Annotated in this window: 64 protein-coding genes and 1 pseudogene (2 of these 65 only partly in view); 55 read left to right on the top strand and 10 right to left on the bottom strand. The window is 51.7% G+C overall.

The window, feature by feature from the left end; translation table 11 throughout:
• Positions 1-545, top strand: the final stretch of a protein-coding gene (gene garD / locus DWX59_RS07170) for a galactarate dehydratase (protein ID WP_117557579.1). 973 nt of this gene lie to the left of the window's left edge; only the last 545 of its 1518 coding nucleotides appear in the window; its start codon lies off the left edge, out of view; the stop codon is at positions 543-545.
• Positions 546-572: 27 nt separating this feature from the next.
• Here the strand turns inward: garD and DWX59_RS07165 are convergent, their stop codons facing one another.
• Entirely contained in the window at positions 573-1472 is a 900-nt protein-coding gene (locus DWX59_RS07165; RefSeq protein WP_117558000.1) for a LysR family transcriptional regulator, read from the bottom strand.
• A 73-nt stretch (positions 1473-1545) separates the two neighbouring features.
• Between DWX59_RS07165 and DWX59_RS29590 the strand changes: the two genes are divergently transcribed.
• Complete coding sequence (locus DWX59_RS29590) at positions 1546-1671, top strand: hypothetical protein (RefSeq protein ID WP_268878101.1); 126 nt, start codon at positions 1546-1548, stop codon at positions 1669-1671.
• Between the two features lie 84 nt (positions 1672-1755).
• Here the strand turns inward: DWX59_RS29590 and DWX59_RS07155 are convergent, their stop codons facing one another.
• Positions 1756-2955 (bottom strand): glycine C-acetyltransferase, encoded by a 1200-nt coding sequence (locus DWX59_RS07155; protein WP_117557575.1) that lies wholly within the window; start codon positions 2953-2955, stop codon positions 1756-1758.
• A 24-nt stretch (positions 2956-2979) separates the two neighbouring features.
• Positions 2980-4032: an L-threonine 3-dehydrogenase gene (gene tdh, locus DWX59_RS07150; RefSeq protein ID WP_117557573.1), complete on the bottom strand. Its 1053-nt coding sequence runs from the start codon at positions 4030-4032 to the stop codon at positions 2980-2982.
• A 332-nt stretch (positions 4033-4364) separates the two neighbouring features.
• Between tdh and DWX59_RS07145 the strand changes: the two genes are divergently transcribed.
• The 3 genes from DWX59_RS07145 (at position 4365) to DWX59_RS07135 (ending at position 8883) form a co-directional block, all read left to right on the top strand.
• Positions 4365-6620, top strand: coding sequence for a bifunctional diguanylate cyclase/phosphodiesterase (locus DWX59_RS07145; protein WP_117557571.1), 2256 nt, complete (start codon positions 4365-4367; stop codon positions 6618-6620).
• Between the two features lie 267 nt (positions 6621-6887).
• Positions 6888-7460 carry a hypothetical protein gene (locus DWX59_RS07140; RefSeq protein WP_235844947.1) on the top strand — a complete coding sequence of 191 codons (573 nt, stop codon included), beginning with the start codon at positions 6888-6890 and terminating at the stop codon, positions 7458-7460.
• 154 nt (positions 7461-7614) lie between these two features.
• Complete coding sequence (locus DWX59_RS07135; protein WP_117557567.1) at positions 7615-8883, top strand: hypothetical protein; 1269 nt, start codon at positions 7615-7617, stop codon at positions 8881-8883.
• A gap of 15 nt (positions 8884-8898) precedes the next feature.
• Here DWX59_RS07135 and DWX59_RS07130 read toward each other — a convergent pair whose 3' ends face one another.
• Positions 8899-10281 (bottom strand): MATE family efflux transporter, encoded by a 1383-nt coding sequence (locus DWX59_RS07130; protein WP_117557564.1) that lies wholly within the window; start codon positions 10279-10281, stop codon positions 8899-8901.
• 301 nt (positions 10282-10582) lie between these two features.
• Here DWX59_RS07130 and DWX59_RS07125 point away from each other — a divergent pair, with 301 nt between their 5' ends.
• The 29 genes from DWX59_RS07125 (at position 10583) to DWX59_RS06990 (ending at position 33130) form a co-directional block, all read left to right on the top strand.
• Entirely contained in the window at positions 10583-11329 is a 747-nt protein-coding gene (locus DWX59_RS07125) for an EFR1 family ferrodoxin (protein WP_117557562.1), read from the top strand.
• Positions 11298-12158: a MerR family transcriptional regulator gene (locus DWX59_RS07120; protein WP_227116564.1), complete on the top strand. Its 861-nt coding sequence runs from the start codon at positions 11298-11300 to the stop codon at positions 12156-12158. Before DWX59_RS07125 ends, DWX59_RS07120 begins: the two co-directional genes overlap by 32 nt.
• Before the next feature lie 357 nt (positions 12159-12515).
• The gene (locus DWX59_RS07115) at positions 12516-13355 is read left to right on the top strand and encodes a MerR family transcriptional regulator (RefSeq protein ID WP_117557560.1); all 840 of its coding nucleotides are present in this window, start codon (positions 12516-12518) and stop codon (positions 13353-13355) included.
• Positions 13356-13853: 498 nt separating this feature from the next.
• Positions 13854-14144 carry a BMC domain-containing protein gene (locus tag DWX59_RS07110; RefSeq protein WP_117557558.1) on the top strand — a complete coding sequence of 97 codons (291 nt, stop codon included), beginning with the start codon at positions 13854-13856 and terminating at the stop codon, positions 14142-14144.
• 22 nt (positions 14145-14166) lie between these two features.
• Entirely contained in the window at positions 14167-15186 is a 1020-nt protein-coding gene (locus DWX59_RS07105; protein WP_117557556.1) for a DMT family transporter, read from the top strand.
• A gap of 4 nt (positions 15187-15190) precedes the next feature.
• Positions 15191-15478, top strand: a complete 288-nt coding sequence (locus DWX59_RS07100) for a hypothetical protein (RefSeq protein WP_117557554.1) — start codon at positions 15191-15193, stop codon at positions 15476-15478.
• Positions 15479-15493: 15 nt separating this feature from the next.
• The gene (locus DWX59_RS07095) at positions 15494-15790 is read left to right on the top strand and encodes a BMC domain-containing protein (RefSeq protein WP_117557552.1); all 297 of its coding nucleotides are present in this window, start codon (positions 15494-15496) and stop codon (positions 15788-15790) included.
• A gap of 77 nt (positions 15791-15867) precedes the next feature.
• Positions 15868-16176, top strand: coding sequence for a BMC domain-containing protein (locus DWX59_RS07090; RefSeq protein WP_117557550.1), 309 nt, complete (start codon positions 15868-15870; stop codon positions 16174-16176).
• 18 nt (positions 16177-16194) lie between these two features.
• Entirely contained in the window at positions 16195-17649 is a 1455-nt protein-coding gene (locus DWX59_RS07085) for an aldehyde dehydrogenase family protein (RefSeq protein ID WP_117557548.1), read from the top strand.
• A gap of 33 nt (positions 17650-17682) precedes the next feature.
• Positions 17683-20271 carry a choline trimethylamine-lyase gene (gene cutC, locus DWX59_RS07080; protein ID WP_117557545.1) on the top strand — a complete coding sequence of 863 codons (2589 nt, stop codon included), beginning with the start codon at positions 17683-17685 and terminating at the stop codon, positions 20269-20271.
• Positions 20272-20300: 29 nt separating this feature from the next.
• Complete coding sequence (gene cutD / locus DWX59_RS07075) at positions 20301-21254, top strand: choline TMA-lyase-activating enzyme (protein WP_117557996.1); 954 nt, start codon at positions 20301-20303, stop codon at positions 21252-21254.
• A 48-nt stretch (positions 21255-21302) separates the two neighbouring features.
• Positions 21303-21656 carry a BMC domain-containing protein gene (locus DWX59_RS07070; protein ID WP_117557543.1) on the top strand — a complete coding sequence of 118 codons (354 nt, stop codon included), beginning with the start codon at positions 21303-21305 and terminating at the stop codon, positions 21654-21656.
• Positions 21653-22228: a EutP/PduV family microcompartment system protein gene (locus tag DWX59_RS07065; RefSeq protein ID WP_235844946.1), complete on the top strand. Its 576-nt coding sequence runs from the start codon at positions 21653-21655 to the stop codon at positions 22226-22228. Before DWX59_RS07070 ends, DWX59_RS07065 begins: the two co-directional genes overlap by 4 nt.
• A gap of 41 nt (positions 22229-22269) precedes the next feature.
• Entirely contained in the window at positions 22270-23412 is a 1143-nt protein-coding gene (locus DWX59_RS07060) for a 1-propanol dehydrogenase PduQ (protein ID WP_117557541.1), read from the top strand.
• Positions 23409-24098 carry a hypothetical protein gene (locus tag DWX59_RS07055; protein ID WP_117557539.1) on the top strand — a complete coding sequence of 230 codons (690 nt, stop codon included), beginning with the start codon at positions 23409-23411 and terminating at the stop codon, positions 24096-24098. The genes DWX59_RS07060 and DWX59_RS07055 overlap by 4 nt, the downstream gene beginning before the upstream one ends.
• The gene (gene eutJ, locus DWX59_RS07050) at positions 24080-24919 is read left to right on the top strand and encodes an ethanolamine utilization protein EutJ (protein ID WP_117557537.1); all 840 of its coding nucleotides are present in this window, start codon (positions 24080-24082) and stop codon (positions 24917-24919) included. Before DWX59_RS07055 ends, eutJ begins: the two co-directional genes overlap by 19 nt.
• Positions 24920-24985: 66 nt before the next feature.
• Positions 24986-25291: a BMC domain-containing protein gene (locus tag DWX59_RS07045; protein ID WP_117557535.1), complete on the top strand. Its 306-nt coding sequence runs from the start codon at positions 24986-24988 to the stop codon at positions 25289-25291.
• Positions 25285-25560: a EutN/CcmL family microcompartment protein gene (locus DWX59_RS07040; RefSeq protein WP_117557533.1), complete on the top strand. Its 276-nt coding sequence runs from the start codon at positions 25285-25287 to the stop codon at positions 25558-25560. Before DWX59_RS07045 ends, DWX59_RS07040 begins: the two co-directional genes overlap by 7 nt.
• Before the next feature lie 49 nt (positions 25561-25609).
• Entirely contained in the window at positions 25610-26251 is a 642-nt protein-coding gene (locus DWX59_RS07035) for a cupin domain-containing protein (protein WP_117557531.1), read from the top strand.
• 10 nt (positions 26252-26261) lie between these two features.
• A complete protein-coding gene (locus DWX59_RS29855; protein WP_117557529.1) occupies positions 26262-26960 on the top strand; it encodes a BMC domain-containing protein in 699 nt (232 codons plus the stop codon).
• Positions 26961-26985: 25 nt separating this feature from the next.
• Positions 26986-28683 (top strand): acetaldehyde dehydrogenase (acetylating), encoded by a 1698-nt coding sequence (locus tag DWX59_RS07025; RefSeq protein WP_117557527.1) that lies wholly within the window; start codon positions 26986-26988, stop codon positions 28681-28683.
• A gap of 15 nt (positions 28684-28698) precedes the next feature.
• Complete coding sequence (locus DWX59_RS07020; protein ID WP_117557525.1) at positions 28699-29337, top strand: phosphate propanoyltransferase; 639 nt, start codon at positions 28699-28701, stop codon at positions 29335-29337.
• Between the two features lie 38 nt (positions 29338-29375).
• On the top strand, positions 29376-29663 hold the full coding sequence (gene eutM / locus DWX59_RS07015; RefSeq protein ID WP_117557523.1) for an ethanolamine utilization microcompartment protein EutM: 288 nt from the start codon (positions 29376-29378) through the stop codon (positions 29661-29663).
• Between the two features lie 18 nt (positions 29664-29681).
• Positions 29682-29822 (top strand): DUF6783 domain-containing protein, encoded by a 141-nt coding sequence (locus tag DWX59_RS29850; protein ID WP_353626754.1) that lies wholly within the window; start codon positions 29682-29684, stop codon positions 29820-29822.
• A 60-nt stretch (positions 29823-29882) separates the two neighbouring features.
• Positions 29883-30350: a GyrI-like domain-containing protein gene (locus DWX59_RS07010; RefSeq protein ID WP_117557521.1), complete on the top strand. Its 468-nt coding sequence runs from the start codon at positions 29883-29885 to the stop codon at positions 30348-30350.
• A gap of 31 nt (positions 30351-30381) precedes the next feature.
• A complete protein-coding gene (locus DWX59_RS07005) occupies positions 30382-30783 on the top strand; it encodes a DUF3795 domain-containing protein (RefSeq protein ID WP_117557519.1) in 402 nt (133 codons plus the stop codon).
• A gap of 67 nt (positions 30784-30850) precedes the next feature.
• Positions 30851-31261, top strand: a complete 411-nt coding sequence (locus DWX59_RS07000) for a DUF3788 family protein (protein WP_117557991.1) — start codon at positions 30851-30853, stop codon at positions 31259-31261.
• A gap of 118 nt (positions 31262-31379) precedes the next feature.
• Positions 31380-31634, top strand: a complete 255-nt coding sequence (locus tag DWX59_RS06995) for a hypothetical protein (protein ID WP_117557517.1) — start codon at positions 31380-31382, stop codon at positions 31632-31634.
• A gap of 134 nt (positions 31635-31768) precedes the next feature.
• Positions 31769-33130, top strand: a complete 1362-nt coding sequence (locus DWX59_RS06990; protein ID WP_353626753.1) for an MATE family efflux transporter — start codon at positions 31769-31771, stop codon at positions 33128-33130.
• On the opposite strand, the gene DWX59_RS06985 is transcribed toward DWX59_RS06990, so the two are convergent.
• Positions 33120-33611 (bottom strand): TetR/AcrR family transcriptional regulator, encoded by a 492-nt coding sequence (locus DWX59_RS06985; protein WP_117557987.1) that lies wholly within the window; start codon positions 33609-33611, stop codon positions 33120-33122. The genes DWX59_RS06990 and DWX59_RS06985 overlap by 11 nt on opposite strands.
• A gap of 8 nt (positions 33612-33619) precedes the next feature.
• On the opposite strand from DWX59_RS06985, the gene DWX59_RS06980 reads away from it, so the two are divergent.
• From DWX59_RS06980 to DWX59_RS06965, 5 genes are all read left to right on the top strand, one after another.
• Positions 33620-34309, top strand: a complete 690-nt coding sequence (locus DWX59_RS06980) for an oxidoreductase (protein ID WP_235844945.1) — start codon at positions 33620-33622, stop codon at positions 34307-34309.
• Positions 34284-34640 (top strand): NAD(P)/FAD-dependent oxidoreductase, encoded by a 357-nt coding sequence (locus tag DWX59_RS28990; protein ID WP_207660405.1) that lies wholly within the window; start codon positions 34284-34286, stop codon positions 34638-34640. Before DWX59_RS06980 ends, DWX59_RS28990 begins: the two co-directional genes overlap by 26 nt.
• Positions 34641-34656: 16 nt before the next feature.
• Positions 34657-35568 carry a cupin domain-containing protein gene (locus DWX59_RS06975; protein WP_117557515.1) on the top strand — a complete coding sequence of 304 codons (912 nt, stop codon included), beginning with the start codon at positions 34657-34659 and terminating at the stop codon, positions 35566-35568.
• 191 nt (positions 35569-35759) lie between these two features.
• Complete coding sequence (locus DWX59_RS06970) at positions 35760-36683, top strand: MerR family transcriptional regulator (RefSeq protein ID WP_117557513.1); 924 nt, start codon at positions 35760-35762, stop codon at positions 36681-36683.
• 170 nt (positions 36684-36853) lie between these two features.
• Positions 36854-37345 (top strand): hypothetical protein, encoded by a 492-nt coding sequence (locus tag DWX59_RS06965; RefSeq protein ID WP_147325780.1) that lies wholly within the window; start codon positions 36854-36856, stop codon positions 37343-37345.
• A 137-nt stretch (positions 37346-37482) separates the two neighbouring features.
• On the opposite strand, the gene DWX59_RS06960 is transcribed toward DWX59_RS06965, so the two are convergent.
• Positions 37483-37884, bottom strand: coding sequence for a VOC family protein (locus DWX59_RS06960; protein WP_227115770.1), 402 nt, complete (start codon positions 37882-37884; stop codon positions 37483-37485).
• Between the two features lie 194 nt (positions 37885-38078).
• On the opposite strand from DWX59_RS06960, the gene DWX59_RS06955 reads away from it, so the two are divergent.
• The 6 genes and pseudogenes from DWX59_RS06955 to DWX59_RS30340 form a co-directional block, all read left to right on the top strand.
• Positions 38079-39002, top strand: a complete 924-nt coding sequence (locus DWX59_RS06955; protein ID WP_117557509.1) for an AraC family transcriptional regulator — start codon at positions 38079-38081, stop codon at positions 39000-39002.
• 32 nt (positions 39003-39034) lie between these two features.
• Complete coding sequence (locus tag DWX59_RS06950; protein WP_235844943.1) at positions 39035-39316, top strand: hypothetical protein; 282 nt, start codon at positions 39035-39037, stop codon at positions 39314-39316.
• 163 nt (positions 39317-39479) lie between these two features.
• A complete protein-coding gene (locus DWX59_RS06945) occupies positions 39480-40745 on the top strand; it encodes a Y-family DNA polymerase (protein ID WP_117557507.1) in 1266 nt (421 codons plus the stop codon).
• Positions 40735-41064 (top strand): YolD-like family protein, encoded by a 330-nt coding sequence (locus tag DWX59_RS06940; protein WP_117557505.1) that lies wholly within the window; start codon positions 40735-40737, stop codon positions 41062-41064. Before DWX59_RS06945 ends, DWX59_RS06940 begins: the two co-directional genes overlap by 11 nt.
• Before the next feature lie 2 nt (positions 41065-41066).
• A complete protein-coding gene (locus DWX59_RS06935) occupies positions 41067-42716 on the top strand; it encodes a hypothetical protein (protein ID WP_117557503.1) in 1650 nt (549 codons plus the stop codon).
• A gap of 1138 nt (positions 42717-43854) precedes the next feature.
• A pseudogene (locus DWX59_RS30340) lies at positions 43855-43929 on the top strand (SEC-C metal-binding domain-containing protein); the annotation flags it as partial.
• A gap of 156 nt (positions 43930-44085) precedes the next feature.
• Here DWX59_RS30340 and DWX59_RS06920 read toward each other — a convergent pair.
• The gene (locus DWX59_RS06920) at positions 44086-45549 is read right to left on the bottom strand and encodes a DUF2079 domain-containing protein (RefSeq protein ID WP_409337928.1); all 1464 of its coding nucleotides are present in this window, start codon (positions 45547-45549) and stop codon (positions 44086-44088) included.
• A 2-nt stretch (positions 45550-45551) separates the two neighbouring features.
• Complete coding sequence (locus DWX59_RS06915; protein ID WP_117557501.1) at positions 45552-45857, bottom strand: hypothetical protein; 306 nt, start codon at positions 45855-45857, stop codon at positions 45552-45554.
• 190 nt (positions 45858-46047) lie between these two features.
• Between DWX59_RS06915 and DWX59_RS06910 the strand changes: the two genes are divergently transcribed.
• The 6 genes from DWX59_RS06910 to DWX59_RS06885 all read left to right on the top strand — a co-directional run bounded on the left by DWX59_RS06910 (position 46048) and on the right by DWX59_RS06885 (position 53097).
• Complete coding sequence (locus tag DWX59_RS06910) at positions 46048-47709, top strand: bifunctional diguanylate cyclase/phosphodiesterase (protein WP_117557499.1); 1662 nt, start codon at positions 46048-46050, stop codon at positions 47707-47709.
• Positions 47710-47738: 29 nt separating this feature from the next.
• The gene (locus DWX59_RS06905; protein WP_117557497.1) at positions 47739-49331 is read left to right on the top strand and encodes a sensor domain-containing diguanylate cyclase; all 1593 of its coding nucleotides are present in this window, start codon (positions 47739-47741) and stop codon (positions 49329-49331) included.
• Between the two features lie 233 nt (positions 49332-49564).
• Positions 49565-50047, top strand: coding sequence for a LeuD/DmdB family oxidoreductase small subunit (locus tag DWX59_RS06900; protein WP_117557495.1), 483 nt, complete (start codon positions 49565-49567; stop codon positions 50045-50047).
• A 2-nt stretch (positions 50048-50049) separates the two neighbouring features.
• A complete protein-coding gene (locus DWX59_RS06895; protein ID WP_117557493.1) occupies positions 50050-51294 on the top strand; it encodes a 3-isopropylmalate dehydratase large subunit in 1245 nt (414 codons plus the stop codon).
• Between the two features lie 47 nt (positions 51295-51341).
• Positions 51342-51863, top strand: coding sequence for a LeuD/DmdB family oxidoreductase small subunit (locus tag DWX59_RS06890; RefSeq protein WP_117557491.1), 522 nt, complete (start codon positions 51342-51344; stop codon positions 51861-51863).
• Positions 51844-53097 (top strand): 3-isopropylmalate dehydratase large subunit, encoded by a 1254-nt coding sequence (locus tag DWX59_RS06885; RefSeq protein ID WP_117557489.1) that lies wholly within the window; start codon positions 51844-51846, stop codon positions 53095-53097. Before DWX59_RS06890 ends, DWX59_RS06885 begins: the two co-directional genes overlap by 20 nt.
• Before the next feature lie 90 nt (positions 53098-53187).
• Here the strand turns inward: DWX59_RS06885 and DWX59_RS06880 are convergent, their stop codons facing one another.
• Complete coding sequence (locus DWX59_RS06880; protein WP_117557487.1) at positions 53188-53379, bottom strand: hypothetical protein; 192 nt, start codon at positions 53377-53379, stop codon at positions 53188-53190.
• Between the two features lie 281 nt (positions 53380-53660).
• On the opposite strand from DWX59_RS06880, the gene DWX59_RS06875 reads away from it, so the two are divergent.
• Entirely contained in the window at positions 53661-54218 is a 558-nt protein-coding gene (locus DWX59_RS06875; RefSeq protein WP_117557485.1) for an NUDIX hydrolase, read from the top strand.
• A 61-nt stretch (positions 54219-54279) separates the two neighbouring features.
• Here DWX59_RS06875 and DWX59_RS06870 read toward each other — a convergent pair whose 3' ends face one another.
• Entirely contained in the window at positions 54280-54756 is a 477-nt protein-coding gene (locus DWX59_RS06870) for a GNAT family N-acetyltransferase (protein WP_117557483.1), read from the bottom strand.
• Positions 54757-54927: 171 nt separating this feature from the next.
• Between DWX59_RS06870 and DWX59_RS06865 the strand changes: the two genes are divergently transcribed.
• The 3 genes in view from DWX59_RS06865 to DWX59_RS06855 are tightly spaced (each overlapping or abutting the next) and all read left to right on the top strand, a layout consistent with a single transcriptional unit that may run on beyond the window.
• Entirely contained in the window at positions 54928-55248 is a 321-nt protein-coding gene (locus DWX59_RS06865; protein ID WP_117557481.1) for a PadR family transcriptional regulator, read from the top strand.
• Complete coding sequence (locus tag DWX59_RS06860) at positions 55241-56275, top strand: DUF1700 domain-containing protein (protein WP_117557479.1); 1035 nt, start codon at positions 55241-55243, stop codon at positions 56273-56275. The genes DWX59_RS06865 and DWX59_RS06860 overlap by 8 nt, the downstream gene beginning before the upstream one ends.
• Positions 56268-56359, top strand: partial view of a hypothetical protein gene (locus DWX59_RS06855; protein ID WP_117557477.1) — the start only. 415 nt of this gene lie beyond the right edge of the window; only the first 92 of its 507 coding nucleotides appear in the window; it begins with the start codon at positions 56268-56270; the stop codon falls past the right edge of the window. Before DWX59_RS06860 ends, DWX59_RS06855 begins: the two co-directional genes overlap by 8 nt.

The raw sequence follows: 56359 nt of genomic DNA, 5'->3' as shown, positions 1-56359 counted from the left end.
AGAAACTGGCGGCAGAGATGAAATGGTATGATGATTACCTGGATGCGGGCCAGGTTGACCGGAGCGCCAATCCCACTCCGGGCAATAAAAAGGGCGGGTTAGCCAATATTGTGGAAAAAGCAATGGGTTCCATTGCAAAATCAGGAACCTCCCCCATCGTGGAAGTGCTCTCACCTGCTGAAAAACCTTCGAAAAAGGGGCTTATATACGCGGCGACCCCGGCAAGCGATATTGTCTGCGGGCCCTGCCAGCTGGCTTCGGGAATCGGGCTACAGGTATTCATGACAGGAAGGGGAACCCCCTATGGACTGGCCGTTGCCCCTGTGATAAAGGTCTGCTCACGGAATGAGATGAAGGAACAGTGGCAGGATCTGATTGATATCAACGCTGGCCCGGTCGCAACCGGGGAGGCGACCATTCCTGAGATAGGGACACGGCTGTTCATGGAAATCATAGATGTGGCAAGCGGACGCAGGCAAAGCTTCGCGGAACAGTACAGACTCCATAATGACCTGTGTATTTTCAACCCTGCCCCAATCACCTGATGGAAAAAGTAGCATCTGGAATTTCAGTCATGGATTCCAGAGCTCCTTTGTTAATTCAATAAAATACCTGGCGGCCTGGGTCAGGTAGCTGCCTTTCCGGTAGGATGCCGCCACCTCCCAGACAGGCCTGGAGGGAAGCCGGAAACAGGTGATGCCATCCGGGTCATCCTGTACATAATAGGCCGGCAGCAGCCCGCAGCAGAGGTTGGACTGTATCATGGTGAGGATCGTGCCGTTGTTGGAGGTCTCAAACAGCACCGTGGGTTCAAAGCCGGCCTGGGCAAATATCCCGTCCACCAGGGAACGGATGGTGGATTCCTTATACATGAGCACAAACGGTTCGTTCCGGACCGCTGAAATATCAAGAATGGCATGACCGGTTTCCGGGGCAAGGCTGCTTAAGGGATGTCTGCCAGGAACCGCCAGGTAGATTTCTTCCATTGCAATGGGAATATATGCATCCCCTGTCTTGTGGTCCTCACTGAGCGTCATGAAGCCGATATCCAGTTCCCCGCGGCTGATCAAGGCCTGCTGTTTATGGACACTCAGTTCATTGGGGGTCACGGCCACATCAGGGAACTTTTGGTGGAATCTTGGGTAAACCGCAGAGAACATATGGATTCCACGCCCAGGCGTGAAGCCGATGGACAGGCGTCCCCTCTGGTCGGAGACCATGTCGCCAATGATGCGGTAGGTGTCCTGCTTTAGCTGCAGCATCTTCCTTGCGTTTTCCAGATAGACCATGCCTGCCTCGGTTGGACGCCAGTCGGTACGGGAACGTACGAAAAGACGGGTCCCAAGTTCCTTTTCCAGGCGCAGGAGCTGCTGGTTCAGCGCGGGCTGTGTAAGGAACAGTTTTTCAGCTGCATGGGTGATATTGCCTTCCTCGGCTATTTTTAAAATGTATTCAATCTGCTTGGTGTCCATGGTAAACCACACTTTCGTACTGCATCCCTGTCATTGCTTTATGGATATGCATGTCATTTTACTTGATTATACAGTGTTGCATCGTATTTTTCAACGGCATGGGGACGGAAAAAGCTGGTTTCCCGGATGCATTAAGAAGCAGGAACTGCAGTGCAGGACCATCCAGCAGGCCATAGACCAGTTTTTTGCGCTGGTATAGGGAACGCAAAAGGACACAGCACAACCGGCATATGCTGCTTGTGCTGCCCCCTTTTTTTATCTGATCCGGGCAGATCATAAAACCTTATTTAAGCCCCATCTCTTCCCGCACTTCCTTAAAACATCCCACAATAAAATCTATATCTTCCCTGGTATGGCTTGCGCACACCTGGGTGCGGATCCTGGCTTTGCCCTTTGGTACCACGGGGAAGGAGAATGCAACCACATAGACCCCCTTTGCCATCATCCTCCTGGCAAATTCCCCTGCCAGTTTCTCATCGTAAAGCATGACCGGCACGCATGGATGGGTTCCTGGAATGATATCGAATCCATTGTCGGTCAGCTGCTTCCTGTAATAAGCAGTGGTCTCCTCCAGGTGGTCCCGCAGCTGGGTGCTCTCCTCCAGCATGTCAAACAGTTCCAGGCTGGCGCCCACGATGGCAGGGGCCAGGGTGTTGGAGAACAGGTAGGGACGGCTTCTTTGGCGGAGCAGGTCAATGATCTCCCTGCGGCCGGACGTATATCCGCCGGAAGCGCCGCCAAGGGCCTTGCCCAGGGTGCCTGTAATGATGTCCACCCGGCCCTCCACGCCGTTATATTCCGCAGTGCCCCGGCCGTGTTTACCCACAAAGCCTACTGCGTGGCTGTCGTCCACCATGACTAGGGCGTTGTATTGGTCGGCCAGGTCGCATACGCCCTTCAGGTTACAGATGATGCCGTCCATGGAGAACACGCCGTCGGTTGCTATCAGCTTAACCCTTGCTCCGGCCGCGTCCGCTTCTTTCAGCCGCTCTTCAAGGTCAGCCATGTCATTGTTTTTGTAGCGGTAGCGTCTGGCCTTGCACAGGCGTACCCCGTCTATGATGGAAGCGTGGTTTAACTCGTCGCTGATCACAGCATCTTCCTGGCCCAGGATTGTCTCAAACAGGCCTCCGTTGGCATCAAAACAGGAAGAATAGAGGATGGTGTCATCGGTTCCAAGGAAATGGGATATCCGTTCCTCCAGCTGTTTGTGTATGTCCTGGGTTCCGCAGATAAAGCGGACCGAAGCCATGCCGTAACCTCTTTCATCGTATGTCCTCTTGGCTGCGTCAATCAGTCTCTGGCTGTCGCCCAGGCCAAGATAGTTGTTGGCGCACATGTTGATGACCTCCCGGCCATCCTCCAGTTTTACCCGTGCGCCCTGGGCAGAGGCAATGGGGGCTTCCCCCTTAAATAGTCCGGCTTCCCTGATTTCCTCTACTTCTTTTGCATAAATACTTAATATATCATTTTTGCGGGCCATCTCTACATCTCCTTTTCAATATGGTTATTCATTTATGTGGGACCAGTTAAGGACTACTTTGCCGGACTGTCCGGAAATCATGGCTTCAAATCCCTTTTCATAGTCCCGGATATCAAAACGGTGTGTGATGATCTGGGAGATATCAAGCCCTGCCTCTATCATGGTGGTCATCTTGTACCAGGTATCCCAGACCTTCCTGCCGTAAATGCCCCGTATATTCAGGCCGTTGAAAATCACGGTTTCCAGATTGACAATGGTTTCCCGTCCCTGAAGCCCGAGAAGGGCAATGTTGCCGCCGTGTTTCATGTTGAGAATCATGTCAGAGAGGGCTGCCGGGCTGCCGGACATTTCCAGTCCCACGTCAAAGCCTTCGGTCATTCCGATGGATTTCATTACATCCCTCAGCTTTTCCTGCTTCAGGTTCACGGTCCTGGTGGCCCCCAGCTTCCTGGCCAGGTCCAGGCGGTATTCATTCATATCCGTAACCACCACATGGCGGGCGCCGCTGAACTTTGCAATGGCCGCAGCCATGATGCCGATCGGTCCTGCGCCTGCAATGAGCACATCCTCGCCCAGCACGTCGTAGGAACGCACCGTATGGGTGGCATTGCCGAAGGGATCAAATATTGCATACAGCTCCTCCGGTATATTGGGGCGGCAGCTCCATACATTGGAGGAGGGGATTACCAGATATTCCGCGAAAGCGCCGTTCCGGTTCACGCCCACACCCTTGGCGTCCCTGCAGTTTTCCTTATGTCCCTCCAGGCAGTTCCTGCACCTGCCGCAGGTGATATGGCCTTCCCCGGATACCAGGTCCCCTACGGTGTGTCCGTCCACCCCGGAACCGACCTCCACAATCTCCCCCACATATTCGTGTCCGGCCGTAAGGCCTATGGGAATTGTGTGCTGCGCCCACTCATTCCATTGATAGATATGTACGTCTGTACCGCAGATGGCTGTTTTGTGAATTTTAATCTTCACATCATTTGGTCCTACTTCCGGAACCGGGACACGCTCCATCCAGAGCCCGGCTTCCGGCTTTTTCTTTGTTAAAGCCCACATGGTATGATCCTGCATGATATAACCCCCTTGCTACATATGCGAGTGTGAAAAACAGCTCATTTCCAAGTATCTTATACATCCATTATAAGTGCAGACAGCTGAAATATCAAGAAAAATATCCGTATCAGGCGGACATTTTTTGACAAAATGTATTTGTGATATGAACACGAACAGATGTCTTCTGTTGGGATACATTGCCCTTGATTCCGGGCCGCTTTTTTGTATTTACAGATAGGGGCAGGTTTCGGAAAACAAATTTTATTTATTATTTGTGATGATTGAATAACTTATAATTATGGTGTATGATAAAAATCAGGATGTTCTTGTGATGCATAGGAGGAAAAGTCTTGGCCAGAGAGGATGTAAAAAAGCAGATTGCCATAGCGGTTGCCCTGTTTTCAATTGTCAGTGTCATTCTGGTGCTGATAGGCGGCGTCAGCTATTTCAGTATAAAAGGCACCCAGGAAAAAGAAGCGCAGAAGTATATGAAGGAGATTGTATCCCAGTATAAGAATATCATTAGGGCCCAGATTGACGGGGATATCCAGACCCTGGACGCGGTTGCTGCCATAACAGGTCAGGACGGCGCCGTGGACCTGGATACGGTGCTGTCTTATCTGGAGGAAGAATGCAGCCACAATGACTTTATCCATATGGGTTTTGTCTATCCTGACCGCAAGGGATATTTTATCGATACGGACGGCAACCGGCACGATGGGGTGGATATCAGCGATGAAGACTTCATATCCAGGACCCTGTCAGGCAGGTCCGCTGTTTCCGGAATCATGAAAGACAAGATGTCAGATAATACCGTGGTTTGTTACGGGGTTCCGGTCATTCATGACGGGAATGTCATGGGCGCGGTCACGGCTACCCGGACCACATCCAATCTCTCGGAAATCATCAGCCAGGATATTTTTGACGGCATAGCCTATGTACATATCATTGACCGGGAAGGGAATTTCGTCCTGCGTTCCGGCCATGCGGTCATCAATAAACAGATGGACAACATCTTTGAAGACGGGGATATCACGGATGAAGTCCGCTCATCCATATTGGCCGACATTGGAACGGGAGGGGATTCGTTTGCTGTTTTCCATTATCAGGGCAATGCCTACTGGGTAACCTTCATTCCGGTGGGGGTGAATGGATGGCAGATATTCTGCCTGGTGCCCCAGACATTCCTGAATCATAATTTTGATACCGTATTTCTTGTGTTTGCCTGTGTGATGGCCTGCATTTTCCTTTTATTCGCTGTCCTGTTCCTGTATATTTACACCTTATTAAAAAGGGAGCATGAATCCCTCAGGCTCTTTGCATATAAGGACAGCCTGACAGGAGCCGACAACCGGAACCGTTTTGTGTCGGAACTGCCCGGCCTGTTAAAGGAGACAGCGGACCGCGCCGTTGTATTGATGAATATAAGCGGGTTTAAGTTTGTGAATGAATTTTTCGGTTTTGAGAAAGGGAATCTTTTCCTGCTGCATATTGCACGGGTCCTGCGCGGCAGCATCAGGGAGGGGGAACGCTATTACAGGGACAATGCCGACCGTTTCGGGATGCTGGTTTATTACCAGGACAGGGAAGAACTGACGGACCGGATTAAGAAAATACAGAAGGACATAAACGAATATACCGTAAGCCCGAATCAGGACTACCGTTTCAACTGCAATTTCGGGGTCTATCTCATACAGGCGCCGGGCCCGGACAGACAGGCCCCCCTATCGCCTGATACCGTGATTAACGGCGCCCTGCTGGCCCTTAACAGCGTCAATGGCAATACTGCCAACCCCATTGCATTTTATGATGAGGAAATGCATGAGAAGGCGCGCAGGAAGATTGAGATTGCCAGTCAGATGCAGGCTGCGCTGGCCAATGGGGAATTCCATATGTATCTCCAGCCCAAATATTTTCTGGAGGATGGGTCCCTTCACAGTGCGGAGGCCCTTGTCCGCTGGTGTTCGGACGGGGAAATCATACATTATCCGGATGAGTTCATCCCCATATTCGAAGAGAACGGATTCATCACTGAACTGGATATGTATATGCTGGAGGAGGCCTGCCGCCGGGTTTCCCATTGGACGGAACTGGGATACAAGGTGCGGCCCATATCCGTGAACCAGTCCAGGATATTTTTCTATGATGAAGAGTTCCTTGATAAGTTCCGCCAGATAGTGGACCGGTACAGCATTGACCCGGACATGATTATCCTTGAGGTGACGGAAAGCGTGGCCATGAGCAATCTGGCACGGGTCAAGATGGTAATCAGTAAACTCCATAATATGGGATTTTCCATATCCATGGACGATTTCGGCAGCGGTTATTCTTCCCTGAATACCTTAAAGGACCTGGACATTGCGGAACTGAAGCTGGATAAGGAGTTTTTGTCGGAACAGTCCACCTCTCCACGGGGCCAGGTGGTGATTGAAAGCATCATCCATCTTGCCAAGGCGCTTTCAATCACAACGGTTGCTGAGGGGATTGAAAATGAAGTCCAGCTGAGGTTCCTGCAATCGGTCAGCTGTGACATAGGGCAGGGATACTATTTTGCAAAACCCATGCCGGCAGATGAATTCGAAGAAAGAATCCTTGGGCATGTTTGAAAATTGCTTTCCGCCAGCTGTGCGTCCCACAAAGTGGGGCGTGCTTTGCCCTAAGGGGTACCTATGGTGGATTCCTTAGGGCAGCTGGCGGGAATGAATTTTCGAACAGACCCTAAGCCGTACGGAATAGGGGAGGGACGTAATAATATTTTATCAATTGTTCAGAAAGAAATCATTTTTTCTTAAATATAAATTTCCAACTGTCTGCTATACTGTAGAAAACAAAAGAAACGGACTGGGCAATGGATGAAATTCTGGGCATATTTTTTGATTCCCGTATATACGGTTTTATTTACAAGAGGATACAACTGGTTCACCACCAATTTTTCTGTGATTGGCAACTTTTTTGACAAAAAGCGGTCTTTTTTCCTGTGGGGCGTGCTGGTGGGCAGCTTTTTCTATATAATCCACAGAAAGGTCAAATCCAGGCTTACCCTGAATCCTGTCTGTGGGAGGATGGTCCCGGCGGCCCTGGCACTGCTGTTCTTTGCCATCACGACGCCGTATCTTCCTGAGGAACTTCCGCTAAAATCAGTGTTACATATCATATTTGCATTCTTATCCGCATTACTGGTGCTTTTATTCCTGCTGTTGGTCATATGGTCCCAGTATCAGATATATCCTCATGTTTACCGGAGGTACCTATATGGCTGGCTGGCCATTGTGGGCGGGTCCGTGCTGCTTCTGGCGGCAGCCGGGATCATAAGCAGCGCACTGGAGATATATGTGACACTGACATCGGCGGCCATGGCTGAGCGGCTGACCTGCAGGATTGCCAGGCAGGCGGCCCTGAAAGGGCGGGAAACCTCCTGCGTGGGTTATGCCAAGCTGGAATCGTAATGATGAGCCAGTACTGCATTGCGTAGGCAACTGGTGCTGTATTACAGTTATTTACGCAATGCAGTACCAGCTCTTTTTATGTGGGGAAATACCTGCCACAATTGTGTTTTACGGAGTAAAGACTTATAATAATGGACATTGAGAGGAAAAGAACATGAAAAACAGCGTAAGAAAATGCACGGCAGCCCTATGCCTTATGACCCTTTGCGCGGCCTTGACCGCCTGCGGTCCTGGCGGCAAGGCAAAGGAAACAGAGGAGTCAGGGACCGGACGGACCGAGGAAGGCAGTGAAATCTGGATAGACGGGAAGCCGGGGAACGGGGAAGAAGACAGCAAGGGGCAGATAGGAACGAATGACAGCAGTCCCCAGAATGGGACAGGGAACAGCGAAGTACAGGGTAGTGGGGCGGATGGCGTCCCGGGTCAGGACAGCGGGGCGCGGGCCGGGCTGATAAAGGACCAGACATTCCAGGTCAGCCTGATTCCGCTGGGAGATGTGACCTTTGCTTCCTACGGACCTGATCCAGCCAAAAATCCTTTGGGGGATGTGGTGTTCAGGCTGGAGAAGGACGGGCAGGTCATCGATACCCTGGAGGGAGTATACGGGGACAATATCCGTTCCAATGAGATATTCAATCAGGTGGAAGCCGTATCATTTCCAGACTATAACAGCGACGGTTACAGCGATATCATCAGCATCTGCATCTATTCGCCGGCATCCGGCCCTGAGGCGGGGACGGGTTACTCAGAGGCAAGGATATACCGCGGCAGCGCAGACGGTTCCTTTGTCCTTGAGAAGGATCTTTCCGATGCGGCAAACTCGGCGGTTGCAGAAAAGACGGTTAAGTCAATCCTGGGATTTTTAGGCGTGGGAAGAGGGAACACCGTCAGTAAGGGGCCTGAATGGAAACAGGCCTACATAGATTATATCATGCAGCTGGACGGGGAACAGTGGCAGGGATACAATCTGATATATATTGACAATGATGATATCCCGGAACTGGTGAAAATCGGGAACAGCCAGGCGGTTGGCTGCAGCATTGCCAGCTACGCGGAAGGGAAAGTCCAGGAATCCCAGCTGAGCCGGCTTGGATTTTCCTATATTGAAAGGGAAAACCTGCTGTGCAATTCGGACGGCAATATGGACCACTATTATGATGTGGTATACCGTCTGGAAAATGGACGCCTGGTTCAGGCCGCAGCCGGATATTATGGGGCGGAAGATAACTCGGCGGTGCGGTATGATGAGAACCAGGAGCCGGTTTACCAGTACCAATGGAACGGCGCGGTGATGGCCAGGGAGGAATACAACAAGGCCCTGAATGCAGTCTATGATACATCCAGGGCCAAGGGCGGATATACGTGGAACCAGTGGCTTTCCAGGGAAGAAGTGATACAGGCCATATCGGCAGCGGGGGTGTGACGGTAACCTCCGCAATCACTGCGGAACAACGGCTTTGCGTTTGCCTTGGCGGCCGGTAAGTCCGCTGCCTGCCGCATCCACTGACTTGCGGTACACAATGACAGCTATGACAGCTGTGATGAATTCCGTTATCCAGAACGCATTCCAGACCCCCACAGGCCCCATGGCCCGGCATAAGAAGGCCGCTGCCGGGATAATGATGAACAGGTACCGGAACAGCGAGATGATGAGGGACCGGGTTCCCTTCCCAAGCCCCTCCAATGCGCCCGAGGATGTGACCGAAACAGCGGATACAATAAAACCGGCGCTGATGATGCGCAGGGCTGTCTGTCCTGCCAGGATTGTTTCCGGGTTATCCGTGAACAGTCCAATCAGCTGCCCGGCCGATGTCAGGCATGCCACGGTTCCCAAAAGCATTATGATACCGCTCATACACAGTGTCATATTGTATATTTTCTTAACCCTTCCGTGTTCCCCAGCGCCAAAATTATAACCGATAAGGGGGCGCATTCCCTGGACAATCCCATTGGCAGGGAGATAAAGGAACGTCTGTAATTTATAATAAATCCCTAAAATGACAACATAACTTTGTGAATACATGGACAGGATTGCATTGAGGAATGAAATTAAAAGCGAGGGAAGGGCCAGGTTCAGCATGGCAGGTATCCCGATGGCATAAAGCTGGATATCCACTGATTTGTTAAAAGCCAGATACTTTCGGCTGAAATGCACGGGAATGGGGTGTACCACGTACATGATCAGGTAAATCCCTAATGTGATGACCTGGCCGATGCCGGTGGCAATGGCCGCGCCTGAGATCCCCATTTCAGGGAAAAAACCAATTCCGAAAATCAGCAGCGGGTCTAAGATGATATTGGAGATACACCCGCACAGCATACTTATCATGGCAATCTTCATCCTGCCCACGGACTGGAAAATCTTTTCAAAGGAAAGCCCGACCATGATGATTGGTGAAAACAGGAAGGCAATGGCGGAGTAACGCACCCCCAGGGCAATGACGGTATCATCCGATGTAAACAGCCGCAGGAATGCAGGCATTACAGGAATACACACGGCCATTATGAGGATTCCGTGTATGGCTGAGAAGAGCAGCCCCTGGGTGGCTGTGAGGCTGGCTTTGCTTTTATTACCGGCTCCCAGGCTGAATGCAATCAATGCATTGATCCCAATGCCGTATCCGATGGACACGGCGTTAATGAAATTCTGAACCGGAAAAACAAGGGACAATGCGGTCATTGCTTTTTCGCTGATCTGCGCAACAAAAAAGCTGTCAACAATATTATACAGGGAACCCACCAGCATGGATATGACCATGGGAAATGCCATGGATGTCAATAGGGGCAGGATTGGCTTTTCTTTCATAAATGTATCGTTCATTCTGCTATTACCTCCATCAATTATTCAGCGGTATCATTTCCGGATATGGGAAACAAAAAGCCACACAATTGCCATTTAGGCAATTGTGTGGCGAAAAGAGTCAAAACTAGAAAAATCCACACTGAATTTTTGTAATGCCAGTATAGCATGAAAATCCGTTGGCTGTCAAGTTTGCATTCATTCCATTGTTCCTGTATAATTTAAATAAAACGGATTCCATATGTTCAGTGGGAGGAAACAGCTGATATGGAAGCTTAGGCAGGCACTGAAACGCATCAATAATGACTGGAGATGAAAAAAAATGATACTGTATTTCAGCGGGACCGGCAACAGCCGGTATGTGGCAAAAAGGATGGGAGAAGAACTGGGGGATGAAGTCGTGTCCGTCAATGAACGGCTTAAGAACAAAAACCGTGAGGCGCTGCGCTCCCAAACGCCTTTTGTGGTGGTCAGCCCGGTTTATGCATGGCGGCTCCCAAGGGTGGTGGAAGGATTTATCCTGGAAACCGCCTTTGAAGGCAATGCAGATGTTTATTTTGTGCTGACCTGCGGCGGGGACGTGGGGCTGGCCGGGAAGTATGCAAAGAAGCTTTGTGCAAAAAAAGGACTTGCGTACCATGGGCTTATGGGGATACGGATGCCGGAGAACTATATCACCATGTACCAGGCGCCCTGCAAGGAGGAGGCACGGGAGATAATCCGCCGTGCAAAGGAGCCGATCCAGCATGCATGCTCCCTGATAGGCGGCAAAAAGGAATTCCCGGAGCAGGAATCCACCTTGGCCAATGTCCTTAAAAGCGGTATGGTCAATGACCTGTTCTATCCCCTGTTCGTAACGGCCAAGGGGTACCACACCACATCTGCCTGCATCGGATGCGGGAAATGCGCGGCCCTCTGCCCGCTTAACAATATCCGGATGGAGGGAAAGCAGCCGGTCTGGGGCAATGAATGCACCCAGTGCATGGCCTGCATATGCGGCTGTCCGGCAAAGGCAGTGGAGTACAGGAAGAAGACCCATGGAAAGGAACGGTATTATCTTGAAGGATAAAGAGCTGTATACCATAGGAGAGGTGGGCCGGATCTGCGGCATTTCCGCCAAGGCCCTGCGCTACTATGATAAAATAGGGATCATTTCCCCGGACCATATCAGTGAGGAGAATGGCTACCGCTATTACAGCAGGGAGACATTGCTGCTGGTCCCTGTGATGAAATACTACAAGCAGATGGGGTTTAAGCTGGAGGAAATGCAGGAGCTGCTGGGCGGGAATACGTACCAGTTCCTGCAGCAGAATTTCCACAGCAAGATCAGCGGGCTTAAGGACATGGAGCGGGAAATCCAGGGCCGGTACGCGGCTGTCAGGGACTGGTATGAATTGGTCAAGGAGGCGGAGCTGGTAATCCGCCACAATATCCAGGATGTGACCCTGCGTTATATCAACCCGGCTTCTTACTATTATATGGACCAGGAGTTTGATTACCAGTACATGGAGTCCGTCATCAATATCAGCTGGACCAACTATCTGGAACAGGCCGGGCAGAGGATTACAGGACCGGTCATCCTCCAGTTCCCGTCCATGGCAGATAAGATGGCCGGGACCTGTGCCAGGGCAAGGATCATGCAGCAGGCGGTCTGGCCGGACCAGGAGGATCCGTCCCAGATCCTGTACGGCGGGCAGATGGCCGCCTGTACCTACCATGTGGGGGATTATGACGGGATTGGACAGGCCTATGAGCGGATTCTTGGATGGGCAGGGCTTAAGGGCTATGCCTGTGCCAAAGAGTGCTGCGAGCGGTATGTGGTTGATTACTGGACCACCAGGAGCCCCAAAGAATTTGTGACGGAAATCATTGTAATGGTTACCCCGCCGCCCGGATGAAAACCTTCCACTATAGGGGAATGGGGATATGGCAGATAACAGGGATGGATCGTCGCTGTCTGTACGTCCCGCTTTGCGGTATATCTGGCCAGGATTTAAGCTGCATGGCACGCTATGCGCCCTTTATCCGGGCCTGGTCTCCCACAAAACGGGATGCCCATCTGACGTAAGACAATGTCCAAACACGCCTTGGGGTGTTCATTTCTGCCAGAATTATGGAAATATCGAACGCCATGAATGGTTATTGACATTCCACATAACGGGAAGGTTTATACTAATATGTATATACATGTTAAATGACGGGAACCCCAGGGAAGGCTGGTTCCTAAAAAATGACAGGGGGTAGCATCGGGGATCATGCAGAAGGAAAAATTATATTCAATCGGGGAAGTCAGCAGGATATGCAACATTTCAAAAAAAGCGCTTCGTTTCTATGACCAGATCGGCATCATCACGCCGGATGTGATCTGCAAGGAGAACGGGTACCGGTATTATAGCAGGGAGACCCTGCTGACGGTACCGATTGTGAAGTATTACAAGCAGATGGGGTTTAAGCTGGAGGAAATGCAGGACCTGGTGGAGGGGAACACTTATTATTTTGTAAAGCAGAATTTCATCAGCAAGATTGATGAACTGAGGATCCAGGAGCAGGAAATCCACAACAGCTATATAGCGGTAAAGGACTGGTACGAGCTGATCCAGGAGGCGCAGCTGGTGTCCAGGAGCAAGGTGCAGGAAGTGGGGATTAAATACATAAATACGGCTGACTACTGCTATATGGACCAGGAGTTTTCCTATCGCTACATGGAATCCATCATCAATATTGACTGGGTGAACTATCTGGAGAGCGTGAACAATGAGATTGCCGGGGAGGTAATCTTAAGGTTCCCCCGCTGGACCGATAAGATGGAAGGGAACTGCACCCAGGCCAGGATCATGCAGAGACCGATCCGGCCCTGTATGGCAGGCACCAACAAGACCGTGTTCGGCGGTATCATGGCGGTGACGGTATATCATCTGGGGGCATTGGAACGGATTGGGGAGTCTTATGAGAAGATACGCGGCTGGGCCGCGGACCGGGGATATAAATGCGGACCTGAGTCTTATGAGCGGTACGTGGTGGACTACTGGACAACCAGGAACCCGGAGGAATTTGTGACCGAGGTGATAGTGCCGGTCATGGACGGGCATGCCTAAGCTGTCCCTAAGCCGTCCCTAAGTCGTGCCAAGGCCAGCCCAAAGCTTCCCCCTAAGGGAAAGTTTTGTAATGGACAGAAGGAGGGGGAATGTCGTTTTACTTTCCTTCCGGCAAAAGAATAAAGGATAAGAGAGTCGTTTTTTGACATGCAGGTACTTTGGTGCCTGCTTCTTTTTTGCCCGGGGGTTCTGGATATGGTTGCCGGAAAATCCATATATTACAAGGGTTTCCAGTATTGACCAATTATTTTCCGGCCCTTATTTTTCCTGATGGTTAAAAAAATCTCAAAAAACAGTTGACATTCCACCATAGGGCATGGTCTATACTAAGTGCATAGAAAAACATGGTGCACATTTTAAAAGTTGGTAATATTGCTGATTCAAAATGTTTTCTAATTTGTGAAGGCCGAACACAAAACCATTAAAACAAAATGACACATCCTGCTTTTGTGCACATTGACACTGTGCAGCCGGGCGGAAGAAAAGGAGTAATGAGATATGAAATATGATGCATTGGGAATGATTGAGACAAAAGGACTGGTTGGTTCCATTGAGGCAGCCGATGCAATGGTAAAAGCTGCAAACGTTACACTGCTGGGCAAGGAAATGATTGGCGGAGGCCTGGTGACCGTTATGGTAAGAGGCGACGTGGGCGCTGTGAAGGCTGCCACGGACGCAGGGGCCGCGGCAGCGGGCAGGGTAGGCGAGCTGGTAAGCGTCCATGTGATCCCGCGTCCCCACAGTGAAGTGGAGACCATACTTCCAGGAACAGGCAGGACAGCAGAATAGAGACTAAAAGGAGATTCCATCTATGAACGGAGAAGGTGCAGCAGTAAATTACGGGGCGGCAGCCCCCATGACAGCTGATGACAAAATGAAACAGGTAAACAAGAAATTCCGTGTGACAGGAATAACAACCGGTCTGTTATCCGGCCTGACCTATGGGATTTACACCACCCTGGTACTGGTGGCGGGATATTACGAGCCTCTTATGAGCGCGGCCGGCGTGCTGGCAGCCCCCTATGTCTGCTCAGGACTCAACGACCTGTTCGCAGGCATCTGGCTGACCATATACAATGCAAGATGCGGAAGGCTTGGCGAGCTTGGACGGAGTTTACATACATTCCCGGGCAAGATGATTGTGCTGGGTTCCCTCCTTGGCGGCCCCATTGCCAATGGCGCTTATCTGGTCGGCCTGGCCATGGCCGGAGCCTACGCCATTCCCATATCCGCAACCTGCAGCCTGTTCGGCGCGATTTTTGCATGGATTTTCTTAAAGCAGAAGCCGACCAGACGTGTGGTGGCGGGCATGGTAATCTGTGTGGCGGGTGCCATTGTCATTAACTGGGTAAAGCCTGAGGGCAGCCCGAACTTTACCTTAGGCATTATCTGCGCCCTGATTGCAGCAATCAGCTGGGGACTGGAAGGAATGCTTTCCAGCTACGGCGGAGCGATGATTGACACGGATGTGGCGGTGAACCTGAGGGAACTGATTTCCGGCATTGTGGACCTGGCAGTGATTGTCCCCCTGGTTGGCGGCATGGCGCTTCTGGGAGGAACCTTTGGGGCCGGACTCCCGTTAATCTGGCTGGCGCTTTCCGGCTTAAGCGCGGCCGTATCCTTTGTATGCTGGTATAAGAGCAATTCCACCGTGGGCTGTGCAATCGGCATGTCCTTAAATGTGACCTATGCTTTCTGGGGCGTTCTGTTCTGCGTCATGTTCCTGGGGCAGCAGCTTACATCCACCATTGTGATTGGTTCCATTGTAATCGTATTCGGGGCAATCCTTGTGACCATGAACCCACTGGATCTGCTTAAGAAGGGAGAATAGGAAAATGTTATTACCTGCAAGGACAGCGGTGTTAAATTACTTATACGGCGTAAAGAGCGCGGATATCAAAGAAATCATGGAGGCGTTAAAGCCTCAGTACGGCGGTGAGCGCCAGTTTACAAAAGCACGTTACCTGGACCATGTGATGTCCCTGGAGGCCAACGGGCTGCTGGACCTGGAAAGCTACAGCCTGGATGAAGCAGGCGAACTTTCCCTGCGCTATGTCATCAACAGGGACGGTAAAGCAACGGTTGAAAAATACGTACCGAAGAAATACCGCCAGTGCGGCTGATAGGAGGTACTGCATATGAGATATTACGGTGAAGAAGCCCTTGGGCTGGTGGAAACAGTGGGTCTGGTCCCTGCGCTGGAAGCAGCCGACAAGATGTTAAAGGCAGCGGATGTGGAACTGATTTCCTATGAAAATGTGGGCTCCACCCTTGTCACGGTCATGGTAAAGGGGGATGTGGCCGCGGTCCGTTCCTCTGTGGAAGCAGGCGCGGCGGCAGCGGCGGCCATTGGGAAGCTGACTGCCAAAAACGTAATGCCAAGGCCAATCCGTGAGGTGGGGGATATTGTGTCGGTTCATGATATTGACGCCTAAAAGGGCATGGACGCCTGAAAGGGCGCAGGTGTCTCACACGGCAGGACGCCTATAACAAGCAGGGAGGAATCAAACATATGGAAAGATATGAAGCCATTGGACTGATAGAGACATTTGGCCTGGTATTTGTCCTGGAGGCAGCAGACGCCATGGTAAAGGCAGCGGACGTGGAGCTGATCGGCTACGAGAACGTGGCATCGGGGTACATATCCGTCCTGGTGCAGGGGGATGTGGGAGCGTGCAGGACCGCTGTCCAGGCAGGAGTAAAGGCAGTGGAAGCCATGGGGGCCCAGGTTTACAGCTCTGTTGTAATTCCAAGACCCCATCCGCATCTGGAGAAAATCATAACCCGCTACTCACTGGAGGGACTTCTGCCTCAGGGGTAATGGAATGGAGGCATTTATATGAAATTTGTTGACAAGGACCTGCTTTCCGTACAGGAAGCCAGAATCCTTATGGAACATGCCGGGGAGGCGAAGAAAGCCCTGGCCCTGTACACCCAGGAAAAGCTGGACAGCTGCCTTAAGGCCATGCTGGAAGCTGTCAAAGGTTGCCTGAAGGAACTGGCAGCGGAATCGGCAGAGGAAACAGGATACGGAAACTGGCAGGATAAATACAGGAAGAACTGTCTGGTGTGGAACCAGATGTCAGATACCCTGGAAGGAATGCGGTGCGTGGGGGTGGTGGAGGAAAATCCTCACAGGAAGACCGCCAAAATCGGCGTTCCCCTGGGAATCATCGCAGCCCTGATCCCGGCCACAAGCCCGGTATCCACCACCTTGTTCCTGGCAGCAATCAGCATCAAATCCGGCAACGCAGTAGTATTCGCGCCCCACCCAAGGGCGGAACGGACGGTACGGAAAACCGTGAAGCTGCTGGCAATGGCTGCAGAGTCAGCAGGGCTGCCCCAGGGGGCTGTCTCCTGTCTGGGCACGGTGAGCAAGGAAGGGACCATGGCCCTTGTGGGCCATCCCCTGACCTCCCTGGTGATTCATACCGGAGCCCCCGGACTCCTCAAGGCGTCCCGGGACAGCGGGAAGCCGCTTATCTGCGGCGGGATAGGCCCCAGTCCTGTGTTCATTGAACGGACCGCGGATGTGAAACGGGCCGTGGGGCAGATCATCGCAAGCCGTTCATTTGACTGCGGAACCTCGGCGGCAGCGGAACAGTACGTGGTAGCCGACCAGCAGATTGCGGCCCAGGCCAGACAGGAGATGATCAGCCAGGGCGCCTATTTCATGAATGAGGAAGAGGAAGCGCTCCTCATGGACCTGCTGGGACCAAAGGGCGGCAGGGAAGCGGAATACATGGGAAAACCGGCTGTCTGGCTGGCAAAGCGGGCCGGGTTCCAGGTGCCGGAGGACATAAAGGTATTGGTGTCCCAGCAAAAATACATTACTGATTTTAATCCGTACGCAGGCGCGCTGTTATGCCCGGTACTGGTATTTTATATTGAAAATGACTGGATGTACGCCTGTGAAAAGTGTATGGAACTGCTGGTCAATGAAAGCTGCGGGCACACACTGGTAATCCATTCAGAGGACCAGGATGTCATACGCCAGTTCATGCTTAAGAAGCCGGTGGGAAGGATCCTGATTAATACACCGGCAGCCTTTGGCGCCATGGGCGCCACCACAAACCTGTTTCCGTCCATGATTCTTGGCGGCCTGTCCGCAGGACTTGGGATTACATCCGACAACGTATCGCCCATGAACCTGGTCTATATGAGGAATGCTGCCTGGGGAGTGAGGGAGGTATCGGAACTGGAGGGATTTGACGAAAGCGGCACAGGAAGGACGGAGGCTGCATTGGATGTGACAGGGCTGTTAAAGACCATCCTGCGGCAGCTGGAGGATTGAACCTATAAATAAGCGGAAAGCGAGGGGAATATATTGGATATTCGTGAATTTTCAAATAAATTGGCGGAAGCCACAAAGAGCATGTCTCCGGAGGAGAAAGCTTCACTGATGAAAATGTTTGAGGCTGTCTCTGATGAGATTACGAAAATCGGGAGCGGGCAGGGAGCCGGGTCCGTACAGGGCGCTGAGGCAGTCCGGGCCAAAGGCCCATATGACACTGTGGTTTCAGAGGGAACCGCCATACCGGACGGAATGACTGCCCGTCTTAAGGCGCTGAAGGAAAACTATCTGACCCACAAGCCGACCATCACAACCCACAGGGCAAGGGCCATTACAAAGATTGCCCGTGAAAACCCGGGCATGCCTAAAATCATGCTGCGGGCCAAATGCTTCCGGTACTGCTGTGAGACAGCGCCGTTAGTCATCCAGGACAATGAGCTGATTGTGGGCGCACCCTGCGGCGCGCCCAGGGCAGGGGCATTTTCACCTGATATCGCATGGAGATGGATGGAGGATGAGATTGACACCATCGGAACAAGACCACAGGACCCATTCTATATCTCCGATGAAGACAAGAAAATCATGAGAGAGGAGCTTTTCCCATTCTGGAAAGGCAAATCCGTGGATGAGTACTGCGAGGACCAGTACCGGGAAGCCGGGGTATGGGAGTTGTCCGGCGAATCCTTTGTGTCCGACTGCTCCTACCACGCGCTTAACGGCGGCGGCGATTCCAATCCCGGATACGACGTCATCCTGATGAAAAAGGGAATGCTGGACATCCAGAAGGAGGCAAGGGACCATCTCACGCAGCTGGATTATGAGAATCCGGATGACATTGAGAAGATTTATTTTTACAAATCAATCATTGACACCACGGAAGGCGTGATGATTTACGCCAGAAGGATGTCCGAATACGCAGGGGAGCTGGCCGAAAAGGAGAACGATCCAAAACGGAAGGCAGAGCTTCTTAAAATCTCCCAGGTCAATGCCCGCGTCCCGGCCCACAAACCCGAGACATTCTGGGAAGCCATCCAGGCAGTGTGGACCATTGAGTCCCTTTTGGTGGTGGAAGAAAACCAGACCGGCATGTCCATCGGACGTGTGGACCAGTATATGTACCCCTATTATAAGGCTGACATTGAAAGCGGACGCATGAATGACTTCCAGGCATTTGAGCTGGCTGGCTGCATGCTGATCAAGATGTCCGAGATGATGTGGATTACCAGCGAGGGCGGATCCAAATTCTTTGCAGGATACCAGCCATTTGTAAACATGTGCGTGGGCGGTGTGACCAGGGAAGGGCGTGACGCCACCAACGAACTGACCTACCTGCTGATGGACGCTGTGCGCCATGTGAAGATTTACCAGCCGTCCCTGGCCTGCCGCATCCACAACAAGTCCCCGAAAAAATACCTGAAGAAAATAGTGGACGTGGTCCGCTCCGGCATGGGCTTCCCGGCCTGCCATTTTGATGACGCACACATAAAGATGATGCTGGCAAAGGGCGTGTCCATTGAGGACGCAAGGGATTACTGCCTCATGGGCTGCGTGGAGCCGCAGAAATCCGGCCGTCTGTACCAGTGGACGTCCACCGCCTATACCCAGTGGCCGATCTGTATCGAACTGGTGTTAAACCATGGAACACCTCTGTGGTATGGCAAACAGGTATGCCCGGACATGGGGGACCTGGACCGTTTTAAGACATATGAGGAATTTGAGGCAGCGGTAAAGGAAGAAATCAAGTTCATTACCAAGTGGACCGATGTGGCCACTGTGATTTCACAGCGTGTCCACCGCGACCTGGCTCCAAAGCCTCTGATGTCCATTATGTATGAGGGCTGTATGGAGAAGGCAAAGGATGTTTCCGCCGGAGGAGCCATGTACAACTTTGGACCGGGTGTGGTTTGGTCCGGCCTGGCCACCTACACGGATTCCATGGCAGCCATCAAGAAGCTGGTATTTGATGATAAGAAGTACACGCTGGAGCAGATAAATGAAGCGCTGAAAGCGGATTTTAAGGGATATGAGCAAATCCGCACCGACTGCCTGAATGCGCCAAAGTATGGAAACGATGATGATTACGCGGATCTGATTGCGGCTGACCTGGTTAACTTTACGGAGCATGAACACAGGAAATACAAGACCCTGTATTCAGTCCTGAGCCATGGGACCCTGTCCATTTCCAACAACACGCCCTTTGGGCAGATGACAGGTGCCTCTGCCAACGGACGCCACGCATGGATGCCCCTCAGCGATGGGATCAGCCCCTCCCAGGGTGCTGACTATAAAGGGCCTACCGCCATTATCAAGTCCGTGTCCAAGATGTCCAATGACAGCATGAATATCGGGATGGTACATAACTTTAAAATCATGGCAGGACTTCTGGATACGCCCCAGGGCGAAGAAAGCCTGATTACCCTGCTGCGCACGGCCTGCATGCTGGGCAACGGCGAGATGCAGTTTAACTACCTGGACAACAATACCCTGATTGAAGCGCAGAAGCATCCGGAACAGTACCGTGACCTGATTGTGCGCGTGGCCGGATACAGCGCCTTTTTCGTGGAGCTGTGCAAGGATGTGCAGGATGAGATTATAAGCAGGACCATGCTGACCCAGTTATAAAAGCAGGCCGGATGAATGGAGATGGAAAAATGGAACAAGCAAATACGGCCGGAATTGAACGGAAAGCCCTGATTTTCAATGTGCAGAAATACAATATGTACGACGGACCCGGAATCCGCACCATCGTATTCTTTAAGGGGTGTCCCCTGCGATGCAGATGGTGCTCAAACCCTGAGGGCATGGAGCGCAAGATACAGGTCATGTTTAAGAAAAACTCCTGTACGGACTGCGGCGCCTGTGTGGATGCCTGCCCGGTGGGAATCCATGTACTGTCAAAAGAGACCGGGAAACATATGATACGTCGGGACATTGACTGCACGGGCTGCCGTAAATGCAAGGCCAGCTGCCCCCAGTCAGCCATTGAGATAACCGGGGAAATGAAGACCATTTCTGAGCTGTTAAAGCTGGTGGAAGAGGACTCCGCCTTTTATGAGACATCAGGGGGCGGCGTGACCCTGGGCGGCGGCGAGTGCACGTCCCAGCCCGAGGCGGCCAAAAGCCTTCTCATGGCATGTAAGGAGCAGGGCATCAACACTGCCATCGAAACCTGCGGACATCTGAAAACGGAAAAACTGCTTCAGATAGCGGAATATGTGGATCTGTTCCTGTACGACATAAAGCATATGGACCCGGTCAGGCATAATGAGCTGACCGGGATTAGCAACGACCTTATCCTTTTTAACTTAAATGAACTTCTGCGCCGCAGATATAACGTAAAGGTGCGCATGCCCATGTTAAAGGGAATCAACGACAGCAAAGAGGAGATAGACCAGATCATAAAGTTCCTCCTTCCCTATCGGGAAAGCCGGAATTTCAAGGGGATTGACCTGCTCCCCTACCACAAGATGGGCGTGAACAAATACAATCAGCTGGATAAGCCTTACCCCATTGAGGGCGATCCCAGCCTTGACGCTGAGGACCTGGACCGGATCTGGGGATGGATAAAAGAGTATGATTTCCCGGTAAACGTGGTGCGGCACTGAGTGGGGAAATGGATATCCGGACACGCCGTGAAGGGAGGGGATTTGAGCATGTGCCTGACAGAAAGCAGGGATGTCAAACGGGTAATTGAAGAATCCGTGCCGGGCAAGCAGGTGACCATTGCCCATGTAATCGCATCCCCGGTGCCGGAAGTCTATGAATGTCTTGGCATCGATGCCCTGGGAGCCATCGGAATCCTTACGCTGAGTCCCTTTGAGACAGCTGTCATTGCGGCAGACATTGCGGCCAAGGCATCGGATGTGCAGATTGGGTTTCTGGACCGGTTCACGGGCTCGGTTGTGATTGCCGGGGATGTGGAAAGCGTTTGGACTGCCCTGCGGGCGGTGAATGACACGCTGGAACGGGTGCTGGGATTTACCGTGGCGGAGATTACAAGGACATGAGGAAAAAACGGATCATGATAATCGGTGCCGGGAGAAGCGGGAAGAGTTCGCTGGGGAGGTGGCTGGACCAGGAGGCGGCTGCCTGGGACAGTACGGCCCAGGAGGCGGCTGCCGGGAACAGTGCGGCCCGGCGGGGGACTGCCGGGGACAGTGCGGGCTGGCGGGCGGCTGCCGGGAACCTGTGGTCCCGCCGGACCCCGGCTCTTGTATACAGGGGTAATATAATGGAAGCGCCGGGCGCGTATCTGGAAAGTCCATGGATGCGCCACCACCTCATAGCCGCTGCCCAGGATGCCTTCTGCGTCCTTATGCTGGTGGATTTTATGGGAAAGAGGGATATTTATCCGCCGGGATTTGCAAAGGTATTCCGTCAGCCGGTTCTGGGGGTTGTGACAAAATGCAGCTTGATACAGGCGGATGACGGAAGGCTTGACAACTGCCGGAAACAGCTTGCAAGGGCCGGGGTAAGGGAACCCTATCTGATAACCAGCGTAGTGGACGGAATCGGATTGGAAGCCCTATCCCGTGAAGTCATGGACTGCCGCATCGCGGCTGGAATAGACAACCGGTAATATATGAATGAAATAAAAATAATGGAAAGGAGGGACAGAACATGGAACAGTTTATTATGAAAACAAAAATATATATGGGCGAGGCCTGCCTTTTACAGTTAAACAGCCTGGGAATCAGGAGGGCTTATATTATATGTGACCCGTTTATGGAAAAATCAGGAAAGGCTTCAGAGATAGCGGGACTGCTGAAGGAAAACGGGGCAGTAAGCCAGGTATTTTCAAAGGTTGTTCCAGACCCCACCATTGATGTGGTGACACAGGGGATTGAGGAGATGCAGGCATTTGCCCCGGATACCGTGATTGCCCTGGGAGGTGGTTCTGCCATAGACACGGCCAAGGCGGTCTGCCATCTTTACGCGGCCATGAAACAGGAACAGCGGCCGCAGCTGGTGGCAGTGCCCACCACAAGCGGGACGGGAAGTGAAGTGACTTCCTTTGCGGTTATCTCAGACCCTGAGGCGCAGGCCAAATACCCGCTCAGGGATGCCTCCATGGTACCGGACGCAGCATTCCTGGACCCGGCGCTGACAGCAACAGTGCCTTCCGGGATTACAGCGGACACGGGAATGGATGTGCTGACCCATGGGCTGGAAGCTTATGTTTCCACACAGTCAGGGGATTTTACGGACGCCTGTGCCGAGAAAGCGGTACGCATGGTATGGGAGTACCTGGAGCAGGCTGTTGCCGACGGGGGCAATATGGATGCAAGGGCCCATATGCACAATGCTTCCTGCCTGGCAGGAGTTGCATTTAACGGCGCTTCCCTGGGAATCTGCCACAGCCTGGCACACGCTTTGGGCGCCCGTTTCCATATTCCCCATGGAAGAAGCAATGCCATCCTGCTGCCGCATGTGATTGCGTATAATGCGGGGCTTGAGGAGGCAGGCGAGACAGAGGCGCTTTTCCGCTATGCCCGGATTGCCAATATGCTGGGCATCTCAGCCGGAACCCCAAAAGCCACGGTCCACGGCCTGATACGGCAGATACGCAACCGGATGAAGCGCATAGGGATACCGGAGCTGATTACGGAGCTGGGCATTGACAGGGAAGAATTCCAGCAGTCAGTTGGAAGCATGGCCGCAAAAGCCCTGGAGGATAACTGCACGACAACCAATCCAAGGAAACCTGCTTTAAAAGAGCTGGAAGATATATATGGAAGGCTTTGCAAAGGGGGCCTGGGATGAGGTTCATAACAGAGGATGACCTGCGGCTTGCCTACAAAGAACATGCATTTTCAGTCTATGAAGCAAAAGCAGGAGAGCGGCTGACGCCGGGAGGCAGGCAGTTTTTAAATGACCATGGTATCAGGATGGATGATTCCGCGCAGGCCGGACCCTGGATGGGAAGGGATAAGCAGGTTCAGGATGGACACATAGGTGATAAGTCCCCCCTGTTTCCTATCGGACGGTTTCCGGCGGACATTGCCTGTATCCGCTGCGTTCAGGCCAGTTTCCTTCAGGCCGGCTGCGAACTTCTGGATATCAATGTGCTGACAGCCCAGGAAATATTCGGACTGGAACGGCATCTGGCAGGCATTACACAGGCAATACAGGACAAAGGGGCAGATGCAGGCTCATGTCCGGGGACAGATATGGGGACAGCCAAGGGTCCGGCATGTGAAAGCTGTACCGGAATCACACCGGACAACTGGGACAGCCAGATGGAAGACTGCTTTGAAGTTACTGGATTTCACGCCCAATCCCCCAGGGGACGCGAGATTGTCCGCCTTCACCGTCTGCGGTGCGAACTGCGTGTCCTGGCAGGCATGCTGCCTGAAGATAATAAGAAAACAGTTAACCGGATCATTAACCGGCTGTCACAGATGATCTGCCTGGCGTTTGGAGGGAAGACATGTCAAAAGAAGATTTAACATTTAAAGCCTGCGACCGGATGGTCAGGGATTTTGAAGATGTGATTAAAAAGCCTGTCCGGGAACCCTCATCCGTGTATTATACCGGTGTTGACCTGGGAACCGCCTGCGTGGTCCTGGCGGTCCTGGATGAACACCTGCGGCCGGTGGCCGGTACCTTCCGCTATGCGGATGTTGTGCGGGACGGCATGGTGGTGGATTACATCGGAGCCATCCGGATTGTCAGGGAGATGAAGGAAGAACTGGAGGAAAAGCTGGGCTCCCAGCTGATTTATGCGGCTGCTGCCATTCCGCCCGGCACAGATGCCCTGGATTCCGGAGCCATTAAAAACGTGGTGCAGGGAGCCGGATTCGAAATAACGGCTTTGCCGGATGAACCGACTGCGGCCAACGCGGTTTTAAATATCCGCAACGGAGCCGTGGTTGATATTGGAGGCGGCACCACGGGAATCTCAGTATTAAAGGATGGGAAAGTGGTGTATGTGGCGGATGAACCTACGGGCGGAACCCATTTTTCGCTGGTGATAGCGGGCGCCTATAAAATGTCCTTTGCCGATGCGGAAATCTATAAGAGGGATAAGAAGAACCACAAGGAGCTTCTGCCGGTGTTAAAGCCGGTGATTGAAAAGGTATCATCCATTATCAGCCGCCATATTGAAGGCCGGGAGGTGGATGGGATTTATCTGGTAGGAGGCACCTGCTGCCTGACCGGAATCGAGGGAATCATTGAAAAGAAAACCGGGATTCCAACCTATAAACCGGGTAATCCCATGTTTGTAACGCCTCTTGGAATCGCGAGGAACTGCACGGCACAAGCATAGGGCAGGTTTCGGGAAAACCTGGGTAAACAGGGGCAGCAAAGCAGATAAAGAAAGGAAATAATGTCTATGGAATACCGGATTATTAAGTCGCCCTCCCAGGGCACCATTGACATACTGTGCCGCAGGAAAGGGTCGGGTACGGCGAAGCCCATAGGGCGCACGGACGCCATCGGCCTGGTACAGGGCAGGATGATTGAAATGATATGCGCTGCCGACACCGCGGAAAAGGCGGTTGGGGTCACGGTGGAGGACATACGGGGCAGCTGCCCGCAGAATATGATACTGCTGGCCATTTTCGGTGATACGGCATCCGTGGAAGCTGCCATGGACGAAATCCGGAGAAGGGAAACGGAGGGAAAGGAAAAATGGTAACGGCACGGCTTATTGATAACATATGGGCTACCAGGAAAGCAGAGACATTAAATGGCTGCAAGCTGATGCTGGCCCAGGTAATCGGAGGGACCCGGGCAGGGGAACAGCTGGTGGTGGTTGACACAATCAGCGCAGGCATTGGGGACCGGGTCATCATTACCACCGGTTCCTCTGCCCGCCGGATGCTTAAGGATGACGGGATTCCGGTAGATGCTGTCGTGGTCGGCATTATAGACGAGGACTGTACATTTGGTCAGGAACAGGCTTGAGTAATGTCCCAAAGTAAAGCAGTAAGAATAGCAGAGAGGAAGTGAGGGTATGAAACAGCTGGTTTGCGCAAAAGACGTGGAAACCCTGAAAGAGGAAGGAAAGACTGAACTCTACATTGACGAGGATGCCATTGTCACCCCTTCGGCCAGGGATGCGGCTGACTCCCTTGGAGTGACATTTTCATATAAAAAAGGATGCGGCGGGGGAAATGCCCCTTCGGGCAGCCAGGACATAGACAGCAATCAGATTTACATGGTACTGAAGGCACTGTTGGATAAGGGGCTGCTGGATAAAGGGCTTTTGGATGGGGTCTTTCAACCTTATGATTCCCAGAGCCATCCAAACGGACTTAAGGTAGTGCGCGGCAATTCCGTGAAAATGGATGTATTCGATACAGGTAATCCCAAGGCCACAGCATATTTCCAGGAATTGGTAGGCAAGGACGAATCCCATATCAGCGCCGGTTTTCTTGTGATTGACCATTCTGGCTTTGAATGGGAACTGACCTATGAGGAAATTGATTATGTCATCGAGGGCACGCTGACAGTAACCATTGATGGAAAGACATACACGGCCCATGCCGGTGATGTCCTGTTCGTGCCGTCCGGTTCCAAAGTAATCTGGGGGTCGCCGGATAAGGCCAGGATATTTTACGCCACCTATCCGGCCAACTGGGCGGACCTGTTATAGGAGGTAGAACATGCAGTCCCTTGGATTAATAGAGACAAAAGGAATGCTGGCGGCAATTGAAGCAGCAGATGCCATGCTGAAGGCAGCGGATGTCGGTATCCTTGGAAAGATAAAGGTGGGCGGCGGACGGATGAACGTATCTGTAACCGGAGACGTGGCAGCAGTGAAAGCAGCAGTGGATGCCGGGATGGCTGCGGTGGACCGGCTGGGAAGCGGATTGCTCCTGTCCGGCCATGTGATTGCCCGGCCTCATGAGGAACTGGAAACAGTGATTGGAGGAACGCCGCCCATGGGACCGGATGACGGCGGAGCATGGGCGGAAAGAACCGGTCCGGAGGCTGCACGGGATGAAAAACAGACTGAACCCGCATCTGCCCTGACAGAGGAAGCGGCAGAAGGGGTGGCAGAGGAAGCGTCAGAAGAAGCGGCGGAAGAAACGGCGGAGGAAGCGCAGTCAGCCAGCCCCGGGCAGTTAGCCAGCCAGGCAGTCTTTGCCGCGCCCCCGGACCGCCGGACCCTTGACCGTCTGGCTGCTGAGGCAGGGGGAGAGGCAGCGGTAAAAGCCCTTATCAGCCTGAAGGCAGCGGAGCTAAGAACACTGGCAAAGGAATATCCGGAACTTGAACTTGCAGGCCGCGATATTTCAAAGGCAAGTAAAACCCTGCTGCTTACGGCATTTCAGGCACATTTCAATCATACAGGGCAGTAAATAAGTAAAGAGAGGTAATTTTCACATGGAAAATTTTGATTATGACCTGCGTTCCATACAGGAAGCCAGGGATTTGGCCCGCAGGGGAGAAGCTGCAGCTAAAAAAATGGCCGGATACACCAGCGGGCAGATAGATATGATTTTACAGAACATGGTCAGGACCGCAGAAGCCCATGGGGCATGTCTGGCCCGTATGGCGGTGGAGGAAACCGGATTCGGCAAAGTACTTGACAAGACCTACAAGAACCACGCCGCGTCCACGCTTCTTTACAACGATATCAAAGATATGAAGACCATTGGGATCATCAGCGAGGATACGGTAAAGGGAACCATGGATGTGGCGGAGCCGGTGGGCCTGATCATGGGCATTGTCCCATCCACCAACCCCACCTCGACCACCATATATAAGTCCATGATTGCCATCAAGTCGGGCAATGCCATTGTATTCTCACCCCATCCCTCCGCTGCAAAATGTACCTTAAAGGCAGCCCAGCTGATGCGCCAGGCAGCCGTGGAAGCAGGGGCGCCTGAAGATGTGATTGGATGTATCTCCATGCCCACCATGGGTGCAACCAATGAGCTGATGCATTGCAGGGAAGTATCCGTCATCATTGCTACCGGCGGCCCGGGAATGGTAAAGGCTGCATACAGCGCGGGTAAACCTGCCATTGGGGTGGGGGCCGGCAACTCCCCTGCTTACATTGAGAGAACCGCGGATGTAAGCCATGCGGTGAAGACCATCATGGCCAGCAAGACCTTTGACAATGGAACCATCTGCGCTTCCGAACAGTCCATTATCTGCGAGGAATGCAACCATGACCAGGTGGTGGCTGAGCTAAAGGCACAGGGCGGGTATTTCATGACAAAAGAAGAAACTAAAAAGGTATGCGGCCTGCTGTTTAAGAATGGGCACAGCATGAACGCCAAATTCGTGGGACGCTCCCCGCAGGTAATTGCCCAGGGCGCCGGCATCACGATTCCTGAAGGCACCAGAGTGCTGATTGGCGAGCAGGACGGCGTTGGCGAGGGATATCCCCTGTCCTATGAAAAGCTGACCACCGTGCTGGGGTTCTATACGGTGAAGGATTGGAAGGAGGCCTGCCGTCTGAGCATTGACCTGCTTCAGAACGGCATTGGCCACACCATGAGCTTACATACCCAGGACCGCGACATGGTACTTAAGTTCGCTGCCAAGCCAGCGTCCAGAATCCTTGTTAATACCGGCGGAAGCCAGGGCGGCACAGGCATCAGCACAGGGCTTAACATTGCCTTTACCCTGGGCTGCGGGACCTGCGGAGGCAGCTCTGTTTCAGAAAATGTAAGCCCCATGCAGTTAATCAATATCAAGAAAGTGGCCTACGGGCTGAAAGACTGTACCACCCTGATGGAAGACGACAAAACCTTCCATCCGGAAATGGCGGCGCCTGTTCAGGCTGCCGGCAGCGTTTCGGTTGGCAGCGTTTCGGTCGGCAGTGCCCCGGTTTCACCGGCCCCCACTGTCTGCGGTCCATGCCGCGGCAATATGAGCCCGGCAGCAATTGTGGCAGCATTTGACGCCAGGAATAACAGTGCGGATACATGTGCGGACATGTCAGCTTCCTCCGGTGTGGCCGGCACATCCGCAGGTACGGCTGCAGGTATGGCCGCGTCCTGTGAAAATGAAAAACTGGCGGCGCTTGTGCGTCAGCTGATAACCACCATGAAGAATCAGAAGGATGCATAGGAAAGGGGGAGGATCATGGACCAGTATGAGGCAGTCATCAAGCTTCTGATAGAGGCTGTAAAAGAAAGTGTTTCAGAAGGAACCGATGATACGATTCCGGTAGGTGTTTCCAACCGCCATGTGCATTTATCCCAGAAGGATCTGGAAACCCTGTTCGGCCCTGGATATGAACTGGCTAAGATGAAGGACCTGTCCCAGCCCGGACAATATGCCTGCAAGGAAACCGTAACCATCTGCGGGCCAAAGGGAGCCATTGAAAAAGTCCGTATTCTGGGCCCGGTCCGCGGCAGGACACAGGTGGAAATCCTGGCAGGGGACAGCTTTAAGCTGGGCATAAAACCAACCGCCAAACTGTCAGGGGATTTGGATGGTACCCCGGGAGTCACCATCATAGGGCCAAAAGGTTCGGTACAGACAAAGGAGGGGGTAATGGTTGCACAGCGCCATATCCACATGCTTCCCGAGGACGCGGCCAGGCTGGGGGTCCATGACGGACAGAATGTGAGCCTGGAAGTAGATGGAATCCGGGGGGGCGTCTTAAGAAATACCATTGTGCGCGTAACCAGCCAGTCCGGACTGGAATGCCACGTTGACACAGAGGAAGCCAATGCCATGGGCTTAAGTTCCTCATCCAGAGTAAGGATAGTTCAATAAAATAATAATAAAAACAGAAATGTCAGGAGGACAATCAAATGAAGTATGATGCATTAGGAATGATTGAGACAAAAGGACTGGTAGGTTCCATCGAGGCAGCAGACGCAATGGTCAAGGCAGCCAATGTAACGCTGATTGGCAAGGAATTTGTGGGCGGCGGCCTGGTAACCGTAATGGTAAGGGGCGATGTGGGCGCTGTCAAGGCAGCGACCGACGCAGGCGCAGCAGCGGCCCAGAGGGTTGGGGAACTGGTATCTGTCCATGTAATCCCACGTCCCCATGCAGAGGTGGAAGTAATCCTTCCGGCTGTGAAGGAAGTACAGTAATACAATCCATACCAGGGTGTGTGTGAAAATTCATTCCCACCATCTGCACGTCCCACAAAGTGGGACGCACAGCTGACGGAAAGCAATTTTCACACACGCCTTAGTAAGAAGAGGGAATACCGCTTTGATTCAGGAGTGGTATTCTTTTTATATTGTTGATAAAAAGGGGAAAATACATTAAAATTAAAGGTAATAAAAATATAAATGGGAGGGCATGGAGTGGAAATCAACCGCTGTGTAAAGGAGTCATTTTCTGTGATTGGAAAAGAAGGCTCCACAATGGATGGAAGTGGTTTTATCCAGAGACTTTGGGAGGATGCCAACAGTCATTTTCAGGAGATAGAATATCTGGCCAAGAGGGATGGGAATGGAGCCATTTGCGGGATATGGGGAGCCATGTCTGATTTATCCCATTCCTTTAAACCGTGGGAGGATAATTTTACAAAAGGGCTTTATCTTGCAGGAGTCGAGGCAAAGGATGGGGAGGAAGCACCCGAGGGCTGGACTGTATGGAGGATTCCAGGTTATGAATACCTGTATGTGAAATGTACGGAGGAAGATATATTTACCAAGGTAATCGCCTATATGCAGGAAAACGGGCTGGAACTGTCTGGCGCGGTCCATGATTTCATCTGCCCGGAGGAAAATGGCCAGGGATATATGTTTTTTCCAATAAGGAGATTATAATTTAAGTCTGAAAAATGGGGAGCGGATGCAAATGAAAAGGGAACTGGGAATTGCAAGGTGCGGCCTTGCCTGCTGCCTTTGCTCAGAAAATACACACTGTGCAGGCTGTAATTCAGGACAATGTCCGGATAAGGACTGGTGCCAGAATAGAAACTGTTCAATGGAAAAGGGAGTCAGCCACTGCTATGGATGCGGTGAAGACTGCCGTAAAGGCATACTGGCCAAGATTAAGCCGTATGGGTTCAGTCTGTTCGCCAAACAGTATGGGGAAGAACAGCTTCTTGATTGCCTGGAAGCAAATGAGAAGGCCGGGGTGGTTTATCACCGCGAAGGGCTGAACGGGGATTACGATGCCTTTGAGGACGTGGAAATGCTGATTGAATTTATAAAAACGCGAAACAGACACGCGTCAGATGAAAGCATCCCGGAATAACCGTGATGCACAATCAGGATGGGAAGGATGGAATCCAGACCGGGAAAGGATGGACAAGGAGGCGGTCATGTACGAAAGGATGCTTAATAAAAAGGAAAAACCAACCGTCGAGGAGATGACATCGTACTGTGACGGGAACGGGGAACGGTTTTCCCGGCTGAACAGGTGGTTATCCGAAACCTGGAGAACCGTACAGCAGGTTACATTTCCCTATGGCAATCAATACGGCTGGGGGATGGCCCACAGGATTGGAAAGAAGCTCATATGCAATGTTTTCGCTGAAGACAATGCATTCACAGTCATGGTCAGATTATCGGATAAGCAGTTTGGTTCGGTCTATGGACATGTACAGACATACACCCAGGCGTACATTGACCACAAATATCCCTGCGGTGACGGAGGCTGGATTCATTACCGGGTCACCTGCGAAGACCATTATGGGGATATACAGAGGATACTGGCTGTAAAATGCAGGTGATATGAATTACTAATAAAAGCGTAAAAAGAATTTAAAACAATGCCGGGATTTGTATGCTATAGTGATAACAGGTGTCAGTTAACCGCGCACCCTGAATCCTGAAAGGAGGGAATGTTTGATGAAGAGAATGCAGCTGTATAACGGCAATTCCCTGGATGACTTTTTGCATATCAAATCCATACTGGAGAGAAACAATATAAGATTCGATACGGAAAATACACTGAGCGGGGGAAAGGGAAGGATGCTGGGGAATTTACTGGTTTTTGGCCGTCCGTCGTCAGGTCTTCAGGATGAACACCGGCAGGATTTTAAGATTTTTGTTGATGAGCATGAATATGATAAAGCCAAAGGACTGATTGGTTATATTGGGTAATTATTTGCATTTCCAGCAAGGATATGCTATGATACCATATACAAAGATATTCAAGTACAGGAACCGGGTGGGCACCTACCGTATGCAAGGCTGAATCTGCATACGGTTTTTTTGTGTGATGGGAGGCAGGAAGTATGGATAAGATGCATGACAGACACCGTAATAATCAGGAAGGCATTGCTTACACCCTGCTGAAATTCAGCCTTCCGCTTATTTTCAGCGGTATCCTCCAGCAGCTCTATAACTGGGCGGATGCGTTTATTGTAGGCAATGTGGAAGGCGAGCTGGCGCTGGCGGCAATCGGGGCAACCGGGACAGTTGTCAATTTTTATCTTATGGCGATTACAGGATTCACGCTGGGGCTTTCCATCCTTTTTGCCCATAAGTCGGGCAGCGGGGAAAACAAGGCCATACCGGAAATCCTGTCCTCCTTCTTCCTGCTGTTTGGTGTGGGCTTTTTCGCGTTTGCAGCCCTGGGAATCTGGCTGGCATACCCAATCCTGCGTCTGTTACATACCACAGGGGATACCATACGCCTGGCAGGGGATTATCTCAGGATTATATTTGCAGGCATTCCATTTTTGGCAGTGTACAATGTTTACTCCGCCGCGCTGCGGGGAATCGGGGACAGCCGGGCGCCGTTCCTGGCCATCCTTTTTTCTTCTGCGGTGAATGTGGTTCTGGACATCCTGTTTGTGGCCTGTCTGCACTGGGGTGTCAAAGGCGCTGCTGCGGCAACGGTTATCTCACAGGCAGCCATGACGGCATTCCTGATTCTGTACGCGGTTGCCAAACACCCCCTGCTGCGGTTTTGCCCGGGTGGAAGGCTTCTGTATGGGAACGCCCTGGAACAGGGGTTCCGATTGGGTATACCGCCCATGATCCAATCCAGTGTCAGCGCATTCGGCAGCCTGCTCCTGCAGAATTTCATGAATGGTTTTGGGACCCGGACAGTGGCGGCCATAACCACTGCGTACCGGGTAGATACAATCATCCTGCTGCCAATCATTAATCTTGGGTCGGGAATATCCACCATTGTTGCCAGGAACCATGGAGCAGGGGAAGAGGGACGCGCCAAAAGGGTGCTTGCCGTGGGAACGGCCATGATGGCGGCGGTATCATTGTTCCTGACAATCCTGGTCATTCCCACGGGCGGCCGTGTAATTGCAATGTTCGGGGTTGGCGCCGGGGCCGTGGGAATCGGGCAGGATTTCTTTCAGAGGATTGCCTGCTTTTATGTGGTTTTTGGCCTGGCAACAGCGGTGCGCGGTTATCTGGAGGGGATTGGTGATGTGCTTTATTCCAGTATTGCAGGTATTGTCTCCCTGATATCCCGCATCCTTGCTTCCTATGGCATGGCTGCTGTCTTTGGCAACATGGTCATTGCATATGCGGAAGCATTTTCCTGGGGCGTGCTGCTGGCGCTTTACCTGGCGCGGATGGGGTGGAGACGGTACAGGATGGGCGGCCCCATTGACAGTCCCGCTACGCCATAAACTGCCGCAGTACAAAATCCAGGTCTTTTTTTGACTGTTCCATCAAGTCATATGAATAGTCATGCAGGCACCAGTCCAGTATGGTTCCTCTGCCAATCCGCAGCAGGAAATCCGTGATATATCCGCTGTCCGGGCCGGACTGAATGAGATGCTCCTCCTGTGCCCGCTCCACATACTTTAACACCGCCCTGTTATAGGGGCGGTCTTTTCTTGTTATATAGCTGTCTTTTATGGAAAGCTGTGAGATATACAGCTCTTTTGCAAAGCCCGCGGCATTGTCAAACACGTACTGGTTCAGGCTGAGGACCACAAAGCGGATCATTCCCACTGTGTCCGCGTCATCTGCCTGCGCAAGATATGCCTGCAGCTCCTGGTCAAAGGATGCGAATCCATGGGAGGGCAGGTCTTCTTTTGAATGATAGTGGTGATAAAATGCGCCGGTGGAGACTCCGCTTTTTTCGCATAGCTTCCGGATGGCCATGGCGCCCAATGGGGCCCATTGGTTATGCTGACCCGAATTACGCCTACAACCAGAGGCTTCAGGATTATTATGTGGAACGGGCCAAGGGCGGGATCGGGCTGATTATCACAGGGGTCACAACCGTTAACGTGGATGTGGAAGGGATTGGGACTCCCGGACTGCCGTGTGTGACCAAGAACCCCAGTGCGTTTGTCCACAATGGAAACCAGATGAATGAGCGTATCCATGCCTATGGCGCAAAGATTTTCCTGCAGATGACAGCCAATGCAGGACGGAGCACCATGCCAGGCATGGTAAAGAATTATATTTCTCCTTCAGCCCAGCCCAACCGTTTTGACCCGTCCGTGCAGCACCGCGAAATGACACGGGAGGAGATTAGGCAGTATACCGCTGACTTCGTAAAGGGAGCCATGGTTGCAAAGCGCGCAGGTTTTGACGGAGTGGAAATACACGCTGTGCATGAGGGGTATCTGTTGGACCAGTTTGCAATCGCGCTGTATAACCACAGGACAGACGAGTATGGCGGAAGCCTGGAAAACCGGCTCAGGTTTGCAACTGATATTGTAAAGGGAATCAAAAAAGCGTGTGGGGGTGATTACCCGGTGTCCCTTAGGTACAGCCTGAAGAGATGTATGAAAGGACTGAGACAGGGCGCCCTTCCCGGAGAGGATTATGAAGAGGCGGGGCGTGTCCTGTGATATTGTGGAATACGGCAGGCAGCTTCTGGCCGATCCGGAATATCCCGAGAAGCTGCTCACGGACCTGATGGGAAGATACGGAATTGAAGTACTTACAGAGGCGGCCGTCACATCCATAGAGCCGGGCCGCGTCCTGGTACGGCGGCAGGATGAGGTGATGAGCCGGGCGGCAGATACTGTGATTACCGCTGTTGGGTACAGGTCTGAGAACAAGCTGTATGAGGCGGTCAGGGATTTGAACAGGCCGGTATATAATATCGGGGACTCCAACCAGGTACGCAACATCATGTACGCGGTCTGGAACGCCTATGAGATTACCAGGAACATCTGAAAGGAGCGCATATAAATTGAAAAAACAATATGAACACCTCATTGTAAACGGGATCCGGTGGGTGGACTCCCTGCCGGACCACGAAGGGTCCGTGGGAGGGAAGGGATTTCCCATCCTGATGAATGGCGGCCTTGTGCCGGAAGCCAATGCATGGGTTTGTCCAACCATGTTCCAGATTACAAAGCGGGAAGCGGACATTGTGGCGAAAGGAACCGGGGCCAAGGCCAATCCCCACATCCATGACGGGGATGAGATGTATCTGATTCTGGGGGATAAGGGCGCGGTGATGTTCCGAATCACACTGGGATGCGATGTGTACCATCTGGAGTCCCAGTGTGCTGTCTATATTCCGGCCGGCCTTCCCCATGCCATTGAGGCTGAGCGGTTTACAGAAGGCGCATACGGCGGCTCATGCCAGATTTATCTGGATAAAAACTATGTGACAAAGCCTGTTCCGGATGAGCCGCTGAAGGCGGATGATACAGAATCGTTGATTGTACGGGACATCCAGTGGGTTGAGAGCCTTCCTGACCACGAAGGTTCGGTGGGGGGAAAGGGATTCCCCATCCTGATGAACGGCAGCCTTGTACCCCAGGCCAATGCGTGGGTTTGCCCAACCCTGTTCCTGGCAACCCAGCGCCAGGTCAGGATTGTGGAGGCGGGCACGGGACCGAAAGCCAATCCACACATTCATGATGGGGATGAAATGTACCTGATTCTGGGCGCTCCCAGTATGGTGGAGTTTGAAATCACACTGGGGGAGGACGGGTACCATCTTAAATCTCCCTGTGCGGTTTACATACCGGCCGGAGTTCCCCATTCCATCAGGGCGTCCAAGTTTACGGAAGGCGCCTATGACGGTTCCTGCCAGATTTATCTGGACAGGGATTATGTGACACGCCCGGTTCCTGTGAAAGGTCATTCTTAATTTAACTACAAAAACTTTTATATAAATGCCCCCTCTGTGCCTGGCCAGGCAGAGGGGGCATTGTTTCAGCGCATCTGGATAAAACGTTCCGGATAAAACCGCATGAAATTAAATTAAAAAAGACCTTGACCCTCACGTTACGTGATAATATAAGATAAAGGTAAACAAAAAACCAGACAGGAGCCGATGCCGTGAGGACTGTAAAGGAAGTTGCCTCACTGACCGGGGTCAGTGTGCGCACATTACAATATTATGATGAGATTGGGGTGTTTAAACCAACCAGGGTAACGGATGCAGGATACCGGCTGTATGACGATGAGGCCCTGAACACCCTGCAGCAGGTGCTGTTTTTCAGGGAATTGGATTTTCCCTTAAAGGATATCAGGTCAATTATGGAAAAGCCTGATTATGACAGGCTGGAAGCCTTTAAAAAGCAGAAGGAGCTGCTAAGAGCAAAGCGGGACAGATTAAACCGGCTGCTGGAACTGCTTGGCAAACTGGAGAAAGGAGGGACATGCATGAGTTTTGAGGAATTTGATTTAGCTGATTATGTGGAGGCGCTGGAGCAGTTTAAACGTGAGAATATGGATGAGGTCATCAGACACTGGGGCAGTGTGGAATCGTTTGATGAACTGGTGGACCGGGTCAGGGACCAGGAATCAGGTATTGCACGGAATGCAATTAAGTATTATGGAAGTATTGAAAAATATGTGGATGCCATGAAGTTTAGTCTGGAGCATTTTTCTGAAAATATGGAAAAGATGGAGAAAATCAAGGAAAAGGGTTATGTGGAAAAAAACCAGGAACTGACAGAGGAACTGCTGAAGGACGTGTCAAGGGATGTAACCTCCAGGGAAGTACAGGACATTGTGGACCGGTTAATGAATCTTCTGGATAAGGAGGATTGTCCTGAAATGGACCTGGGTGAGAATTACTGGAATGTGCTGATAGACGGTTATCTCCATAATCCGGAACTGATTAAGGGTATGGATAAAAGGTATGGAACAGGGGCTTCCCGGTTTATGGGGGAGGCATTGCAGTATTATATGGATAACCTGGATGGCAGGGATGACACTGATACGGGAAAAAGTCAAAGAAAAACCATAGAACCTTAAGCAAAGGTTAAAGTATCAAATAGAAAAATCTGATATAGTAAATCCAGTACAAGTCTGCAAAAAGGGGTGGGAGTATGGGGGCATATTGTAAAGAACGCCATGAAAGATATATCAGGTTCATCAGATCATCATGCTTAGCGGTAACTGTCCTGGCTGTCCTTATAGGCTGTATGGGATGTAAAGCTAAAAGCAGTGCGGATTCCCCTGGAAACCGGAGTGATGTGCTGCAGGAGCCGCCTTCCATGAAGCTTTCCGATGTGCTCTCCGGCACCATGGAAGAATTCGAGGTTACATCAGGGAACTATACATGGAATTATCCAAATGGGGATGAAATGACAGGGGGGATTGCCTGCGGCGCCCATCCGCTGGTTGAAGCAGAGGACAAGGAGCGCCTGGCGCTTCCTCGGTATAACGGACAGGACACAGTTGGTTATATTGTTTCCTTTGCAGTAAAACCTGACCGGCTGACGGTTTATGAATATTCCATTGAGGATTTGGGACACACGGATGCCAGCCCGTTGGCCGGCACTGTATACGAGGACGCGCTGATGCCGCAGTTAAAAGGCAGCAGGGTATATGAGATGGTGGCTGAATGGGATGAGGAACACCTGAAGGAGAACGGATGTTACGGGACGGCCAGCTATGTGGTGGTGACGGAATGAATGTTCCGGCATATCCGGCATCGCCCCATGCCGTCCGGCGCATTGTAGCCGTACAGCACGGGGAGAAACCAGTACTCCATCCGGACGGATGGAGCACTAGGGTCTGTTTGAAAATTGCTTTTCATAAAGAGTATTTGTCAGGAAATCAGTTCCACGATATTCCCTTCCGGGTCAAAGATACAGCTGCTGTAATGTGCCGGGGCGGATAGCTGGGGTTCGCTGATTATCTCATGGCCTTCCAGGATCAGCTGGCTGGTCAGCGTGTTTACCCTTTTCCTGCTGCCCAGCCTGAAGGCCAGGCAGACAGGATTATGGGGGCATGGGGATGTCCGCGCTGCAAAACCGGACTGGGATTGACCGGCCGGCGCCAGTTTGATTTTAAAACCGCCCTGAAAGGAGAGGGTGTACATTGGGTCCGGACAATCCGTGGCCATGGTGTTCCGATTGGCTTCGGCCCCAAAATACTTCACATAGAAATCCTTCATTTTATCCGGATACAAGGTCTGGAGTGTAATGCAGTCAACTTTCAAAATCATCATCTCACTTTTCAATTCATCATCATCTTATTGTGGTTCCATCTTATTGAAATTCTTCTGGTAATCCTGCCCTTTTTTATATTATAATAGAATATGATGGCTGATTCTAATAAAATAGTATCTAAAAATAACAGAATCATAGCTACATTTCGAATACAGACCGCTGCAGGGAATCCTTGGGGGAAAGGGGGACATTTATGCAGCTGAATTATCTTGAAGTGAATGGCAATCTGGAGGAAATAACCTGCCATGGCTCGCCGGCATTTCCCATGGAAGTGTATCTTGACAATCTGGATTTATATCCCAACCGGTTTATTCCATGGCATTGGCACAAGGAACTGGAGTTTGTCTATGTCCTGGAGGGCGCCATTGAATTTCAGACCGGCGTTGGCACTTATGTGCTTTCCGGGGGGCAGGGAGGCCTGGTTCCCTCTAACATGCTCCATATGGTTTCTCCTTATCACCGCCAGCGTGGAAGCATCTACTGCGCGGTGCTGGCAGACAGCTATCTGCTCCACGGTCTTTCCGGCGGATTGATTGAGGAACAGTATGTATCCGCCCTGTTTTGGCCTGAAACAGATTTCTTCCTGTTAGATGGCACAAGTTCCTGGCACGCAGGGGCTTTGGAATGTATCCATCAGATGTATCTTTGCGACTGCAGCCGCCCGAAAGGATATCTGTGGAAGCTTCAGATCCTTGTACAGCAGGCAGGACTCATACTTTTTGAGAATCTTGACATGAAACAGGAGCCGCACCCGTCTGTCCACGATTCCAGATATCATCGGGTCCGCTGCTGCCTGGAATACATACACAGGGAATACGCGGGCAGGATCCGCCTGGAAGACATTGCCCGGGCGGCAAACGTCAGCGCCAGCGAGTGCTGCCGTGATTTTAAGGAGGTCCTGGCCCAGTCTCCTGTGGATTATCTTATATCCTACCGGGTACGGATGGGGGAATATATGCTGTCCCATTCTGATAAGAGCGTGCTGGAAATCGCGCTGGCCGCCGGCTTTTCGGGAAGCAGCCATTTTTCCAATACATTCTGCCGGTATATGGGGTGTACGCCCCTGAGTTACAGAAAGTATTTAAATAAAGGCGCTGAATCGGACAGGAGGCTGTGAAATGATGGAAATGGTAAAAATGGAGTTGTTTTTTGATTACGCATGCCCATACTGTTACCGTGGATATCTCGTCCCTGGAGGTCCTGGCACAGCTGGCCTCCCGGCGCCAGGCTGATGCTGCGGGTTTCCAAAAGAGTATTGGCACAGGCCGTTACAGGAAACAGCTGGAGGAAGGAAAACGGTATGCCTGGGAAATCAACGGTCTGGACGCAGTGCCCAGTTATCGGTCGGGGAAGCATTTTATCGGCTCAAAGGACGGTTTCCTGGTTCCTGAAAAACAGCTGGCATATTTTCTGGATGGACTTGTGGAATAGCGGCTGGATTACCGGATAAAATACCAAGCCACATGATCCTGTATGGGATTTGATGGAAACACAGGCCAGACAATATACAGAACAAATGTTTGCAAAACATTGCGGTTTGCACTGTACCGCTGTATAATAGGTATATAGCTGCAGCTTAAAAAGGAGGGATGGAATGGAACAGCACACCTATCTTGTCATTGATTTAAAATCCTTTTATGCTTCCGTGGAGTGTGCTGAGCGGGGACTGGACCCCATGACAGCCAGGCTGGTGGTGGCTGACCCAGAACGCACGGAGAAGACCATCTGTCTTGCCATATCCCCTGCCATGAAAGCCCTTGGAATCCATAACCGGTGCCGTGTATTTGAGATCCCGAAGAGTGTGGACTATATCATGGCGGAGCCGCGGATGAAGCTGTATATTGATTATGCTGCGGAGATTTACAGCATTTATCTCAAGTATGTTTCCAAAGAGGATATCCATGTGTATTCCATTGATGAGGTCTTCATGGATGTGACCAATTACCTGCCTCTTTACCATGTCACAGCCAGGGAGTTAGGCCAGTCCATCATGGCGGATATAAGGAAGCAGTTCGGTATTCCCGCCACCTGCGGTATCGGGACCAACCTGTATCTGGCAAAGATTGCGCTGGACATCACGGCCAAGCATGCAGAGGATTGCATCGGTTATCTGGATGAGGAGACATACCGGAAAACCTTGTGGGACCACAAGCCCCTGACGGATTTCTGGAGAATCGGGAAGGGCATTGCGGGTAAGCTGGAGCGCTACGGCATCCATACCATGGGCGGCCTGGCTGGTATGGACGAGGACTTCCTATATAAGCTGTTCGGCGTGGACGCGGAGCTTCTCATCGATCATGCGTGGGGCAGGGAACCAGTGACCATCGGGGATATCAAGTCATACAAGGCCAAGACCAATTGCCTTACCTGCGGGCAGGTCCTGGGCTGTGGTTACAGCTTTGAGGATGGGAAGCTGATCGTGAAGGAAATGATGGATTTGTTATGCCTTGAGATGGTGGAGAAGAACCTGGTTTCCAATTCCGTGACATTGTATGTGGGATATTCCAACCGCACGGAGGCAGAGCCTTCCAGGGGAACCGCTTCCCTGGATACGCAGACCAACGCCGATATGGTTTTGATACCGGCCGTAACCGCGCTGTATGAGAGGATTGTGGATCCCGGACTGTTGGTCCACCGGATTAATATCTCTGTCAATCATGTGGTAGAAGAGGAATACAGGCAGTACAGCCTGTTTTCCGATGAGGAGGAACTGGAGCGCAACCGGAAGCTGCAGGCAGCCATGCTGGATATCAAGAAGAAGTATGGAAGGAATGCAATCCTTAAGGGGATGAACCTGCAGGACGCATCTACCATGAAGGAGCGGAACCGTCAGATAGGAGGTCATAAAAGTGGCGAATAGACCAAGGCCCAGGATGGCAGCGGCGGACCGGGCCAAACAGTTCCTGCCATTTGCGGCTTTAAAGGGCCTTCCGGAGGCCCTGGCCAAAAAGGAGCGGGTGGCAGTGCCTAAGATTGTGCTGTCCGAGGATATGGCAGAGGAACTGGACCAGAAGATACAGGAAATCGTGCCGGGCAGGATCATAAGCGTGGTGTATTTCCACCAAGGCGAATATCTGAAGGTCACGGGAATGGTGGCGCGGTTTGACAGGAGCAGCAGGATACTGCAGGTGGTGAATACAAGGATAAGCCTGGATGATGTGCTTAAAGTGGAGGTATGATAATGGGGACAACATTTACAAACCTGCAGGTCAGGACAGGTAATCAGGAATTTCCTGATTACGTACTCCCGCCTGGTTATGAATATGTCCGTACAGCTGAAGAATGGACGGCTGTATATGAAACATCCGGACACCATGATTTTAAGAAGATGCAGAAACTGGGCAGGGACATGTCAAAGGCCGTGGATGTGCCTGTGATGGCGGTATCCTATTTTGACGATGACATCTTTGAAATGCGTCTGATGAAGGACGGTAAGACAGAAGCATCCTATCAGACGGGGCCCGGAATGCTTTTAGTCAAGAAAGGCCCTGCTTTCATTAAGGCCCTGGGCCTGGCGGGAAAGGAAGCGTCTGCGTTCCGTTACCTTCTGAAACGGGAAACGTCCGCCCAGGACAGCATTGACTCCTTTTCCAGGCTCCTGGGCGCCATGCTGTACGGCGATATGAGGATGCATAAGGATACAGAGGAAGTCTGGAAAAAAGATGCTGCCCCTGTTATTCGTGGGATGGATGCGGAAAAGAAACAGGACAAGGTGGTGAATCATACGGTTTTGACCCTGTGCCAGGAGATTCCGGGCCTGCTGGTCCAGCATAGGGAGCAGAAGGAAAGGATTGCGGATACATATGACCGGGTGGTCAGGATCGTGCATCCCGGGGCTGAGGGAGATTATGACTTTTCCCATGTGTCCTGCTATCAGGAAAGGGACGGACGGCTGGAAGCGATTTACGATTATCATTACCCGGAAGCCATCTTTACGGCTCATGATAAGGATTTGGGCCTGGATTATGAACACAGGGAAATCCAGGTTATGGACCTGGATGCGTATTATGACGGCAGCGCGGACTGGGACCGGTACGAGCCATTGATAGCGGAAAGAATCCGGATACCGGAAGACAGGAAATCCTGCGCAGGACACGCGCCCCGGTTTTGCAGCTGGTACGGCCAGGCAGCCCTTGGGAACGGGACCTGTGAATATTATTATGGATATGGAAAGCTTGAGAAGATAGACTGGCGGTCATCCGGCATGACATTTTCAGAAAGGAACATTGTCTCGGAATATGTATATGAAAATCTGGACCATGTCATATGGAATGATAATTTTGCGCCGCCTGTGCTGGAAGATGGGAAAATCATCATTGTACGTCTGTGGAAGCAATATGTGGGCGAACCGGCAGGGGCCGGACAATCCGTGCGTAAACCAGGAGTCTGGGACACGGCGCTGGATGTCCGTTTTTTTGACGGGGACCTGAATCTGTTGCGCAGGAAACGGATACAGGTGAATCCTGAGGCGTTTCAGACATTGGGCATGTATGCCTATGGGGCGGAGCAGGACTGCCTGTATTTCGCAAGCAGGTGTGTTGAGCTGAAAACCCATCAGTGCCGTCCATACCCTGCTGGTGTGAAGGGGAATGTGCTTTCTGTCAGGGACAGCAGAGGAAATATATACATTGCGGATGGGCATTCCCTCTATGTCATGGGGCAGGACAGGAGCCTTCTGTCACAACACCGGTTCAAAGGCGCCGGAATCTATTACTATGTGAACCGGAAGGGGAATCTGTGTTTCATTACCAGTGATGATGAAACGTGTCAGTGGAATAAGGCCAGGAAAGGGGCCTGCGTACGGTTGTATGAGGTGGAGGAAATGCGGTAACCCTGGGACTGGCCGATGGGACCGTTTTCTGCTTAGGAAGTTGTCACCCCCTGGCTCATGTGGTATAATGAAACACGATATGATAAAAATGACGCGGTTTTGTTGACGGGAAGGAAACAGCGGATCATACGGGGGAGAAAAAATGGCGAACATGAGATTGAGAGAGACTATCCTGGCGGTTGTGGACAACCAGCTGAGGGACAATGACCCGCCCTGTACCAGGAGGGCCTATGAGCGGCTTCAGAAAGCAGGATACAGCAGGAAGGAAGCAAAAGAGAAGCTGGCAGCAGTGGTGCTGGAGGAGATTTATGATGTCATGTCACAGAACCAGCCTTTTGATGAGGAACGGTTTGAACGGGCATTGGATGATATGGTGCAGCGATGCATTGATTATGAGGATGACTCCGGTCTTCCATCTGGATGGGATGAGATTGCGGACCTGATTGACGAGGGATGGGAATACGCAGAGAACCAGGATTATGAAAACATGACCAGATGCTGGCTGGAAGCATGGGATAAAACAAAGGAAAATGTAAATCAGGCTGAAATCAGGCTGGGGATCTCGGCAGTGGACGAGGCAACGGATTACGAATATGATATCGGCGGCTGGCTTTATGAGATGGAGCTGGAACTGTTCAATGCCAAAGCGCATGAAATCCGTATTCAATTCTGCCATGAGGTCCTGGACACATTCGTATGGGAGTATGATGACTACGGCGGATTTAAAGCGGCAATCGGGGAATCGCTGAATGCTCTGGGGCGGCGGGACGAGGGCAAAAAGTGGTTTGAGGACTGGCTGGAACAGGAACCCCATCACCCGGAGGCAATTAACGGCTATGCCATGAGCCTGGCGGAGGAAGGCAAAGCAAAAGAGGCATACCGGCTGGTGGACCAGGAGCTGGGAGACGGGCCGTGTACAATGGAAAACGAAGCCTTATTCCACAGTGCGGTTCAATTGACAAAAGCGCTGGGAATGGAGGACAGGCTGTCATATTATAAGGAACAGATTGGGAAGTTTTATGAAGAGCCGGCAGGCATGGATGAATATGGCGATGTCATATTCGGTGATGACATGCTGGATGAGGATACATACGATGGTTTCTATCCCTCATTCCATGAGCCGGTGGTCAAGCCCCCCAAAATATATCCAAATGACCCGTGTCCCTGCGGGAGCGGGAAGAAATATAAAAAGTGCTGTGGGAAAAATGTGTAGGCTTAGCAGGAATTTTGTTATCATCTGATTGATTAAGCGGCTGCAGGAGAATGATGTATGATGGAATCCTGACGCAAAGGGCGGCCCGCTTATTGCCAGCGGGCCGCATATTTATCCGGCATAAATGGATGTCAGCTTCTCAAACCGCACCTATCATCATTGCGGGGACACAAGCACGGTCACATATCCGTCCACGTCGCCCCAGGCCCCGTACCCATGGTCCAGATACTTGGCCATCAACGCATGGGAATCCTTCCCATATCCCGGTCTCTGGTCCAGCACGATATAATCAGCAGGATGCCGGCTGTCCGCAAGATAGATCTCGTCCCTTCCAGACAATTGAGGTATGAAAAACGTGGTCGATTTGACAGACGCATCCTTTGGGATGGATGACAGCAGGAGCCTTGCTTCTGCTGCTTTTTCATGGTTGCTGACATAGCTGCCAATGTAGTACGACTTTTTGTATGCCACTACAGAGGTGAGGACCAGGGCGCAGGCCAGTCCGCAGCCCAGGATGGAGTGGGGCAGGGGGAACGCAGGCCTTGGCGCAGCCCGGTCATGGGACAGGACAGGAGCTGCAGGCCGGGAGGCGTCCTTCCAATCCCTGAAATTAACTGCTGCCAGATATATCAGCAAGGCTCCCGACCCATATGTATATTGAAAGAAAATGGAGTGCTGATACTTATAATTGGACATCAGGTTAATCAGTACAAAGGGAATGACCAGGGTCCATTTCCTCCAGTCCCTTGCCATGAGCGGAAGGAATCCCAGAGGCAGCAGCATCTGCAGGAAAAAGATAAGTTTGTCCTTTACCGCAATCTGTGACAGCACATAAGCCGGGTTGACCAGGATGGTCTTGAACATGCTGATCAGGCCCAGACGTTTGTCGGATATGAAGTTATCAAACCGGTTCACCATGGCGCCGTCCCCAAACCGGTTGATATACCAGATAGCCATGGAAAAGTACAGGCAGGAGCCGATGAAGACCATGGCGCCGTAACGGTACTGCCGTTTATACAGAAAAAGATAAAGCCCGATGCAGGCCGCATAGACAGGGGCATCCTCTTTTACCAGAAGCAGCAGGGCAGCCGAGCAGACCATGGATTTAAAACGTCCGGTTTCCAGGAAGTACATGGTCCAGAGTATGATTACGGTGAGGAATTTGTTTTCATGAAAGTCATAAAAACAGCCGCCCATGAATGCGGGATAGGCGCAGTACATCAGGCCGAAGCACAGCGTCTGAAGCCGGGTAAAACGCAAAAACCTGGTTAACAGGCACAAAGGGATAATACCGCTTATCACCAGGAGCGCCTGAAGGACCAGCAGGGTCTCCGGCCGCGGTACCAGTTTGTAAAATGGCAGGAGCACATAAAAGACAGGGGAAAGGTGCACTGCAAAATGGGACAGAAGCCCGTCGCGTTCACAGGTGGTCAGCGGCGTCAGGCCCTTGTCCATGTAATAATACATCTGGGAAAATATCCCGAAATCATAAGCCGACGCATAATTGAGGCGGTAGCGCAGGATGGTCATGGAGGCGGTGAACAGGAACCAAATTCCTGCAGCCGCGGCCAGGATCATCCATGACCGCCGGGAGGTCAGCCATTTCTCAATCCGTTCCATTATCATATGAATGTTTCCTTAAGCATCAGGGCTGCTATGTACATGGCCATGCTGGGGGCCAGGGATAAACGTATCCTTCCTGAGTGGGCAGATAAAAACCAGGGAATGGCCAGGCACAGGCAGATGCCAAACCAGATACCAAGGAAGCTTTCTAGGGATATCTGCCTTACAAAGTCCAGGGTTATGAACGGGACGCGGCTGCCTAACAGGAACATGGTGTTGGTCAGCAGCCAGCTGGCAATGGCCAGCCTGGCCAGGCCGCCCCCGTATGCTGTCAGCCATGGGTATAGCCGTTTAAAGTTCATCATGGGGGATTCCCTCCTTTTAGGGTGTATCTTAATCACTTCATGGCTGAAAGTAAAGGCATTGGACGCAACTGTAAGAAAAATTAGAAAATCCTTAATAATATCTGCAAATATCCTCAATAATATCTGCTGCTTCTGGACACTGGAACCTGGTCATGGTAAAATATAAACCATACTTGTCCTGGAGGTTGTCATGGCTGATATTATTAAAAATGAGAATTTTACCGCGGATGTCCTCCTGAATCTGCTTTCTGAAACAACGGATGACTATCTTTACATGTGGGACATCCGGAATGGTACCTTTTACATATCTGACAATGCATATGATGACCTTGATATAAGCCGCCTGATTGAACAGGATGTGGTTTCCGTATGGTCCAAAATCATGGTCAGGGAGGATTTGGAACTGTGGCTCAGCGATATGCAGATGATTCAGGAGGGCAGTAAGGATTACCATGACATGGAGTACAGGGTTTATAATAAATCCGGCCGGGTCATATGGGTATCCTGCAGGGGGACGGTCAAGAAAGACAGGCAGGACCGTCCGCTGTTCATGATTGGCCGGATTTCCAATATTGGAAAACAGAATAAATTTGACAATGTCACTGGCCTGATGAACCGGAACCAGTTTGAACAGGATATGAATATCCTTGTGAGGCAGAAGGATACGGCCAACGGGGTGGTTGTGGTCCTGGACATTGATAATTTTAAGAATATCAATGAAAAGTATGGTTATGGCTTTGGGGACAGGGCGCTTAACCTTTTGTCCAACCTGATTTCAGCCATGCTTCCCCAGGGATGCCAGCTTTACCGCTTAGACGGGGACGAGTTTGTGTTCCTGATAAAGGACGGTACAAAAGAGGCCGTACGGGGCATTTATGAGAATATCCAGATGTTCATCGGCAGTCATTTTGCAGTGGAGGGCCGCCAGATCCTGATTTCCCTGTCAGCGGGCGCCTGCTTTTTCCCGGATGACGGCAACACCTACCAGAAGCTGTTCAGGAATGCGGAAAATGCAGTGGAGATTGCCAAGATGAATGGAAAGAACCAGCTGGTTTTCTTTTCCGAGGAAATGTATAAACAGAAGCTGAGGAACATGGAGCTGCAGGAAAGCCTCCATGCCTGTGTCAAGGACGGATTCAGCCAGTTTGAATTGTTCTACCAGCCGCAGGTGGACGCGGTCACAGGGGCGGTCACGGGCGCGGAGGCGCTGCTGCGGTGGCATTCCCCGGAACATGGGGAGGTATTTCCTTCGGAGTTCATCCCGTTGTTGGAGGAGAGCCGCCTTATAACCCAGGTAGGGGCCTGGATATTGGAAGAGAGTGTGAGCCAGTTCCGGATATGGCGCAGGCAGGTGCCGGATTTTGCCATGAGCGTCAATGTGTCATATATCCAGCTAAAGGAAAATGCGCTGCTGGAATATCTGAAGATGAGGCAGTGGGATGACCTGCCTGCCGGGCAGCTGGTGTTGGAACTGACGGAAAGCTGCTGGGTGCCGAACCTGCAGTTCCTGAATCAGGAATTCGAGGAACTGCGGGCCATGGGTTATGGGATTGCAATTGATGATTTTGGGACAGGTTATTCTTCGCTGAGCCATCTTAAGGAACTTCCTGCCAATGTGCTTAAGGTTGACCGCAGTTTTGTGACGGGAATCCATAAGGGAAGCTATGAATACATTTTCCTTGAGTATATTATCAAACTTGCCCACAGCATCGGCTTAAAGGTCTGTGTGGAGGGTGTGGAAACAGAAGAAGAATTTGATATTGTAAAGCAGACACTGCCGGATTACATACAGGGATATCTGTTTGGAAGGCCGGTCAGCGCTTCGGGGTTTGAAAAGCTGTATTTGAAGTAAGGTCTGCCGTGCACATGGGGAGGGGTTAAATGTATCAATGTAAGCTTCAGATCATGATTTTCAGCAAAGATCCAATGCTGCCAGAGGTGATGGACACGCTCTGTCCGCCGGAACGTTTTTCCCATACAGTTACGGTGTCAGGGAATCCGGCGCCTGAACTGGCAGATGGCAGCGATGTGGTCATATGGGACCTGGGAAGCTGTATCCTTCCGCTGCAGCTGCGTCCCCATTGCAGGGAAGGGACGGTTCTTGTGTACTGCGGGGAACAGGGGATGCTTGACGGTCTTGCCGGTGCACAGATGGAGGCCGCGGACGAGCTCTGGGACACCCCACTGAGCCGGGAACGGGTCCGTATCCGCATGGAACAGATCCTGAAAAGGATTAAGCTGGAGTACGACCTATATATGACCCAGACCTATCTGGACACTGCCATTGACAGTCTGCCGGACATGCTCTGGTTCAAGGCCATAGACGGGACCCATGTCAAGGTGAATCAGGCGTTCTGTTCCGTGGTGGGTAAGGACAGGGAGGATGTGACCGGGCGGGACCACTGCTATATCTGGGGCGTTTCCCCGGATGATTCTGAAAACGGGGAGGAATCCTGCAAAAAGTCGGAGGCGGCTGTGATACTGGCCCGCAGGACCCTGCAGTTTACCGAGGAGGTCAAATGCTCCCGCGGGATGCGTCAGCTGCGCACCTATAAGACACCAATCGTGGACCGGGATGGCGAAACGGTCCTGGGAACCGTTGGAATCGGCCATGACGTAACGGACCTGGGCAACATGGGCGCGGAAATTGAAATCCTGCTCCAGAGCATGCCCTATGCCATCCTCTTATGGAACAACAGGGGCAGGATACTGAATGCAAACGCAAAATTCGAGGAGTATTTCCAGATAAGTAAGATCCAGGTCCTTGGAAAGGATTACGAGGAGTGGTTTGCGGCTGCCTTTGAGGGACATCGCACAATCAACAGCGAAGGATACGTGGAGGCCAGGGCCGCCCTGTCGGACGGGTTCGGGAAAATGCTGGAGATTCATGAAAACTCCATTTATGACATATTCCACAATGTGGTTGGAAAACTCTGCATCTTCCGGGATGTGACGGTTGAGCGGGACCTGGAAAAACAGATCCTCCACAGCTCCAACACGGATTTCCTTACAGGACTCTATAACCGCAGGTATTTTTACCAGTATATCCATGGCAGCCGGGGGAACAAGTCCGTGAGCCTGCTCTACATTGACCTGGACTGGTTTAAGGCTGTCAATGACACATATGGGCATAAGGTGGGGGACGCGGTGCTGACAGGAACGGCCAGGACCCTGGTGGAATCCTTCCCCAATGATTTTGTGGCCAGGCTTGGGGGAGATGAGTTCCTGGTGGCCAGGCTTGGGGAATGCAGCGTGGAACAGCTTGAAAAAGAGGCCGGGGAATTCCTTGCAAAGCTCAATGCCCGGTTCCAGGCGTCCCGGGAGATGTCCTCCCTGTCCGCCAGCATAGGCATTGCCCAGGGAACGGACAGCCATATGGATATTGACCTGCTCATCCAGCACAGCGACCAGGCCCTTTACCAGGCAAAGAAGGAAGGGCGTTCCAGATATTGTGTGTACCGGGAACAAGAATGAATGGGGAAAATGTGTGTACCGGGAACAAGATTGAATAGGCAAATGGCATATAGGAACAGATTGTTCTGACGTATGCCATTTCTTTTGTGGATTTCCTGGGATTCATGGCCGTTTATATAATCTGTATCTATAGTAACTATTCTTATCATGTATTATTATTATAGTAAAGTCTGTGGTAGAATAGATTAGCAGATGAGTAACAAGCATAACTTTTTTACAGGAGGGATTACCTTATGCCGGGCGGAACGATTTACAAATATCATGATGATCTGGATACGGACCAGATCATTGCGTCACAGTATCTTTTATTGCCGGATATTGATGAGATGAAGGTACATACATTTGAGTCATTGGACCCTGATTTTCCTGTGAAGGTAAAGGAAGGGGATTTTGTGGTGGGAGGCGAGAACTTTGGATGCGGTTCCTCCAGGGAGCAGGCGCCAAGCGTGCTCAAGGCTTTGGGTGTGAGGGCCGTGATTGCCAAATCATTTGCCAGGATTTTTTATAGGAATTCCATTAACATCGGACTTCCCGTGATTGTGTGCAAGGAACTGCCGGATGAAGTAAAGACAGGGGATACCATGGAACTTTCCATGTCTGAGGGCGTGGCAAGGGCCAATGGAAAAGAGTACGCATGTACCAGGCTTCCTGAGTATATGCAGAATATCCTGAATCAGGGCGGGCTGATTGCATCACTGAACAAGGAGGAGGCGTGAACATGGGGATGACGATTGCAGAGAAGATAATCGCGGCAGCGGCCGGAGTGGACAGCGTGAAGCCTGGCGATATCCATACCGTGAACCTGGACCGTCTTATGAGCAATGACGGGACCACCCATCTGACGGTTGACATGTATAACAACAAGTTAAAGCATCCAAGGATTGCGGACCACAAGAAACTGGTCTTTATCGTGGACCATAACGTGCCTGCGGATAATCCAAAGACAGCTGCTTCCCAGAAAAAGATGAGGGATTTTGCAAGGGAGAACCAGATTGATTTCTGGGAGGGGAAGGGCGTGTGCCATCAGATCATGATGGAGCATTATGTATGTTCCGGTGAGCTGATATTCGGGGCGGACAGCCATACCTGCACATACGGCGCATTAGGCGCATTTGGAACCGGCGTGGGATGCACGGATTTCCTTTACGGCATGGTTACCGGCACTTCCTGGGTGCTGGTGCCGGAGACCGTGAAGTTCAATCTGATAGGCAGGCTGCCGGAGGGCGTTTATCCAAGGGATCTGATGCTGACCATTATCGGGGAAATCGGGGCCAATGGATGCAATTACCAGGTGATGGAGTTTACAGGGGAAGGCGCAAAGACACTGAGTATCAATGACCGTATGGTGCTCTGCAACCTGGCGGTGGAAGCAGGGGCAAAGACAGGGATTTTTGAGGCGGATGAGGCTGCTGTCTCTTATCTTAGGGAGCGGGGGCGCGAACCCAAGGCGGTATACACCAGCGACCCGGACGCTGTCTATGCAAGGGAGTATACCTTTGATCTGTCCAAAATCCAGCCGGTGGTTGCAAGGCCTGATTTTGTGGATGATGTGGTGCCGGCCGGGGAGGTATGCGGCGTTAAGATTGACGAGGCGTTTCTGGGGTCCTGCAACAATGGACGGATTGATGAGCTCCGGGTAGGCGCTGCCGTATTAAAGGGCAAAAAGGTGGCTGACAGCGTGCGTTTCCTTGTGGTCCCTGCAAGCCTTGACGTTTACAGGCAGGCGCTTAAGGAAGGCCTGATTGACATTTTCATGGAAGCAGGAGCCATTGTAATGAACCCCAACTGCAGCGTGTGCTGGGGAAGCTGCCAGGGCGTGATTGGGGAAAATGAAGTGCTGATCAGCACCGGTACCAGGAACTTTAAGGGACGCGCAGGCCATCCAAGCTCCAAGGTATATCTTGGCTCCGCGGCCACGGTGGCGGCTTCCGCAATCGCGGGGGAGATTGCCGTTGCCAGGTAAGTGATGCCGGGCATGATACAATCGCAATACAGGAAAGGAAACAGGAAATGGAGACATTTACAGGCAAAGTCTGGGTGCTGGGAGATGATATTGACACGGACATCATCATTCCCACCGAATACCTGGCGCTTAAGACAATCGATGACATGAAGCAGTACGGGTTCAGTCCCCTGCGCCCGGAGCTGGCGGGACAGATTAAGGAGGGGGACATCATTGTGGCCGGCAAGAACTTTGGCTGCGGCTCTTCCAGGGAGCAGGCGCCGGAAATCATCAAGGCATTGGGAATCAAGTGTGTGATTGCCAAGTCCTTTGCAAGGATATTTTTCCGCAATTCCATTAATAACGGCCTGCTTCTGATTGAGCAGCCAAACCTGTATGATGATATGACGGAGGGGGACCGCATTACGGTCACGGTGAATCACCATGTGGACTATGAGGGGAGACAGTATCCGATTGCATCCCTGCCCCAGAACCTGGTGGATATCATCAACGCAGGCGGGCTGGTGAAGGCCATGAGAAAACTGAACGGACTGGATGAAGGAGACTGCAATGGGGAATACAATCATTGAAAAGATCATAAAGCATAATACGGGTGCTGCCCAGGTTAAGCCGGGGGATATTGTCACGGTAAATGTGGACCGTGTGATGATCCACGATATTTTCATTCCGTTTGTGGCGGATAAGTTTGAGGAAATGGGATTTAAAAAGCTTTGGGACCCTGACAGGGTGGTCCTTATCTATGACCATCTGGTTCCGGCCAGCCAGTTGGATGACACCAGGCATTTCCGGGTGGGAGACGCGTTCGCGGCCAGATACGGGATGAAGAACGTACACAGAAGCGACGGTATCTGCCACCAGCTGATGACCGAAGCCGGTTATGTGAAACCTGGGGATGTGGTGTTTGGCACGGACAGCCATACCACCACATACGGATGCGTGGGCGCATTTTCCTCCGGCATCGGATACACGGAGATGGCAAGTATCCTGGGCACAGGGACCATGTGGATTAAGGTTCCGGAAACCATAAAGGTGGTCATCAATGGAAAACTGCCCGAGGGCGTCATGTCAAAGGACATCATCCTGCGCCTGATCGGCGATCTGGGGGCTGACGGGGCCACCTACCGGGCCCTGGAATTTAGCGGGACCACGGTGGAGGACATGAGCATTGCCAGCCGTATGACCATTGCCAACATGGCCATAGAGGCCGGCGCCAAATGTGCGCTGTTCACACCGGACGGAAAGACGCAGGAGTACTGCGGAGTAAAACTGGATGATTACCAGAAGAGCCTGATTGGCGATGAGGACGCGGTGTACATGAAGACCATGGTGTACCGGGCAGAGGATTTTGTGCCGGTGATGGCGTGTCCGTCCCAGGTAGACAAAATCAGGCCTGTCAGTGATCTGTCCGGCACGCCCATTGACCAGGTATTCATCGGCTCCTGTACCAATGGACGCCTGGAGGATCTGGTGGCTGCTGCTGAGGTATTAAAGGGCAGGAAGGTGGCTGACTATGTGAAGCTCATAGTGACACCGGCCAGCCGGAAGGTTTATAGTGAGGCCATTGCATGCGGTGCAATCGACACGCTGGCAGAGGCGGGCGCGATCATCACCCATCCGGGCTGCGGCCTGTGCTGCGGACGGACCGGCGGTATCCTCAGCGACGGGGAGCGGGTCATTGCCACCAATAACCGCAATTTCCTGGGCCGTATGGGAACCTCCAAGGTGGAGATTTACCTGGCGTCCCCAAGGACCGCGGCGGCCTGCGCAGCGGCCGGGAAGATAGTAGGGCCGCTAAAAGGATAATGGATTCCTTATAAGAAGGGCATGCCCGGAACAGATGATGTCCGGGCATGCCCTGGTTTTACTGAGGGAATATGGTAATCAAAAGGGAAATTATCCCTTTCGTCTTTTCCATGAACATTCAATTAATTCGGCCAAGAACAGCACTAAAAAACAGATTACCCCGCCCGCAAAGGAAATCCCATAAGGCTGGTTGGATATGAACCCATAAATAACACAAATCAAATCAAAGCCGACAGTAATTACAAGCGCTTTTAAAAATGCAGCCAGTACGAATCGTTTCATAGAGTCCTCCCTTCAGGCTGTATGTTGTTTTATAGGGCCAGTATACCATCTCCACGCGGGATAGTCACATTAAGATTTTATTAGTATTTCCTCCGTACAGGCGTATTTTTATAAAAAAAGCAGACATGGTCACGTATCTGGGCAAAAATCATGATATATTGTTAATAAACGTGTTTCCATGCAACCGTGGGAACCCATGCAAACGCCTTTGACAGGCAGGGAGCTGCATGGATACCAGAATGCATTGGGGATAATATTTGAGACAGCAAGGAGGAATGGCAATGGAACTGCTTGGACAATTAGAACAATACCGTCCTTTTAATGAACAGGAGGAACGGGACAGGGACATCCTGCTCAGGTGCCTGAGGGAAGAGGGGGATATATTTACACGGGACAATGCCATGGCGCATATGACTGCGTCGGCCTGGGTGGTTAACCGTGAGCGGACCAAGGTCCTGATGGCATACCATAACATCTATCATTCCTGGTCCTGGCTGGGAGGCCATGCGGACGGTGAGCGGAACCTCCTTAAGGTGGCTGTCCGGGAAGTGATGGAGGAAAGCGGGCTTAAGCAGGTGCGTCCTGTTGCAGAGGAAGTCTATTCGCTGGAAATCCTGACCGTGGACGGACATGTCAAACGCGGTGTCTATGTGCCGTCCCACCTGCATCTGAATGTGACGTATCTGCTGGAGGCGGACGAACATGGGCAGCTGCGCGTAAAAGAGGATGAGAACAGCGGTGTGGCTTGGTTTGCGCCCGGGGATGCCGTACTTGCTTCCACTGAACCGTGGATGCGTGAACGGATTTATATGAAGCTGAATGCGAAAATGAAGCTATGATGATGAATTGGGAAGCGCTGTCTGGTTGGACAGCGCTGTTTAAATGAGGGGAGCAGGCGCCTTACCGGCTGCCTGCTCCTTGATGCTGTGTATGGTATACCATCACATGCTCTCCGTGTATATCCCGCTCACCGGTAAAACGGAATCCAAACTTCTCATACATGGTGATGGCAGTGCTGTTTTCCCGGATGACACTCAGATATATCCTGCGGCATCGGTACTCCTGCTGAAGGCGGTCCAAAAGACCGGAGAGTGCGGCGCTTCCGTACCCCCTTCCCTGGAAGGCCTCGTCAATCAATAGCCGGTCCAGCCACAGCCGCCCTAAGGGGAGGTAGGGCCACCAGAAGAATCCATACATGGCAAAGCCAACCATGACCGGGCCGTCATATATCCCAACCGGCTGCCAGTTCCTGCCATGGGAGGCTTCCTCCAGGCATTCCTCCACGGTTTCCACATAGCCTTTCTGCGTTGGGGAAATGTGCAGCTTAAGGGCGCGTTCCCTGTTGTCATCTGTTATCGGTTCAAAATGCAGATCCATTTTATAAGTACCTGTCCTTTCATGCGGTTTATCATAACAGAAGCAGGGGAGAAAATCAAGCCGCGCAGGCCAGGTGCCGGGATGTGTAATGAAAACTTAAGTATTTTATTTTTCATAGTACTTGACATTACATAGTAGTATGTATAATATAGTATCTAAAGGAGGGCAGCCATGAATCCACAGTTTAAAAAGGGAGTCCTTGAGCTGGTGGTACTGGAATCTGTCAGGAAGAAGGACATGTATGGGTACGAATTGGTAGAGGAGGTATCCAAGGTCATTGATGTGAATGAAGGGACCATTTACCCGCTGCTTAAGCGTCTGACCAATGAGCGGTATTTTGAGACATATCTGCGGGAATCAACCGAGGGTCCGCCCAGGAAGTATTATCACATCACGGCGGCAGGTGTCCTTTACAGGGACCGGCTGGAGCAGGAGTGGGATGAATTCCAGAAACAGGTGTGCAGGTTTTTAAAGGAGCAGAAGGATGAATAAGAAGGGATTTTTAGAAGAACTGGGAACATATCTTGCCGTCCTTGAAGAAAGGGAACAGCAGGATATATTGGAGGAATACGCCCAGCACATTGATATGAAGATTGAGAAAGGGCTGAGTGAGGAAGAGGCAATCCGGGATTTTGGCGATATCCGGGAACTTGCGGCCGGGATACTTGAGGCCTACCATGTGAATCCGGAATACCAGGGGAAGCATGGGGGCAGACGGAAGACGGATACGGAATCCGCCGCTGTAAAGGGAAGACAGGCCTGGACGGCTGCGGCCGGCCTTTTTGGAAGCGCGGGAACGATGATAAAAAGGTTCTTCTCCGGCTGCGCAGGAATGCTCAAGCGGGCAGCAAAACATATATGGACCTTCCTGACCGGGCCGTGGAAAAAAGGAAAGTGGGGACAAAACAGGAATGAAGGTGAGGATATACAGACAGAAGGTATACGCCTGCGCCGAAGGATTGCAGCGCGTCTTGGCAGAAGGGAAGAGGACGGCGCGGCTGGTGGCGGTTCCTGTCCGGACCGCGTAAAACAGGTCAAACGCCTGCCCGGACAGGGCATGGGGGTTGGTTTCAGACGTGTGGGACATGGAGTCAGCTCCTTTCTGGGACGCTGCTTCCGGCTTCTGGCCTGGATGTTTCTTTGGTGTGTCCGCTGGTGCTTTAACGGCTGCATGATATTGCTGGGACTTTTTGGGGGGTTCTTTACCCTGTGTATGATATTTATCTTTGGAATGTCCGTGGTATGGCTGTTTCATGGGTATCCGCTGCTGGGGATTACGTTAATCAGCCTGGGAATCCTGTCCTGTTCCGGTTCAGTTACATATCTGTGCTTTAGCCTGATCCGGCTAAAAGGCAGTCAGGATCGCTATGGGAAACAGGACAGTCAGGATTGCCATGGGAGGCAGGACGGGCAGGGATGGATAAGGAGGCAGGAAGAGGCCCCGGAGCAGACCGCGCAGCCGGAGTGTCCGGGTGAACAGGTTATGGATGGGATATCCAAGGAGGTGCGTCATGCGTAGATTACAAAAAGCCATGATTGGTGTTTTCTGCGGAGGTGTTTTTCTTGCCGGGCTGGGAACCGGGATTGCCGTATATGAGGTCTC

Source organism: Enterocloster aldenensis (genome assembly GCF_003434055.1).
In the GTDB taxonomy this organism is placed as follows: domain Bacteria; phylum Bacillota; class Clostridia; order Lachnospirales; family Lachnospiraceae; genus Enterocloster; species Enterocloster aldenensis.
The sequence above is the reverse complement of the archived record's forward strand: the minus strand, read 5'-3'. Positions and strand labels throughout refer to the sequence as shown.

Coding starts and splice junctions, on each gene's coding strand:
- DWX59_RS07165 (WP_117558000.1), bottom strand. CDS start 1,472: ATGGACACCAAGCAGATTGAATACATTTTAAAAATAGCCGAGGAAGGC.
- DWX59_RS07155 (WP_117557575.1), bottom strand. CDS start 2,955: ATGGCCCGCAAAAATGATATATTAAGTATTTATGCAAAAGAAGTAGAG.
- tdh (WP_117557573.1), bottom strand. CDS start 4,032: ATGCAGGATCATACCATGTGGGCTTTAACAAAGAAAAAGCCGGAAGCC.
- DWX59_RS07135 (WP_117557567.1), top strand. CDS start 7,615: ATGAAAAACAGCGTAAGAAAATGCACGGCAGCCCTATGCCTTATGACC.
- DWX59_RS07130 (WP_117557564.1), bottom strand. CDS start 10,281: ATGAACGATACATTTATGAAAGAAAAGCCAATCCTGCCCCTATTGACA.
- DWX59_RS07125 (WP_117557562.1), top strand. CDS start 10,583: ATGATACTGTATTTCAGCGGGACCGGCAACAGCCGGTATGTGGCAAAA.
- DWX59_RS07120 (WP_227116564.1), top strand. CDS start 11,298: ATGGAAAGGAACGGTATTATCTTGAAGGATAAAGAGCTGTATACCATA.
- DWX59_RS07115 (WP_117557560.1), top strand. CDS start 12,516: ATGCAGAAGGAAAAATTATATTCAATCGGGGAAGTCAGCAGGATATGC.
- DWX59_RS07110 (WP_117557558.1), top strand. CDS start 13,854: ATGAAATATGATGCATTGGGAATGATTGAGACAAAAGGACTGGTTGGT.
- DWX59_RS07105 (WP_117557556.1), top strand. CDS start 14,167: ATGAACGGAGAAGGTGCAGCAGTAAATTACGGGGCGGCAGCCCCCATG.
- DWX59_RS07100 (WP_117557554.1), top strand. CDS start 15,191: ATGTTATTACCTGCAAGGACAGCGGTGTTAAATTACTTATACGGCGTA.
- DWX59_RS07095 (WP_117557552.1), top strand. CDS start 15,494: ATGAGATATTACGGTGAAGAAGCCCTTGGGCTGGTGGAAACAGTGGGT.
- DWX59_RS07090 (WP_117557550.1), top strand. CDS start 15,868: ATGGAAAGATATGAAGCCATTGGACTGATAGAGACATTTGGCCTGGTA.
- DWX59_RS07085 (WP_117557548.1), top strand. CDS start 16,195: ATGAAATTTGTTGACAAGGACCTGCTTTCCGTACAGGAAGCCAGAATC.
- cutD (WP_117557996.1), top strand. CDS start 20,301: ATGGAACAAGCAAATACGGCCGGAATTGAACGGAAAGCCCTGATTTTC.
- DWX59_RS07070 (WP_117557543.1), top strand. CDS start 21,303: ATGTGCCTGACAGAAAGCAGGGATGTCAAACGGGTAATTGAAGAATCC.
- DWX59_RS07065 (WP_235844946.1), top strand. CDS start 21,653: ATGAGGAAAAAACGGATCATGATAATCGGTGCCGGGAGAAGCGGGAAG.
- DWX59_RS07060 (WP_117557541.1), top strand. CDS start 22,270: ATGGAACAGTTTATTATGAAAACAAAAATATATATGGGCGAGGCCTGC.
- DWX59_RS07055 (WP_117557539.1), top strand. CDS start 23,409: ATGAGGTTCATAACAGAGGATGACCTGCGGCTTGCCTACAAAGAACAT.
- eutJ (WP_117557537.1), top strand. CDS start 24,080: ATGTCAAAAGAAGATTTAACATTTAAAGCCTGCGACCGGATGGTCAGG.
- DWX59_RS07045 (WP_117557535.1), top strand. CDS start 24,986: ATGGAATACCGGATTATTAAGTCGCCCTCCCAGGGCACCATTGACATA.
- DWX59_RS07040 (WP_117557533.1), top strand. CDS start 25,285: ATGGTAACGGCACGGCTTATTGATAACATATGGGCTACCAGGAAAGCA.
- DWX59_RS07035 (WP_117557531.1), top strand. CDS start 25,610: ATGAAACAGCTGGTTTGCGCAAAAGACGTGGAAACCCTGAAAGAGGAA.
- DWX59_RS29855 (WP_117557529.1), top strand. CDS start 26,262: ATGCAGTCCCTTGGATTAATAGAGACAAAAGGAATGCTGGCGGCAATT.
- DWX59_RS07025 (WP_117557527.1), top strand. CDS start 26,986: ATGGAAAATTTTGATTATGACCTGCGTTCCATACAGGAAGCCAGGGAT.
- DWX59_RS07020 (WP_117557525.1), top strand. CDS start 28,699: ATGGACCAGTATGAGGCAGTCATCAAGCTTCTGATAGAGGCTGTAAAA.
- eutM (WP_117557523.1), top strand. CDS start 29,376: ATGAAGTATGATGCATTAGGAATGATTGAGACAAAAGGACTGGTAGGT.
- DWX59_RS07005 (WP_117557519.1), top strand. CDS start 30,382: ATGAAAAGGGAACTGGGAATTGCAAGGTGCGGCCTTGCCTGCTGCCTT.
- DWX59_RS07000 (WP_117557991.1), top strand. CDS start 30,851: ATGTACGAAAGGATGCTTAATAAAAAGGAAAAACCAACCGTCGAGGAG.
- DWX59_RS06995 (WP_117557517.1), top strand. CDS start 31,380: ATGAAGAGAATGCAGCTGTATAACGGCAATTCCCTGGATGACTTTTTG.
- DWX59_RS06990 (WP_353626753.1), top strand. CDS start 31,769: ATGGATAAGATGCATGACAGACACCGTAATAATCAGGAAGGCATTGCT.
- DWX59_RS06985 (WP_117557987.1), bottom strand. CDS start 33,611: ATGGCCATCCGGAAGCTATGCGAAAAAAGCGGAGTCTCCACCGGCGCA.
- DWX59_RS06980 (WP_235844945.1), top strand. CDS start 33,620: ATGGGGCCCATTGGTTATGCTGACCCGAATTACGCCTACAACCAGAGG.
- DWX59_RS28990 (WP_207660405.1), top strand. CDS start 34,284: ATGAAGAGGCGGGGCGTGTCCTGTGATATTGTGGAATACGGCAGGCAG.
- DWX59_RS06965 (WP_147325780.1), top strand. CDS start 36,854: ATGGGATGTAAAGCTAAAAGCAGTGCGGATTCCCCTGGAAACCGGAGT.
- DWX59_RS06960 (WP_227115770.1), bottom strand. CDS start 37,884: ATGATGATTTTGAAAGTTGACTGCATTACACTCCAGACCTTGTATCCG.
- DWX59_RS06955 (WP_117557509.1), top strand. CDS start 38,079: ATGCAGCTGAATTATCTTGAAGTGAATGGCAATCTGGAGGAAATAACC.
- DWX59_RS06945 (WP_117557507.1), top strand. CDS start 39,480: ATGGAACAGCACACCTATCTTGTCATTGATTTAAAATCCTTTTATGCT.
- DWX59_RS06935 (WP_117557503.1), top strand. CDS start 41,067: ATGGGGACAACATTTACAAACCTGCAGGTCAGGACAGGTAATCAGGAA.
- DWX59_RS06920 (WP_409337928.1), bottom strand. CDS start 45,549: ATGGAACGGATTGAGAAATGGCTGACCTCCCGGCGGTCATGGATGATC.
- DWX59_RS06915 (WP_117557501.1), bottom strand. CDS start 45,857: ATGATGAACTTTAAACGGCTATACCCATGGCTGACAGCATACGGGGGC.
- DWX59_RS06910 (WP_117557499.1), top strand. CDS start 46,048: ATGGCTGATATTATTAAAAATGAGAATTTTACCGCGGATGTCCTCCTG.
- DWX59_RS06905 (WP_117557497.1), top strand. CDS start 47,739: ATGTATCAATGTAAGCTTCAGATCATGATTTTCAGCAAAGATCCAATG.
- DWX59_RS06900 (WP_117557495.1), top strand. CDS start 49,565: ATGCCGGGCGGAACGATTTACAAATATCATGATGATCTGGATACGGAC.
- DWX59_RS06895 (WP_117557493.1), top strand. CDS start 50,050: ATGGGGATGACGATTGCAGAGAAGATAATCGCGGCAGCGGCCGGAGTG.
- DWX59_RS06890 (WP_117557491.1), top strand. CDS start 51,342: ATGGAGACATTTACAGGCAAAGTCTGGGTGCTGGGAGATGATATTGAC.
- DWX59_RS06885 (WP_117557489.1), top strand. CDS start 51,844: ATGGGGAATACAATCATTGAAAAGATCATAAAGCATAATACGGGTGCT.
- DWX59_RS06880 (WP_117557487.1), bottom strand. CDS start 53,379: ATGAAACGATTCGTACTGGCTGCATTTTTAAAAGCGCTTGTAATTACT.
- DWX59_RS06875 (WP_117557485.1), top strand. CDS start 53,661: ATGGAACTGCTTGGACAATTAGAACAATACCGTCCTTTTAATGAACAG.
- DWX59_RS06870 (WP_117557483.1), bottom strand. CDS start 54,756: ATGGATCTGCATTTTGAACCGATAACAGATGACAACAGGGAACGCGCC.
- DWX59_RS06865 (WP_117557481.1), top strand. CDS start 54,928: ATGAATCCACAGTTTAAAAAGGGAGTCCTTGAGCTGGTGGTACTGGAA.
- DWX59_RS06860 (WP_117557479.1), top strand. CDS start 55,241: ATGAATAAGAAGGGATTTTTAGAAGAACTGGGAACATATCTTGCCGTC.